Origin of the sequence: Methanothermococcus thermolithotrophicus DSM 2095, assembly GCF_000376965.1 — an archaeon.
In the GTDB taxonomy this organism is placed as follows: Archaea; AGJL01; Methanococci; order Methanococcales; family Methanococcaceae; genus Methanothermococcus; species Methanothermococcus thermolithotrophicus.
Window position 1 is genome coordinate 1 of the sequence record NZ_AQXV01000046.1, and the last position, 51,550, is coordinate 51,550.

General features: G+C 32.5%; 48 protein-coding genes and 3 tRNA genes. 18 read left to right on the forward strand and 33 right to left on the reverse strand.

What is annotated here, in order from left to right:
• Both F555_RS0104210 and F555_RS0104215 read right to left on the reverse strand, forming a co-directional pair.
• On the reverse strand, window positions 1–1,406 hold a 1,406-nt coding region (locus tag F555_RS0104210; RefSeq protein WP_018153970.1), incomplete at its 3' end, for a HAMP domain-containing protein.
• A gap of 270 nt (window positions 1,407–1,676) precedes the next feature.
• A complete protein-coding gene (locus F555_RS0104215) occupies window positions 1,677–2,984 on the reverse strand; it encodes a tRNA (N(6)-L-threonylcarbamoyladenosine(37)-C(2))-methylthiotransferase (protein WP_018153971.1) in 1,308 nt (435 codons plus the stop codon).
• Window positions 2,985–3,262: 278 nt separating this feature from the next.
• Between F555_RS0104215 and comD the strand changes: the two genes are divergently transcribed.
• Window positions 3,263–3,769, forward strand: coding sequence for a sulfopyruvate decarboxylase subunit alpha (gene comD / locus F555_RS0104220; protein ID WP_018153972.1), 507 nt, complete (start codon window positions 3,263–3,265; stop codon window positions 3,767–3,769).
• Window positions 3,770–3,801: 32 nt separating this feature from the next.
• Here comD and F555_RS0104225 read toward each other — a convergent pair whose 3' ends face one another.
• Entirely contained in the window at window positions 3,802–4,662 is an 861-nt protein-coding gene (locus tag F555_RS0104225) for a ribose-phosphate diphosphokinase (RefSeq protein WP_018153973.1), read from the reverse strand.
• A 329-nt stretch (window positions 4,663–4,991) separates the two neighbouring features.
• Between F555_RS0104225 and F555_RS0104230 the strand changes: the two genes are divergently transcribed.
• On the forward strand, window positions 4,992–6,161 hold the full coding sequence (locus F555_RS0104230; protein WP_018153974.1) for a GMC family oxidoreductase N-terminal domain-containing protein: 1,170 nt from the start codon (window positions 4,992–4,994) through the stop codon (window positions 6,159–6,161).
• A gap of 24 nt (window positions 6,162–6,185) precedes the next feature.
• On the opposite strand, the gene F555_RS0104235 is transcribed toward F555_RS0104230, so the two are convergent.
• Complete coding sequence (locus F555_RS0104235; protein ID WP_018153975.1) at window positions 6,186–7,145, reverse strand: DUF1611 domain-containing protein; 960 nt, start codon at window positions 7,143–7,145, stop codon at window positions 6,186–6,188.
• Between the two features lie 200 nt (window positions 7,146–7,345).
• On the opposite strand from F555_RS0104235, the gene F555_RS0104240 reads away from it, so the two are divergent.
• Window positions 7,346–7,759 carry a CBS domain-containing protein gene (locus F555_RS0104240; protein WP_018153976.1) on the forward strand — a complete coding sequence of 138 codons (414 nt, stop codon included), beginning with the start codon at window positions 7,346–7,348 and terminating at the stop codon, window positions 7,757–7,759.
• Between the two features lie 18 nt (window positions 7,760–7,777).
• On the opposite strand, the gene F555_RS0104245 is transcribed toward F555_RS0104240, so the two are convergent.
• The 17 genes from F555_RS0104245 to eno form a co-directional block, all read right to left on the reverse strand.
• Complete coding sequence (locus F555_RS0104245; RefSeq protein WP_018153977.1) at window positions 7,778–9,208, reverse strand: hypothetical protein; 1,431 nt, start codon at window positions 9,206–9,208, stop codon at window positions 7,778–7,780.
• 87 nt (window positions 9,209–9,295) lie between these two features.
• Window positions 9,296–10,084: an MJ0144 family RNA dihydrouridine synthase-like protein gene (locus F555_RS0104250; RefSeq protein ID WP_018153978.1), complete on the reverse strand. Its 789-nt coding sequence runs from the start codon at window positions 10,082–10,084 to the stop codon at window positions 9,296–9,298.
• A gap of 54 nt (window positions 10,085–10,138) precedes the next feature.
• Window positions 10,139–10,939: a GTP cyclohydrolase III gene (locus F555_RS0104255; RefSeq protein WP_018153979.1), complete on the reverse strand. Its 801-nt coding sequence runs from the start codon at window positions 10,937–10,939 to the stop codon at window positions 10,139–10,141.
• A 146-nt stretch (window positions 10,940–11,085) separates the two neighbouring features.
• Window positions 11,086–12,084, reverse strand: coding sequence for a 2-phospho-L-lactate transferase (locus F555_RS0104260; protein ID WP_018153980.1), 999 nt, complete (start codon window positions 12,082–12,084; stop codon window positions 11,086–11,088).
• A gap of 150 nt (window positions 12,085–12,234) precedes the next feature.
• Window positions 12,235–13,344 (reverse strand): MJ1255/VC2487 family glycosyltransferase, encoded by a 1,110-nt coding sequence (locus tag F555_RS0104265; RefSeq protein ID WP_018153981.1) that lies wholly within the window; start codon window positions 13,342–13,344, stop codon window positions 12,235–12,237.
• 13 nt (window positions 13,345–13,357) lie between these two features.
• On the reverse strand, window positions 13,358–14,143 hold the full coding sequence (locus tag F555_RS0104270) for a 2,3-bisphosphoglycerate-dependent phosphoglycerate mutase (protein ID WP_018153982.1): 786 nt from the start codon (window positions 14,141–14,143) through the stop codon (window positions 13,358–13,360).
• A gap of 28 nt (window positions 14,144–14,171) precedes the next feature.
• On the reverse strand, window positions 14,172–15,194 hold the full coding sequence (locus F555_RS0104275; RefSeq protein WP_018153983.1) for a cell wall-binding repeat-containing protein: 1,023 nt from the start codon (window positions 15,192–15,194) through the stop codon (window positions 14,172–14,174).
• Complete coding sequence (locus tag F555_RS09685; RefSeq protein WP_394296279.1) at window positions 15,184–15,408, reverse strand: helix-turn-helix transcriptional regulator; 225 nt, start codon at window positions 15,406–15,408, stop codon at window positions 15,184–15,186. Before F555_RS09685 ends, F555_RS0104275 begins: the two co-directional genes overlap by 11 nt.
• A gap of 1,200 nt (window positions 15,409–16,608) precedes the next feature.
• The gene (locus F555_RS0104285; RefSeq protein WP_018153985.1) at window positions 16,609–17,589 is read right to left on the reverse strand and encodes a methionine synthase; all 981 of its coding nucleotides are present in this window, start codon (window positions 17,587–17,589) and stop codon (window positions 16,609–16,611) included.
• Between the two features lie 55 nt (window positions 17,590–17,644).
• Entirely contained in the window at window positions 17,645–19,366 is a 1,722-nt protein-coding gene (gene ade, locus F555_RS0104290; protein ID WP_018153986.1) for an adenine deaminase, read from the reverse strand.
• A gap of 133 nt (window positions 19,367–19,499) precedes the next feature.
• Entirely contained in the window at window positions 19,500–20,186 is a 687-nt protein-coding gene (locus tag F555_RS0104295) for a DUF5612 domain-containing protein (protein ID WP_050559939.1), read from the reverse strand.
• Between the two features lie 142 nt (window positions 20,187–20,328).
• A complete protein-coding gene (locus tag F555_RS0104300; RefSeq protein WP_018153988.1) occupies window positions 20,329–21,186 on the reverse strand; it encodes a zinc metalloprotease HtpX in 858 nt (285 codons plus the stop codon).
• A 162-nt stretch (window positions 21,187–21,348) separates the two neighbouring features.
• Window positions 21,349–22,233, reverse strand: a complete 885-nt coding sequence (locus tag F555_RS0104305) for a pantoate kinase (protein WP_018153989.1) — start codon at window positions 22,231–22,233, stop codon at window positions 21,349–21,351.
• 320 nt (window positions 22,234–22,553) lie between these two features.
• Window positions 22,554–25,274, reverse strand: coding sequence for an alanine--tRNA ligase (alaS, locus tag F555_RS0104310; RefSeq protein WP_018153990.1), 2,721 nt, complete (start codon window positions 25,272–25,274; stop codon window positions 22,554–22,556).
• A 126-nt stretch (window positions 25,275–25,400) separates the two neighbouring features.
• The gene (locus tag F555_RS0104315) at window positions 25,401–28,502 is read right to left on the reverse strand and encodes a pentapeptide repeat-containing protein (RefSeq protein WP_018153991.1); all 3,102 of its coding nucleotides are present in this window, start codon (window positions 28,500–28,502) and stop codon (window positions 25,401–25,403) included.
• A 178-nt stretch (window positions 28,503–28,680) separates the two neighbouring features.
• Entirely contained in the window at window positions 28,681–29,175 is a 495-nt protein-coding gene (locus tag F555_RS0104320; protein WP_018153992.1) for an acylphosphatase, read from the reverse strand.
• Between the two features lie 160 nt (window positions 29,176–29,335).
• Entirely contained in the window at window positions 29,336–30,628 is a 1,293-nt protein-coding gene (gene eno, locus F555_RS0104325; protein WP_018153993.1) for a phosphopyruvate hydratase, read from the reverse strand.
• Between the two features lie 273 nt (window positions 30,629–30,901).
• Between eno and F555_RS0104330 the strand changes: the two genes are divergently transcribed.
• The 8 genes from F555_RS0104330 (at window position 30,902) to F555_RS0104365 (ending at window position 37,579) form a co-directional block, all read left to right on the forward strand.
• Window positions 30,902–31,183: a hypothetical protein gene (locus F555_RS0104330; protein ID WP_050559938.1), complete on the forward strand. Its 282-nt coding sequence runs from the start codon at window positions 30,902–30,904 to the stop codon at window positions 31,181–31,183.
• A 78-nt stretch (window positions 31,184–31,261) separates the two neighbouring features.
• Window positions 31,262–31,999 (forward strand): uroporphyrinogen-III synthase, encoded by a 738-nt coding sequence (locus tag F555_RS0104335; RefSeq protein ID WP_018153995.1) that lies wholly within the window; start codon window positions 31,262–31,264, stop codon window positions 31,997–31,999.
• A gap of 64 nt (window positions 32,000–32,063) precedes the next feature.
• The gene (locus tag F555_RS0104340; protein WP_018153996.1) at window positions 32,064–32,576 is read left to right on the forward strand and encodes an MJ0936 family phosphodiesterase; all 513 of its coding nucleotides are present in this window, start codon (window positions 32,064–32,066) and stop codon (window positions 32,574–32,576) included.
• Between the two features lie 129 nt (window positions 32,577–32,705).
• Window positions 32,706–34,043: a phosphoribosylamine--glycine ligase gene (purD, locus tag F555_RS0104345; protein WP_018153997.1), complete on the forward strand. Its 1,338-nt coding sequence runs from the start codon at window positions 32,706–32,708 to the stop codon at window positions 34,041–34,043.
• 122 nt (window positions 34,044–34,165) lie between these two features.
• The gene (locus tag F555_RS0104350; protein ID WP_018153998.1) at window positions 34,166–35,314 is read left to right on the forward strand and encodes a pyridoxal-phosphate-dependent aminotransferase family protein; all 1,149 of its coding nucleotides are present in this window, start codon (window positions 34,166–34,168) and stop codon (window positions 35,312–35,314) included.
• An 88-nt stretch (window positions 35,315–35,402) separates the two neighbouring features.
• Window positions 35,403–36,092: an inosine/xanthosine triphosphatase gene (yjjX, locus tag F555_RS0104355; RefSeq protein ID WP_018153999.1), complete on the forward strand. Its 690-nt coding sequence runs from the start codon at window positions 35,403–35,405 to the stop codon at window positions 36,090–36,092.
• Between the two features lie 148 nt (window positions 36,093–36,240).
• Window positions 36,241–36,405: a 4Fe-4S binding protein gene (locus F555_RS0104360; protein ID WP_018154000.1), complete on the forward strand. Its 165-nt coding sequence runs from the start codon at window positions 36,241–36,243 to the stop codon at window positions 36,403–36,405.
• 1 nt (window position 36,406) lies between these two features.
• Complete coding sequence (locus F555_RS0104365; RefSeq protein WP_018154001.1) at window positions 36,407–37,579, forward strand: NAD(P)/FAD-dependent oxidoreductase; 1,173 nt, start codon at window positions 36,407–36,409, stop codon at window positions 37,577–37,579.
• 7 nt (window positions 37,580–37,586) lie between these two features.
• On the opposite strand, the gene F555_RS0104370 is transcribed toward F555_RS0104365, so the two are convergent.
• Window positions 37,587–38,129 (reverse strand): S26 family signal peptidase, encoded by a 543-nt coding sequence (locus F555_RS0104370; RefSeq protein ID WP_083876328.1) that lies wholly within the window; start codon window positions 38,127–38,129, stop codon window positions 37,587–37,589.
• Window positions 38,130–38,392: 263 nt separating this feature from the next.
• On the opposite strand from F555_RS0104370, the gene F555_RS0104375 reads away from it, so the two are divergent.
• Window positions 38,393–39,397 (forward strand): site-2 protease family protein, encoded by a 1,005-nt coding sequence (locus F555_RS0104375; protein WP_018154003.1) that lies wholly within the window; start codon window positions 38,393–38,395, stop codon window positions 39,395–39,397.
• Between the two features lie 54 nt (window positions 39,398–39,451).
• On the opposite strand, the gene F555_RS0104380 is transcribed toward F555_RS0104375, so the two are convergent.
• The 5 genes from F555_RS0104380 to F555_RS0104400 all read right to left on the reverse strand — a co-directional run bounded on the left by F555_RS0104380 (window position 39,452) and on the right by F555_RS0104400 (window position 41,474).
• On the reverse strand, window positions 39,452–39,631 hold the full coding sequence (locus F555_RS0104380; protein ID WP_018154004.1) for a 30S ribosomal protein S27ae: 180 nt from the start codon (window positions 39,629–39,631) through the stop codon (window positions 39,452–39,454).
• A complete protein-coding gene (locus F555_RS0104385) occupies window positions 39,631–39,942 on the reverse strand; it encodes a 30S ribosomal protein S24e (protein ID WP_018154005.1) in 312 nt (103 codons plus the stop codon). Before F555_RS0104385 ends, F555_RS0104380 begins: the two co-directional genes overlap by 1 nt.
• 163 nt (window positions 39,943–40,105) lie before the next feature.
• Complete coding sequence (locus tag F555_RS0104390) at window positions 40,106–40,585, reverse strand: GTP-dependent dephospho-CoA kinase family protein (protein ID WP_018154006.1); 480 nt, start codon at window positions 40,583–40,585, stop codon at window positions 40,106–40,108.
• A gap of 52 nt (window positions 40,586–40,637) precedes the next feature.
• Window positions 40,638–40,814 carry a transcription elongation factor subunit Spt4 gene (spt4, locus tag F555_RS0104395; protein WP_018154007.1) on the reverse strand — a complete coding sequence of 59 codons (177 nt, stop codon included), beginning with the start codon at window positions 40,812–40,814 and terminating at the stop codon, window positions 40,638–40,640.
• A 102-nt stretch (window positions 40,815–40,916) separates the two neighbouring features.
• On the reverse strand, window positions 40,917–41,474 hold the full coding sequence (locus tag F555_RS0104400; protein WP_018154008.1) for a DNA-directed RNA polymerase: 558 nt from the start codon (window positions 41,472–41,474) through the stop codon (window positions 40,917–40,919).
• Window positions 41,475–41,686: 212 nt separating this feature from the next.
• On the opposite strand from F555_RS0104400, the gene F555_RS0104405 reads away from it, so the two are divergent.
• From F555_RS0104405 to F555_RS09220, 6 genes are all read left to right on the forward strand, one after another.
• A tRNA-Arg gene (locus tag F555_RS0104405) sits at window positions 41,687–41,764 on the forward strand.
• Between the two features lie 24 nt (window positions 41,765–41,788).
• Window positions 41,789–41,863: transfer RNA gene (locus tag F555_RS0104410), tRNA-Glu, on the forward strand.
• A gap of 445 nt (window positions 41,864–42,308) precedes the next feature.
• A complete protein-coding gene (gene oadA, locus F555_RS0104415) occupies window positions 42,309–44,012 on the forward strand; it encodes a sodium-extruding oxaloacetate decarboxylase subunit alpha (protein WP_018154009.1) in 1,704 nt (567 codons plus the stop codon).
• A gap of 65 nt (window positions 44,013–44,077) precedes the next feature.
• Window positions 44,078–45,604: an acetyl-CoA carboxylase biotin carboxylase subunit gene (locus F555_RS0104420; protein WP_018154010.1), complete on the forward strand. Its 1,527-nt coding sequence runs from the start codon at window positions 44,078–44,080 to the stop codon at window positions 45,602–45,604.
• Window positions 45,605–45,675: 71 nt separating this feature from the next.
• Window positions 45,676–45,752, forward strand: a tRNA-Val gene (locus F555_RS0104425).
• Window positions 45,753–46,127: 375 nt separating this feature from the next.
• Window positions 46,128–47,189: a LamG-like jellyroll fold domain-containing protein gene (locus F555_RS09220; protein ID WP_018154011.1), complete on the forward strand. Its 1,062-nt coding sequence runs from the start codon at window positions 46,128–46,130 to the stop codon at window positions 47,187–47,189.
• Between the two features lie 116 nt (window positions 47,190–47,305).
• On the opposite strand, the gene F555_RS0104435 is transcribed toward F555_RS09220, so the two are convergent.
• The 6 genes from F555_RS0104435 to F555_RS0104455 all read right to left on the reverse strand — a co-directional run.
• Window positions 47,306–47,974: a diphthine--ammonia ligase gene (locus tag F555_RS0104435; protein ID WP_018154012.1), complete on the reverse strand. Its 669-nt coding sequence runs from the start codon at window positions 47,972–47,974 to the stop codon at window positions 47,306–47,308.
• A 112-nt stretch (window positions 47,975–48,086) separates the two neighbouring features.
• A complete protein-coding gene (locus F555_RS09060; protein ID WP_018154013.1) occupies window positions 48,087–48,659 on the reverse strand; it encodes a phosphate ABC transporter substrate-binding protein in 573 nt (190 codons plus the stop codon).
• A gap of 7 nt (window positions 48,660–48,666) precedes the next feature.
• Complete coding sequence (locus F555_RS09585) at window positions 48,667–48,804, reverse strand: hypothetical protein (RefSeq protein ID WP_018154014.1); 138 nt, start codon at window positions 48,802–48,804, stop codon at window positions 48,667–48,669.
• A 55-nt stretch (window positions 48,805–48,859) separates the two neighbouring features.
• Window positions 48,860–49,981, reverse strand: coding sequence for a double-cubane-cluster-containing anaerobic reductase (locus F555_RS0104445; RefSeq protein WP_018154015.1), 1,122 nt, complete (start codon window positions 49,979–49,981; stop codon window positions 48,860–48,862).
• A 205-nt stretch (window positions 49,982–50,186) separates the two neighbouring features.
• Complete coding sequence (locus tag F555_RS0104450; protein ID WP_018154016.1) at window positions 50,187–50,918, reverse strand: acyl-CoA dehydratase activase; 732 nt, start codon at window positions 50,916–50,918, stop codon at window positions 50,187–50,189.
• 275 nt (window positions 50,919–51,193) lie between these two features.
• Window positions 51,194–51,550: F420-dependent methylenetetrahydromethanopterin dehydrogenase (locus F555_RS0104455; protein ID WP_018153901.1), on the reverse strand; the 357-nt coding region annotated here is incomplete at its 5' end.

Below are 51,550 nucleotides of genomic sequence, written 5' to 3' on the forward strand. Positions count from 1 at the left end.
TTTGCCCTTTCAATTTCTTCCCTTAGTGTTTTTATCTCTTTGTTTAAGTCGATTATTTGAGCTTTTAGTTCATTTATTAGGTTTGACATGTTGTCTATCATCATGTTGATGGTTTTTTGAAGTTTGTTCTGTTTTCCACTTTCATCCATTCTCACTGTTAGATCTCCTTCGGCAACTTTCTGCATAGTCATGGTAAGCTCTTTAAATGTTTGTGCCAGTGCTTTTTTATCTTCAAGTTGTCGTTTGGCCTCTTCTTGCAGGTTTTCAACCAACGTACTCACTTTATCATACAACCTACCTATCTCATCATTGTTGAATTTTATTTTTGGTTCTATTTCCAAATTGCCTTTTATTAATTCGTCCAGAATGTTTTCGAGCTCTCTCAAATATCTTATTATTAAGTGCTCTAAGATGTAATATGCTGCAGCAGAGGACAGTAATGCCAATACTATCAAGCCAATTATTATATTATTTCTCAAGTCATCTACTGGTGCCATTGCCTCGGCTAAGTCGATTTCAGATAATATTCCCCATTTAATTTGCCCACATATTGTTACAGGGGCATATGAGCTCAGTACTGGAACACCCCTATAATCGGTGATTATTTTATGACCTTCTTTTCCTTCAATGGCCAATTTTGCTGTTTCAGTATCTACTTTCAATTTTAATGTTGTTGGTTCATTTGAGAATCTTGAATCAGATCTCATCAATAAATCCTTACCTACCAGGTAAGTTTCACCAGTATCGCCAAGTCCAGTTCTTTCGTTCATTATTTTACTTATCTCATCCAATGGTATTTGAAGAGCTAACACTCCTATTAATTCCCCATCATCATAAACTGGCACCGCCATAAACATTGCAGGTGCGTCGTTGGATGGTGCGTAATGTTCAATGTCAGTTATCTTGAATTTTCCATTTAATGCCTCTTTAAACGCTATTCCTAAACCTGTTGATGCATAAGGCCCGTTTATTAAGTTTGTTGCATAATCCGGTTCTCTACATACTGTATATACTACGTTTCCATTTTTGTCTATTAAAAATAAATCGTAATAGTTATGTTTTTTTGTATATGTTGATAAAATACCATTCCATTTTTTTTCACTCTCTTTATATTCTACTGAATTTATTCCTTTTTTATACGCCTCAGTATAGTCTCTCAGGGCCTTTCTTATTGATGGTAATTCAGAAAGTGTTTCAATGTCTTTTCTTTTAGTATTGAAATATGCTTCAATTTGATTCTTTTTAATGATTTTCACTGCGTCAAGTTTGTTAAACTCTTCATCCAATAAACTGCTTTTTGCTGTATCGTATGAATAAAAACCTGCTACTGTAATAGATAGTATAGACAGCATTGCAGTCATGATTATCAATTTTGTTTTCAATGATACATTTTTTAGTTTGTTCATTGTATCCCCCTTTACCGACTACGCATTTTATCATATGGGATTGATACATTTATAACATTATATCATATATATTTATATTATCTTATGAAAGCAGTATGCAAATATTATACATATTGCAATTTAAGAAATCGTGAAAAATTATACTACAATATACTTTATAAAGATTTTCAATATGGCAATCAAAAAAATAATTATGGCCTATCTATAAATGACGTTATAATAATTTAATGGTAAAAAAGATGGGGTAGTATATCATAGCTCGGCGATATGTTACTTAAGCTCTCCAAATAAACCGAAAGTTTTAGCTTCAGTTATTTTTATGGTTCTAAAGGTTCCAATCTCAGCATCTTCGTTAAACTTAACTGGTTTACAATTTTCAGTTATTCCTTCGTTTTTCCCAGTAACCAATATTTCAAATTTCTCTCCAATATGTTTTTTATTGTTTTCATAGCTCAGTTCTCTTCTTAATTCGTTTAATATCTCAGATCTTCTTTTTCTTATTTTTGTATCCACCTGTTTAAGTCTTGCAGCTTCGGTATATTTTCTTTGGGTGTATTTTGCCCCATGAGTGTAATCTGGCTTTAGTTTTTTCAATATCTCTAAGGTGTTCTCAAATGCTTCCTCTGTTTCAGTTGGAAAACCTACAATAACATCTGTTGTGAAGTTTAGGTTTTTTATCTTTCTTCTGAATTCACTTATTACCGAGATGAATTCATCAACAGTATATTCTCTTTTCATGTCCTTTAAAACTCCGTCATCACCGCTTTGGATTGGCAGATGTAAAAATTTGGTAACCTTGTCGTTTTTATAAGATTCAACCAGTTCGTCTAAAATTTCTAGAGCGTTTTTTGCATGCATCATTCCAATTCTCATTCCAAATTTCCCTTCTATTGAGCATAAATCGTTTATTAGGTTTGGAAGATTATCGTTTCTATCAAAACCATAGCATGCAGTATCCTGGGCGGTAACCAATAGGCATTTTGCACCGTTTTTTATTAGTTCATCGGCTTTTTTTACAATAAATTCTCTGTCGTAAGATATTAACCTACCTCTAGCAACTTTTACAATACAGTAGGAGCATTTTCCAACACATCCTTCACATATTGGAAGAGGTACAATTATTGAATTTTTTGAGGGCTTTAAATATTTCAATTTATCGTTTAAGTTATTGGAATCTATTCCAATTTTACCTATTTTATTTTTATTTCTGTCTTTCGGTATGATTTCTTTTTCTATACGCTCATTGAATAAATTATGGAGCATCTTTCCAGATAAATGGGCTTCTTTAGGCATTATTAAAATATCTGAAATACCTTCTAATTTTTCCCTTAGAGCTTTTGCCATACAACCTGCTACAACAACTTTTTTATTCAATGATCTGAGATACTTTATCCTTGAAATCATTTTATGTTCTGTTTCCAATCTAACTATACAGGTGTTTATAACTACAATGTCGGCATCTTCATCTTTGTCTATTATTTGGAAGTCTTTAAATTCTTTGATGGAATTTTCTATTATCGTGGTATCTGCAGAGTTTAAAGTGCAACCATATCCTTCAACATATATTTTTACAGTCATAATATCTCCCTTATTTTAGAGTCAAAAAGTTAGTAAGTATGGTGGTGTGCATTACTCACATAACTAATGATACAGGTAAATTTTATTTAAACATAAATATACATTGTTAAATTAAATTGGGCTTATTTACTACAGTATTCATTTACAATGTATTGAATGATTTACTTAAATTGCACACCATTATAATATGAAATTTCTTCTAAAAGTTTTAAGAGCTTATATAATATAATTTACAATCTTATCATATCATTATTTTAACAGTTAGTTGGTGAGAGAATATGAATGCAACTGAGGCAATTTATAAGGCAATCAAAAAATCAGGAATAGATTTTATAACTAGTGTTCCATGTGCAAATTTGAGTAATCTTTTAAAACTTGTTGATCAGTGTAGTGAGAAGGAATTAATTCATATTCCTGTAACAAGAGAAGAAGAAGGTATAGGGGTGTGTGCAGGAGCTCACCTGGCTGGGAAAAAAACAGCCATATTAATGCAGAATTCAGGTCTGGGAAATTCAATAAATGCAATAGGTTCCCTCTGTAAAGTTTATCAGATTCCATTAACTATGATAATCAGTCACCGAGGGGATTTAAAGGAAAAAATTCCTGCTCAAATACCTATGGGCCAATGGACTAAGAAATTACTTGAAACTGTTGAAATTCCATATTACTGTCCAAAAACTCCAGAAGAGGCCTATAAACTAGTTATTTATGCTTCTGAGCTTTCAACTACAATGGGATATCCTGTAGCTATTTTATTGGATGGACTTTATTGGGAATATGATTAAAATATTATGTAGTGGAAATCTAAAATATAATTTTATTTTTTCAATAAATCGGCAATTACTGTATCAACACTGACCTTACTGACTTCTGATAGATAGGTATCTGTACCTACAACCTCATCGGCCCCACCCATGTAGAGCTTGTTTAATGCATCCCCAATTAGAACAGGATGGACACAGGATGCCATTACTTTTTTAGCCCCCAGCTCTTTTAACATGCCTATTGCAGTTGCCATTGTTCCTCCGGTGGATATTATGTCATCAACAATTAATACATCCCTTCCATTTACATCTAAATTTTTAGGGGCTATTTTTATTTCAGTTGGTGAAATTCTCGTTTTTTCAAGGTAATCGTATTCACAGCTTAGTACTTCGGAAGCTCTTTTTGCCAACTCAATAGCTCCCCTATCTGGGGAAAGTATGATTGGATTGTCCAATTTATCCTTGAAATATTCTGCCAATTTACCAACTGCGTCCCCGTATATGAATGGAATACTAAAGAACTTTTCAATATGTACTTCATGGGGGTTTATGGTTATAAATCTGTCACAAACAGTTGAATATAACTTTGCTAAAGCCTTAATGCTTATAGGTTCTCCACTGTTGAATTTTTTATCCTGCCTAGCATATGCCAAATAAGGGGCAACTACAGTTATACTTTCTGCACCTTCGTCCCTTAGGGCTTCACATAGTAATATAGTTTCAATTATTGCATCATTTTGGCTACTCTGTGTTTGAATTAAAACAGCATCTTCTCCTTTTACATCACCGTGGATTCTAACATATATTTCTCCATCAGGAAACTTCTTTGATTCAACTCTCATAAGTTTTGAGTTTGATAATTTGGCCACCCTGTAGGCTAAATCTTGGGAATTGGAACCAGTTACTATTATCACTATATCACCTTAAAAATTTTTAGTATATGTAATGCATTATGGTAAAATTTTAAATATGTTAAAAAAATAATTTTAATTTTAACAAGTTGGTTTAAAATTCTTTCAACACCCACCTAAGTGAGGGTTGAAACCGTAAAGATTTTACTCAACTATTACATTTTTACTTTACTCCATTCGTGAGTGAAGGGATTAAATGAAAATCCAATAATGGATTTTCATAGTTCTTCGCTCACTACGTGAGCTCGATATTGTGAAAATTCTTTTAGAATTTTCACTTTATATATTTATTTACCCTATTATCCATAATCAATATGTAGTGAGGTTAGGACATGTATAATTATGACTTTATTGTGATAGGTTCAGGAGTAGGAGGCAGTACTGTCTTAAAGGAGTTGAGTAAATTCTTTCCAGATAAAAGAATACTGTTAATTGAAAAGGGAGATATGCCCCAATATGCAATAGAAGAAGACTGTGTGGATGTACTGTATTCAAACTCCCTTGGTGGTGCTGTGGTATTTTCAGTAGGAAATGCGATTAGGATAAAATTAAAGGACATAAAAATTGAAGATGAAATATATGAAGAGATAGAGAAGGAGTTGAATGTCAGTGCAGTTCCAATGGAATTTATCAACGATACCACAAAAAGATTTTTTGATTTTGGATTTGAAAGGACTCCAAAATATATAGATTTCAGTAAATGTAATAAATGCGGAATGTGTGCCCATAGGCCATGTGATGCAAAATGGACTCCTCTGGATTTTATAAAAAAATCAAATGCCGACATAATAATTAATTGTGAAGTAATTAACATTAAAAAAGACGGAGATATTTTCTCTGTTGAATGTATAGATAGAAATGAGAACAGAAGGAAGATCTTTAAATCCAAAAAAGTTATAGTTTCAGCAGGTGGAATAGATTCACCAAGAATATTGAGCAGTATATTGGATAATGAGCACCTTGGAAAAAATCTCTTTGTAGATACATTTGTTACAGTTGGTGGAATATTAAAAGGAGCAAATTTCAACAAAGAAGTTCCTATGTCTATACATAAAAAATACAAAGATTTTATTCTTGCAACCCATTACTCTATGTTACTCTACGATAGGATCAAAGAATACGAGAATGTAAATAAAGAAGATATAATCGGGTTTATGGTGAAGATAAAGGATGAAAGTGTTGGTGAAGTTGGAAAAGATTATGTAAAGAAACCTATAACAAAAAAAGATGCTCAAATAATGTCTGAAGGAGTTGGAACCGTATCCAGCATGCTTAGTGAAGTTGGGATAGACAGGATATACTCTACAATTCCAAGGGGCTCCCATCCTGGAGGAACCTGTGCAGTTGGAAAGGTTGTAGATAAAAACTTTGAGACAGAGGTGGAGAACCTGTTTGTGTGTGATGCTTCTGTATTCTCCGAAGCTCCAGGAGCTCCACCAATTCTTGCAATAATCGGAATTGGAAAAAAACTTGCCAATTATCTAAAAACTATAAAATCATAAAACTATCCTTATTTAACTATTTAATTATTTTATATTTTTTACTATTTCATCTACGAGATTTTGCAGATTAATGCCTTTTATAACCTCTGCTACAGGTATTCCTAATTCTAAATTTAGTTTATTTATAATGTCCTCCAGATTTTGGTTGTTTGAAGAACCCTGTTTTTCAGAATCTGAGATTGTGGTGGATATATTTTTGCCGTTTAATGTAACGCCGATGACTTTTTTTCCAGTTAAATCTTCCACTAAGTTAATGTTACGTTTTATTTCTTTTGAATCTGCAGTATTTGATGCCAATAGTATAAAATCAGGTCTTGAACCTAATAAGATGGATAAACTAATTACTCCGCCGCCTCTACCAGTTCCAACCTCTAAAGGGTCTGAAAAAATACCAGTCTGTCCTGAAACTATGATAATGTCCTTATTTTCCAAATCAACTTTTTTAATCGCCCCAAATATTGTGGAAGCTACATGACAGGCAGGTATAACCTGAGGGATTACCATTTCATCTGCACCACATATGGCTGACTGAGGTTCAGTTCCTACAATTCCTACGTTGTAGTATTTTTCAAGGCATTTTTTTAAAACCATTGATGTTGTGAATTTTCCACACTGCCGGCCTGTGCCCATTATTGTTATTACCGTTCCATTAATTCCATTTAGTCCCATTTCAGCATAATCTTTTAATTTTTCAAATTTGTTTGGGTCTGAACAATCGAAAACATTTACTCCATACTTTTTAGCGAGCTCCACGAGCTCAGCAAAATCATGAGCTCTGTAGAGTCTTGCCATATTGTATATATTTTTTCCATTTTTTATTTCGTTTTCAATGGTTTTCTTCCAGATATCGATTTCTTCAGGTTCAAGAATTTCCTTAGTCCATATGAATGTGTCATAGTCTCTGTCATCTATTTTTAAATCACTAAATCTCTTGATTCCACTTGAAACTTTGTTTTCATGGGATAATTTAGCCTTTTTAATCATAAAATCCCTTTTGCAATTTAGTAATAATTTTCAAACGTCCTTATGGGAAGGGGTATATAAACTTTTTCATTTAAAGCCAAATAGGTTATTTAATAAATTTAAAATCCCATATAAAATTGAACATTTAGTTTAAAAACATTTTTGGACAAACTGTTAACTATTAAACTCGGATTAATATATGGCATACAGGAGGGAATTTAATGAAAGAAATTATGGATGTAAAAGTCAAAGACATAATGACAAAGGATGTTGTTTCAGTTTCACCAGAAGAAGGTGTGGTTGAAGCTTTTGAAATCCTTCTAAAATATAAGATAAGCTGTTTGCCAGTAGTTGATAACGATAAAAAAGTTATTGGAATAATAACTACTACAGACATAGGTTATAATTTAATAATAGATAAATACACACTTGATACCAGGGTTAGTGATGTAATGACCAAAAACGTTGTTACGGTAAGTCCTGAAGATTCAATTGTTGAGGCAATAAAAAAGATGGATATGTTTGGAAATGGACAGGAAATAATAAATCAACTTCCAGTAACTGATGAAGAAAAAAAATTGGTAGGAATAATCTCTGATGGAGATATTATAAGGGTAATTTCCAAATCATTATAATTATAATTAATATTGAGTTTATTCCATTGGTAGTATTCCTTGTTCTCTACACTCTTTTATATCGATTATTTGCCCATTCCATGGGTCATCATCAATTAATACATCCCAATTTTCCTCGAGCTCTCGGTTACCTTCATTTAAAGCTTCTTCGAAGTTAGCATTTCCAACCATAGTAGTTTCTAATGCTACAATACCATATGCTCCGTTTTCATCAATATCCCATGCAACAAATGCATGTTCGGGAAGTATAATAATGTATGGACGCATCCCTAAAGCTTCAATAGCTGAGGCGAATAATACTGATCCATCAATGCAGTTTGTAGATTTAAGTTTCAATGACTCTTTTGGTAATCGTACTTTCTGAACTACATCTTTTCCATAGGCATTTGACACATCTATATAACTAACTTTATAATCATACTTTAATGCATCATATATTGCCTTAACTTGTGAATTAACATCTTCTGATTGATAACCACTTAAACTTCTCTCAGGATGATATTCTTTTGCTTTACTTAACACTTCCATGATGCTTTCATCTTTTGGAACTACAAAGACCGCAATATATTCATTCATTAGGATATAATTTCCATTATCGTCTTTAATTGCCCATAACATTGTATCCATGGGATAGACGTCAATCATTACAGTTTGTTCGTCGTGAGTTTTCCATTCCCCATTGTTATCATACTCAATTGTATAATGTAAACTGAATTTTGTTTTGGTCTTTATTTTTTCTATTTTATCTTTTATTAAGGGAATTGTTTGATTTATCTCTTTTGTTTCTTTTGGATCCATTGTTTCTGTTGTTACTGCTTTGTTACTATATCCTTGATATTCAGATGTGAGTTTTATGGTTGCTGGCTTATCTCCATTATTGATTATATTAAATGTTATATCCGGCTCTCCAAGTTCATAATGGGTATTGTAAAATGCTAATGGATATGGTCCATAATAAGTAGTTGAGGTGTTAAAACTTACCTCTTTCGAAATAAATTTTAGGGGATTATGAATATCTGATTTTAATGTTTCTTCCCCCTCATAACATTCTAATACTAAACTTTTAAGTGATACCTTTGCATCCTTATTTCCATAATTGACAATTACCAAATGGGATGAATTTAAGGTCGTTCCTTCTCCACTAAATGATAATGTTTTTTCTCTTGATAATTCTGGAATGTATTGGAACTTTTTCCCATTTTGCAAATTATTCAAATTTTCGTCTGTTGGAACAATAAATATATCGATTGGTTCATCGCTCTCTATTTGGAATTTTAAACGCATTTTCTCTGAATTTACATCCCATTTGTAATAATGAACCTCTCCTTTTTCAACAATAAATTTTTCTGGATTGACATCTTCCAAAGATAGTCCTAAATATTCATCTACACAGCCGGTTAAAGCTACAACTGCAAAAACTAAAAATACACCCATTAATAATTTTTTCATTAAATGCCCACCCCTGATGTTTAAAAAAGCTAAAATTAGTTTGGGGTTATTTGTATATAAACTAATATATTTAAAAAGAGTAAAAAATTATATCTGCGTTCTATTGAATTCTTTAATCCATTCTACATTTCCACTCAAAACACATCGTGCAACTGAAACAAAATCGGCATATTTAAGCATATTTTTTGCATCTCCAATGGATCTTATTGAGTTGTTTCCAATAATAATTTTATCTTTAAAGTTGTTTCGCATGGCTTTTAAATAATCCAAATCGGCATAGTCTTTGCCAGGATTAAAACAATCTATGTGTATCCCATGGAAATAATCTTTCACGCAGTTTAAGTTGTATATTAGTTCAGCGACACTAACATAGTTGGCCCTTACCTTTAGAAAAATAGGAGTTTTTAGATTTAAGTCCGATATTTTAACTAAAAAGTTTTTTAATCTTTCATTGTTTTCTTTTTTTAAGAGCTCTTGACCAATACCTAAATCTGTAATTTCTTTCTGCCTACAATGGCAGTTTAATTCAATTATATCGGCGTGTTTTCCAATGGTTTTTATTCTATCCAAACTTTTATCTATATCTATAAACCTTATATTTATCGAAACAAGAGCTCTACTTTCCTTTGCCTTTTTTATTTCAGATACAATCAATTCTTCAAAATCATTCAAGTTATAAACAAACTCTTTTCTGCCTCTTTTAGCAATTTTTTCACTGGCTACTAAAGTTTCCTCATCTAAATTATATGCCCCGATAGTGACGATACCAAATAAACCAGTGCCTAGTTTTTTACAAAAATCCCCGTCAGTTATTCCGGCCATTGGAGCCAAAACTATTTTATTTATATTATTTTTATTCAATACTTGCTGTTCCATATGACCCCCGCCAAATTGAATAAATACAGGTTTTCTTGTTTAATGCTCTCTATGTTATATTGGACACATGTAATTGTAAGCTGTTTTTTTACTATTCTCACCATCTTGTTTGAGTGTACATACAGGACTTTTGGTTTTTCCATCCCTTATGAGCTCCAACCCAACATCTGCAAGATTTGAAGCATCTTCGGCGGTTTTTCCAATACCTATTCCAGCTTTCAATTCTACGCCACAAGAATCTACGATATCATCAAACATATTTAAAAAATCATTCTCAGTCATTCCATTACATGGGCACATAAAGTTGTCTCCACCGATAAAAAATCCCATTGAGTTGTACTTCTTTAATCCCTTTATTAATTTCAACTGCACTTCATGAACATTTAAATATATGTCGTAGGCATTTTCTACATCGGTTAATGTCTTGGTGATGTTGTTAATATCAACGTGTGCCAATTGGACATATCCATTCATCACAAATTCATTTGCAACATCTAAAATCTCTTTTCTATATTCATCTTGAGCACTACCATGTTCTTGAAGTTTTTCAGTAGCCAATTTCTGAGCTTCATACGGAGTTTCTGCTGAAGCTATTACCATGCTAACTGTAAATGGATATCTATTTTTAATACTGTCTTGAATTCTTTTGTGAGTTGTTAAATCTATGCCATTTGTTATTGCAATTAAGTTGTCGAATCTTGTATAGAATACAAGCCCTTTATGGGCACCAAATTGCAGGTTCAAATCACTGTATAATCTTGATTGCAATGCTTGTAAATCGCTTTCTCTTCTTGGTTTTGGGGTAACAGTCCATGGTCCATAGTTGTCTATCTGTATAACCGTTATTTGAATCATCCTATCATCCTATCATCCTATGGGTTGTTATGTCTAATTTTATTATGATTCATACATTATCATTCTTGAAGTACTATAAATATTTAATAATAATTTTTTAAATAAATTTAGAACATAATTGATTTTCTAATGGCTTATTCACAATTTTATATTTCATCAAAGCATTTTATAATATCTTTTGCCAAATTTACTTTATCATTTAACCCCTTCATAATAGTATTTGTGGTTATGACTTCACACCCTATTCTATCTTTTTTATTTTTATCGATATTGTCTATGATCATAGTATCTACTATGTCTTTATAAAATTCATAAACTCCAACAACATCCACATCATACCCCTTTGCATTCATCAACATCCCTGCTGGACCGCTAATGGCACTTTCCCCAACTATTGGAGAAACGACAAAAACAGTTTTGTCCATAAGTGCCTTTTTAATATCTTTAATACTTAAAATTGGTCCTATGGAAGTTATGGGATTAGACGGACCTATCAAAACAAAATCACTATTTTCGATATCATTTAATGCAGCTTCGACAACTCCTGCATAATTTGAATTCTCATAGATAACATCTAAAACATTAACATTACCTCTTCTTTTAATCCAGAAATCATGAAATTTTAGGAGAATCGGAGAGCTACAAAACTGAAGGTTTTGTTCAATCGGAGAGCTACAAAAATCACTTTGTGATTTTTGTTTATCTTCGGATTTGTCCAATGCTAAGATTTTGGTTTCTACATGATCATCTGTCATTGGGTATATTTTCGCCTTAATACCTAATAATTTTCTCTCCATCTCTATGATCTCTGATAACTTATAACCATTTTTAATGAGATGGGTTTTATGCATTTTAAGAGCTCTATCTCTGTCCCCTATTCTAAGAAATTCATCATACTCCAGTTTTTTCAACTGTTCATGGCAGTGAAAAGTATCATTTTTTATTCCATACCATGTTTCCTCATTTATAAGATCTGAAAATGTGTAGAGAACAGTATCCACATCGGGAGAAATATATAGGTCCCCTACCCAAGTATCTTCTCCAGTATTTACTATTACCGAAATGTCTTCTTCATGTAATATGTTTTTTAAACCCTGTATTAATTTTGGGGTCCCAGTTCCTCCAGATAAAACAGTTACTTTCATTACTACACCTTATAATATTTATATTGGTTGCACTAGGGGTTAAACTTAACTCTATTAAATTCTTAAAACTATCGGTTGATTTATGGTTTTGTTTAATTTATTTTGAAAGTATATTATAATATATCGATTATTCGCCAAACGATTAAATCATCATACACAAATTTCTTTTCTTATATTTTTTCTCCCATTATATTTTTTACAAAGATTTTTCAATTTTTCAGCGTTTTTAAAGTATATTTTATTGTTCTGGATTTCATCCAGGGCTTCTTCAAGTTTGTTGTCCAAATCCTTATGCGATAATGCTATTCCACATTTCAATTCATCTATCTTCTTAGCATTATTTTCCTGTTCTGGATGATCCAAATCAGGAATAGTTACAATAGGTTTTCCAAAACTTATGGCTTCCATGAGTGTAGAATGCCCTCCATGGCACACTATAAAAGAGCAGTTTTTTATCAAGTCCTCCATATCGGTAACTAAAGGTATAATTTCTACGTTTTTAGATTTTATTTTATTCAGTTTTTTTGCGACCTCATGGCTACCACAAACCATTTTTACCTTTAAATTTTTCTTTTCTGCTATTTTGTTTAATAGCTCTAGTATTCTAAATCTATACTCAAAACCGCCTATTACGCATAGAATATAATCCCTAGAATTGTCATTCTTACTTTTATTGGGCTCAAATTTGTTAGATTCATCGTACAGGGAATATCTAATTAAGGGACCAACGAATACTAAATTATCAATTGCTTTTAAATTATATTCGCATATGGTATAGGGTAAAGGTAAATCTGGAATAATAACCCTTTCAGCAGATTTATTTATAATATTTAACAGTTCCATAACCGGATAAATAATAATTCTCTCTTTTTTATTAGTTTTAGTGTAATTTTGATTTGTTATAATATAGTACGGTTTTTTTAAAAATTTCGATGCCATAACTGTACTATATTTACAGTCCGATATAATCACATCTGGATCGTAGGTTTTTATTATTTCTACCTCTCTTTTTACGGCTTTTGCAGGGTTATAATCTTTATTAAATATACTCTTTTTAATATCGAACTTTCCATTATTCCCTGTTAGTTTTATCTCAGGATAGGTTTCAAAAACTTCATAATTAGACATCTCTATGAAGTTCTTACTTTTGCCGTAAGCTATGAATTTTACGTCGTGTTCTTTTGATAATTCCTCCCCTATTGCAATGCATCTTGTCGTGTGACCAAACCCTTCGCCACACACCGAAATCAGTATTTTCATAGGGTTCACCACATTATATTGTATGAGATTCGTAATCTAAGTCATTTATAAAACTGTCTTTTTTAATTAAATAGCCTATCCTTTCAAGTTTCTCTTCTTGAACGTCATACTTGTAAAAAAGAGGTACTCCTGTAGGAATGTTAAGTTTTGGGATCTCTTCAGTACTTAAGTTTTCGATATATGATACTATGGATCTTAAACTATTCCCATGAGCCGAAACTATTATGTTTTTATCCTTTTGGAGCTCAGGTATTATGTTTTCTTTAAAGTATGGTACGGTTCTTTTAGAGGTATCTTTAAGGGATTCTCCACCGGGAGGGGCAATATCGTAACTTCTCCTCCATAAAAAGACTTTTTCCTTTCCGTAAATCTTACTAGCTTCATCCTTGTTTATACCTTGGAGTTTTCCATAATACCGTTCATTTAATCGCCACGACTTATAGACTGGGAGATAATTTTTTCCATTTTCCGATGAATCTTCGATTTGTGAGTCTGAAATTTCTCGAATTTTGTCTAGATTATCATATATTTTCCCCCAATCTTTCATCTTGCCGCTTTCGTGTTCAATTTTAGGAAATCCTGAAGCTATGTTTTTTGACATCACTATCATAAGCGTCTGCATAGCCCTTATCAATTCCGAGGTATGTGCGATATCAAATTTATAATTTTTTAGGAGCTCCCCGGCTTTTATAGCTTCATTTAGTCCATTTTCACTTAATGGAACATCCACCCACCCTGTGAAAAGATTTAATTTGTTCCATATACTTTCGCCATGTCTGATTAATACTAAATAAGGCATAGAATCACCTGAATTGGAATATAATAATTTAATTATTTTCTACATACTTTTTAGCGTATCTATAGGGAATATTATATTTTTCAACAGGTATTTGTTTAGACCATAACTGAGTTTTTGCCTCATCTAATGCCTGATCAAAATCCCCGCCATTTATTCTGTAGAGCTCTTTAGTTTTTTTAAGGACTAAAATATCCACTGCAACAGTTATACTACTTTTAATTGGATCATCCTCAAGGTAGATTACAGTTTTTCCAGCGGTAATAACTGGTATATCTAAGTACTTTGACAGTAATAATGCCGCTGGAGTATTTTTAGTTATTAGAATTCCTTCATCTGTGCTAGTGCTTATGTTGGCCTTGGTATATCCAAATTCACATATATCGGGATTATAGCAGTATTTTGAATTCACATCAGCTTTTTCCAATATCACTATTTTGCCAGGAATTTCTCGAATTTGATTTTTTCTATATGTGCCAAAATATTTTTTTCCATAGTATCTATTTGAAGTGTATATTTTAACGCGGTCATTTTCATAAACTCTAATGGTATTTCCAGGATCTAAAACCAATATAAGTCCATAGACTGGAACATAATCATTTGAAACCGTTACAACTTCATTAAATTTATATCCGTTAACAATACATAACCTTTCAGAGTCATTTGGATCATTTATGTATGTTTTTAGTAGTTGTTCATTGGTTTTTATTCTATCAGTTCCCCAAACTCTTATTACATTTCCATATTGCATTAAATCATTTTCAACATCTTCTGAAACAGCCAAGTGGCCGCCCACAATAACTATTTTTTCAGGATTCACGGATTTTATTATATTTTCCACGTCAGGATTTAATCGGTCTCCATCCGTTTGAAGTATAATTCCTCCCGAAATATGGGCATAGTCAACTGCAGTTATATAATCTGGCCAGTTTTCATTAGTGATAATAACAACATTCGACAATGAAGGCTTTTCGCCTATTTTGATAGCAGTATTGGGGGTTAAACTGGATAAAAAAATCAAAAAAATAATTAATAAAATATTCTTATGGTCCATAACAATCACCTTTGAAGTCGTCAGATATGACTATCTTGTTTATTCTGCCTATTTTGACCTTTCTTATTATTCCCCTCTGTTCAAGGTCAGACACCATTCTTGAAATTTTTGGCTTGGTCATTCCGGTTATTTCAACAAGGTCTTTCTGTGTTATATCACCATGTTCTTTTATTAGTCCAATTATCATTTTTTCTTCATCTGTAAGTATATTCATCAGTGTTTCGCTTCTATTTTTCTCGTAATCTTCGATTTTCTTTTTTAAGATCTTTATCTGTTCTTCTTTTTCCTTCAATTTTTCACTTAATGTTTTTATTTCTTTTTGATATTCTTCAATTAAATTTCTACAGTTGATCAATTCTTTTATTTTTTCCTCTTTTTCCTTAATTTCTTTTTTTAGTTTATCGGTTAGTTCATTGTTCTTTTCCCTTTCCTTTTCACAGTTTGTTCGTAGATCCTCTATTTCGGAATTTAATTTTTCAACTTTACTCTCATAATTATCTATTTTTTTCTTTAGATCTTCTGATTCATCTACGATGAGCTCATTTATTTCTTCCAGTCTTCTAATTTCCTTTTCTTTATTGGCTAAATTTACATTTAATAGTTCCAACTCCTTATGCAGGAGCTCTATTTGGGAGTTCAATTCATAAATTTCTTTTTTGTTTCTTCTGTTATTCCTAATGTGTCTTATTATTAAAAATCCTGAAAATAAAACCAAGCCACCAATTATGAAATAAAGTATATTTTGGTTTTGGCCTTCCGGAGTTAATACTACATAAGTTACTGTTGTTGTAAAGTATTTCTCAGTACCATCGAGCTCCCTTTCCCACTTTATGAAAATTCTCTTTCCATCGGTATCAATAACATAATCTTGAGGAGTTATACTAAGTAATCCTTCTGCTGGAGAAACTACTGCCGCACCTGGTGGTAATTTTATAGACATCGAGAAATTTGAAGGAACTGCTGGGACACTCATGGATAGTAATTTCTTTCCCAGTTTATCCCATACTATATCACTATTAAATTCGATTTTTATTACTCCCCTTTCCCCTTTTTTTATTGGTTGTTCTAGTACAATAGTAATTTCTGTTGAGCCATCGTTGGAAACCGATGAGTAAGATTTGACACCTTTATCTGACTCGATAACCAAATCACTAATTTCCTGGGGAACAATATATGTTATGTCTTTAATTTCCTCAGAGTCATCATTGTATATCTTCAGAATTATGGTTTCGTGGATCTTGTTATTTTGATCTATTTCACATACGACGTTGTAGTCTTCGAATACAATGGCATTACTAAAATTCAAAGAACCGAGAAAGAAGATCAATATCAAAAATCCCCATAATTTCCTTTTAAGGTGCATTTTATTCTCCTCAAAATTTTTAAGGTGCATTTTGCTGCATTTTTAATGCAACTATAGAAGTTCTTTTTCAACAGCTTCTGATGCCCGAACCATATTTTTAAGTTTATTGTAGGCAACATCCAAAGGCAGGAGTCTCATACCACAATCGGGATCTATAATTATAGAATCCTTTAAATTATTTTTCAAATTATCATTATTCTTTAATATCTCTATTCCTTCATTTATTAAATCTTCTATTTCACTTACATCTTCGACAGTTTTTAATTTGGTGTTGATACATCCAAAACCTACTTTCTTTTCAATGAATTCAAGTATTTCTAAATTCTTTTTATTTGAAGCAAATTCATGGTCCAGTATATCTACATTAAACTTGTTTAAATCTTCAAATATGTCAACCACGTTTCCACAAACGTGCATAACAACAGGTACTTTTAAATTCTCAGTTATTTTATTGATAGCTCTTCTGGCAGTTTCTAAGTCATAGAGTCCTGTTGAGAGGATAGGTTCGTCTATTTGAATCATCTTAACATAATTTTGAATTGATTCAGCTTCTTTTTTTAGTGCAATAGACAAGTCATATATTAAGTTTTCATCCTTATTGTCTGAATAATAATTTTCAACCCTTATGGATGATGCAATAGTGCAGGGTCCGGTAATTATGCCCTTTACTCCCTTACCTGTTAAAGGTATTGAAGATCTTTTATTTCCATGACGTTCCCCTTTTGTTTTAGTTTTTAGGATGTTTAAGCTGTATTTTATATCCTTTAATGTTATGGGCTTCACATGTTCTATTTTGCCAACAACCTTTTTTCCTTCAAATCCATACATGCTGTTTATAAATATTTCTACCATGTCGCCTCTTACTTGGCCGTCACTTACTACATCGATACCTGCATTCAACTGGTCAATAACTGCTTTTTCTATGGCATAACTGTATTTATCATACATGCCGATTTTGTCCTTAATTTTCTCGATTAACCCTTCTGGTTCCTTTGTAACTACTGGATAACTTCCAACCACTGTTTTTATCATAAAGATCACCGTATAGTGTATATTGTAAAATTATAGTTATTATAGTTATATTCTATTAAATTAACAGATCTACAATCTCCATATTCTTAACAAGACCCATATCGGTTATTTTAAGTTCTGGAATTACAGGAAGTGTCAAAAACGACATTGATAAAAATATATTTTCAAAATCACTCCAATCTTTTGTTTTTTCTTCCAGAGATTCAGTCTTTCTCAAAATGTACTCCCCATCATCCCCCATAATTCCTGCAACGTTTAGCATTACATATTCAACAACTTTTCCATTCTCAACGGCCACAAATCCGCCGCCAATATCCTTTAAAAAATTAACTGCAACTGCCATATCTGCAGGATCGTTTCCAACCACAACAACATTATGACTGTCATGAGAGTATGACGATGCCAAGGTACCTCTTTTTAGAAAATCCACAACAAGGCCTTTTCCAATTCTATTTGTGTTTTTGTGCCTTTCAACAACGGCTATTCTGTTTAATTCTCTATCGTTTAGTTTCTCTTTTGCATCATCCAACTTTATAATTTTCTCTTTGGTTATTAATGAGTTATTTATTGGTTTTATTGCCCTACACCTTCTTATTTTAAAATCACTATGCCGATACTGATGATATAAACTATCAATACCGTTTATTAAAAAATCTTCTTCATTTTTGTAGTCATAATGTATCGTGTTTAGTTTTTTGATACTTTTGTTCTTTTGATTTAAATCATGGTTATTGTAGTTGTTATTGTTTAAGAGCTCATCTAAGAATTTCCCATTTACCATTATTTTACTAACTTTAAATTCATTTAAATCATCAAAAATTATCAAATTAGCTTCATTTGATGGTTTTATCCCTACATCAAAACCAAAATAATTACCTGGATTGATAGTTACCATCTGTATGGCTTCAACAGGTGAGACATATTTAGTGGCTTTTTTTAGTATATTTAGCATATATCCGTTTTTTAAATCCTTTGCAGAGATGTCATCACTAACCAACATCAAGTTTCTCATGTCGTTAATTTTTTCCCTTATTTTTAAAATATCTATATTCTTTGACGCAGAACCTTCCCTAACCATTATTTTTAATCCAAGTCTAAGCTTTTCAAGAGTCTCTTCAGGTTCTACACATTCATGATCAGACATTATTCCCTTTTCAATATACTTACAGAGCTCCAATCCAGTTAGCTGTGGGCAGTGGCCATCTATCAGTTTGTTATATCTTTTGGCAACTTCGATTTTTTCTAAAACTTCTTTATCTCCATTTATAACGCCTATGTAGTTCATAACCTCCCCAAGGCCAAGAATCCGATTATTATATTTAAATAGTTTCTCAATATCTTTTGCAGTAATTTCAGCTCCGTTAGTTTCCAAGGCTGTAGCTGGAACACAGGATGGAACCATTAAAAAAACGTTGAGGATTTTAGCATCGTTCAGCATAAATTTTATTCCATCAATTCCCAGAACATTTGCAATTTCGTGGGGATCTATTACGACCTTTGTAACTCCGTTTAAAAGCGCATATTTTTCAAATTCAGAGGGTATTTGGTGTGAAGATTCTATATGGATGTGGGAGTCTATAAAAGTCGGGGAAACATACTTTCCCTTTAAATCAATAACTTTATCCACTTTGTAGCCAATTGATGAATTATGAAATTCGTTAGAAATTTGGTCATTTAAATCTACAAAAGCTATTTTGCCATTTTGTATTCCAATATTCCCTTTTACTATTTCCCCTGTGTATATATCTACAATATTCCCATTTTTTAAAATTATCATAACAACACCTATGATAGCCATGAAATTAGAAAATCGAAGTTTTGTGCTAAGTCCTGTATACTAATTTTTGTAGTAAGTACATAGTTTTTGATTCATGGGAAGAAAATAAAATAGTAATAATAAATTTTTAAAATTAGATAATTTTGCCCTTTACCTTATTGATATCAAACTTTGCAGTATATGCGACAGCCATAACTGCTACTACTCCCGCCTGAACAGGGTCGGTAATCACCAGATCTGCAACTTTTGGAGCACTTCCAAACATGTTTAAGGATATTACATGAACGTCTGTTTTTTCCTTAAGTCTTTTTATGGCTTCAGTTATTTTTCCCCCCATTAAAGAGCCAGCAAGTACTAAAACTCCCACTCTTGGTAGTTTTTCAACAGCTAAAACTGCATCAGCTAAGTTTTCTTCCCCAACTACTGGCATGGTATCCACACTGATTCTTTCCCCCCTTATGTTGTGTCTATCTGCTTCGCTTATTGCACCTATGGCTACTTGAGACACCTGAGCTCCTCCGCCTACTATTATCACTCTTTTACCAAATATTTTTTTAAGACTATTGTGTATCTCAACATCGAGTACGCAGTCCAAGCTTCTTATATTTTCTATAAGTTTTTTTTCGTTGTCTATTCCTTCAATTTCCATATAAATTAATCCCTTATCTTTGTTTTTTATAAACTGCTGGGTGTATAGTATATTTCCATTTAACTTTGAGATAATTCCAGTCAGTTTATGTAGGACCCCTATTCTATTATCCGCAACCACCGTTAAACCAATCTCATCATGAAGGGAGTAGAGCTCCTTTTCAAATCCCATGTGCGGTTCTTTATCCTGTTTGTAGGTGTTGTTTATCTCCATAGTTATCCTCAATTATTGTCTGGTTTTCCCGTTAAGGATGTTGAAAATATTGATTTCCATAACTTGTTAAGGGTTTTGAAAACCTTTTGATATTCATAAATTACCCTAAATATCTTGGATTTCTTGCCATTTCCATTAATCGCCTTATCCTCTCTTCTGTTGGAGGGTGCGTTGAGAATAATTTAATTAAAGTATCTCCTTTAAATGGGTTTACTATGAACATATGCTCTGTTGCAGGATTTCCTTTTTCCATTGGGTGGTATCTAACCCCTTTTTCAAGTTTTGAAAGGGCATTTGCCAAATAGTATGGGTTGGATAGTTTCGCCCCGTCTTCGTCTGCAAAATATTCCCTCTGCCGTGAAATGGCAAACTGCACAAGTGTTGCTGCAATTGGGGCTAAAAATATAAATAACAAGGTACCTATCAGGTGTACTGGGTTATCTTCATCATCCTGCCCAAATCCAAAGAACATCCCCCACTGGAGCCAGTTTGCAATATAGACAATAGCTCCAGCCATTGTAGCAACAATTGTACTTACAAGTATGTCCCTATGTTTAATGTGGCTAATCTCGTGAGCTATCACTCCTTCGAGTTCTTCTTTTGATAGAAGACTTAAAATTCCCGTAGTAACCGCTACAACTGCATTCTTTGGACTTCTTCCTGTTGCAAAGGCATTTGGCGTTGGAGTATCAACTATGGCTATCTTCGGTTTTGGAATCCCTGCCTTATTGGCGATTTTTTCAACTATCCTGTGGAGTGTAGGGAATTCATGTTCATCTACTATTTTTGCACCGTAGCTCATTAAAACTAATTTATCGCTGTAGAAGTAAGCTATTAAGTTTGGCACCAATGCGAACATTATTGCCAGCACCGGATGGATGTTGAGCAACATAAATGCTCCATAAAGTAAACCTGTTAAAACTCCCATAAGTAAAATGACTTTTAGTGTGGCCATCATTTTCTCACGTTCCTATTTTTTGTTATTTTTTATTCTTATTATTTTTATGGTCGTTCTGCAATTAGATTTCATTTAACATACTTAAATTTTAAATAGTATTAAATATGCTTTAAATTTCAATTTAAAGAAATATTTATGGAATGTATTCGTAGAACGACTATATTACTGATATATTTTACAAACCATTGGATTTTTCAATATTGACAGAACATCATCCAGCTGATTTTTTTCGCAGATGCAGAATATCGTATTTCCAAGCATCGCCTGAGAAGCTCCGAGTGTAAATTTTAAGTCATCACATATTTCGAGTATTTTGTCATTTGCAAGTCCGGTATTTTTAGCAAAATAAAGAGAAAGATCCATGAAGTTTTTTAAAGTTGGCTTTTTCAAAAGTTTCCCAAGTAGCTCGTCGGAGGTCTTATTGATTTTATCTATCCAGTTGGGGTTGTTTATAATTGAGTCAGTTTCTTTTTTTCCGAGTATCTCAACTACTACATGGTAGTTTTCTATATCTTCAATATGAATTTTTTCAACAGATATTGGAAAACCTGGTTTTTTTCTTATTACAAAACCTTTGGTATATTGTGCAATAACATCACCTAGACCTGTACTACACTGTACTTCTGATATATGGGCCAACTTTACAATTGGATTTTCGATTTCATAATTATCTTTATTTTTATGGTTATATCTATTATCTTGATGATTATTTATAAACTTATATATTTCGCTCAACCCATATGCAGCTCCCAGTGTACAACTTCCAGAGGTTCCTAACCCACACCCAAGTGGGAAATCAGATTTATGAATAATATTGTAATCAAATTCATCTAAATTATAATATTCTTTGTAATTTTTAATTACTTCTTTAACTGGACATAAATCTATCTTTTCACCATTAAAATATATACCTCCCTTTCCTTCAACCAGTTCGGTGTATGTACCTTTGTTTAAATTTATGCCTGCCCCTGTAGAGCCTGTTTTTAATATATCGTCTTTATTTTTACATATTTTGAAAAAACCCGTGATATGACCCGGAATAAACATGTCAGCACCTGAAAATTCTTTTGAATATGGTAGTCAAACTTTTTGCACATATAATCGTTCTACAATATTTATACTCAATATTCTTTAAATTTCAATTATAACTAATACAGAATTATTGTAATTTGAATTTTTTAAAATCTTATATGTATAGTTTGTAGAATGACTATTCAAGAACATTGAAGTTTGATCAAAAAGTTATGATTTAATGACTTTTTGAGACCTCTTAACGCCAATATTGGCAGTTATGTGAAGACTACAACTGAAAAAAGAGGTGAATTTATATTAAATTTGGATAAAACTCAATTTATGATATATCCAATTTAAGACTGGAGAGCTCCTATAACTTTTGCCTTTATTGATTCGATATCATCAGAATACTTTCCTTGGGCAAGGTCGTCCTTACCTCCACCTTTGGCTATTGTTCTTATTAATTCTTTCATACTTAAGTTAACGTTTTTACCTCTCTTACAGAGGATATAGTTATTTTCATTTAGGAGTACGACAATTGAGTTTTCTCCTGTAATGTTGTCTGCAATTGACATTAATTCCTTCTGTGTTCCGGTTACTAATTCCACTAGAACATCATACTCTCCGACTTTTTCAAATTTGTTTGCGAGCTCGTATTTTTTAAATTCTCCAATTTTCTTTTGGAGCTCCTCGATAGTTTTCTTCTGTTCCTTCCATTCTTCGAAGAATCTTTTAACTGTTTTTGGGAGCTGAGTTGTTGGAACTCCCAGTATATCTGCAGATTCAATTAAGAAATCTTCAATTTTTTGAACTTCTTCAACTGAGTTTGTTCCACTTGTGTATTCCAGCCTTTCAACACCGTCTTGGATTCTTTCGGTTTTAAGTATTTTTATGAATCCTACTTCACTTGTATTTTCACAGTGTGTACCACCACAGGCTTCCACATCAGTACCTTCAATTTCAATTATTCTGAGTGTGTTGCCGGGTACAACCCCACCTTGGTATATTCTAAACCCATACTTTTGTTCTGCTTCGTTTCTGCTCATAAATGAAGATTTTACGTTTATTCCCTTTAGGACTATATCATTTGCTATTTTTTCAATTTCTTTTAGCTGTTCTCTTGTAATTCTTTCATAGTGGGTAATGTCCAACCTTCCTTTTTCAGTATCTACATTTGAACCTGTCTGCCAAACGTGTTTTCCTAAAACCTTCTGAGCTGCTGCGTTTATTATGTGGGTTGCAGTGTGGTTTCTCATGAGTTTTTCTCTGTTTATCCAATCTATTGTTCCTTTTACTATGTCTCCTTCTTTAAATCTACTTACTTCTGGGACCTTGTGATAAACTATTCCGTTTTTCTTTTGAACTTCTAAAACTTTTATATCGTTTAAATATCCTATGTCGTACTTTTGACCTCCACCTTCTGGGTAGAATATTGTTTTATCCAGTATAACATAGTCTCCAACTGTTCTCAATACTTTTCCTTCAAATTCTTTTTGTTTAGGATTCTTGTAGAATAAAAGTTCGGTTTCCGGTGCATCAACGTCAGGTAATTCTTGTTTTTTGGCTTTAGGTTCTTCTACACCCTCTTCTTCGTGTCTCTCTGCGACTATTGTATAGAAGTTGTCTGGGACTGTTACTTTTATTTCCTTCTTGCCCTTCTTATTTATTTCTTCAACGATATCCTGCACAACCTCTGGAGGTAGTCCATTACTGTCGTAGAGCTCGATTAAGTCATCCAATGATATTTCGGTTTTTGATTTAACCATTCTTTCGACAATTCCTCTTCCTCTGTTGATGGTTTGGATATATTTTTTCTCTTCAGCATCTACAACGTCCATTATATAATCTTTCATTTCCATTAGTTCTGGATAAAGGTCCTTTAAATCCTCGAGCTGCATGCATATTATTTCTTTGAGAGGTATGGAGATTCCAACTTTATCCATGTACCTTAAAGTTTTTCTTAAAACCAATCTTGCCAAATATCCTTCCCTTACGTTTGAAGGAACGATTCCATCTCCAAACATAAATGAAAGACATCTTGTATGGTCTGCAATAGCATAGATGTACTCCAATGGGCTCAATATCTTATCGAGCTCATTTACATCCATTCCGATTTTTTCAGCTACTTTTTTTCTTAGGACTCTTAAATCTCCAACGTTTTCAATATCCATCAATCCTGCAAGTGTGGCACTTTCTGCCAAAATTCTTTCAACATCCTGAGCGCTAGCAATGGAACTTGAATCCTGGCTTTCAAATATTTTATCTATACCTGCATTTTCCTTTAATTTTTTAACTATGTTGCCAAAGACAGCATCGTAAGCTGTAGGAGTGCCTTGTGAAGCCCATACAAATCTCTCAATACCGTAACCAGTATCCACTATTTTTAATGGAATTTCTTTGTAGGAGTCGCCTATTTTTTCATACTGCATGAAAACTAATGTGGCGAGCTCAACACCATGGGTTATAACTTCATAACAAGGTCCTGCGTTTCCTCCACCTTCCCACCAGCTCTCAATAAATGTAATTGATTTTTCATCTATTCCAAGTCTCTTCATGAAGTTGAAACAGAGCTCCACGGTTTTATCTGTCCAGTATTTGAAATCGTCTTCCTTGTTGAATGCGTGGTGAGCTGCCATGGTAAAGCAGGTCATGTGTCTACCTGTTCTTCCAACATTGTCTATATCGTTTAATCTTATACATGGTTGGGCAATTACAAGTGGATTTGCAACAGGTTCAACTATTCCTTTAGTTACCCAAGGCTGAAATACTGCAATAGATGCAATAGTTAAAAGGATATCGTCTCTCCATCTTCTTGCAATTACTGGAGACCTTTTTATTGGTGTGTGCCCATTTTCTTCAAAGAACTTAATGTATTCTTTAACCATTTCGTTGTAGGTGTATTTTTTCTTTGTTATTGGATTTCCGATAAATGAATACTTATCACAAGGACTGTCCCCGCAGGTTTCTCTATCTGGGTCCAATGTCCAGAAGTACTGTCCGCATTCCTTACATTTTTTTCTCATGAATCCCATTTCATCAAAGAGCTTAACTCTATAATCATGTTTTATTTCCACAGTGACCACCAGATAAATTTAAATTTAACTTAAGTTTATGGTGCATGTTTAAAAATTTTTCGTTGCATAAACTTTAAGTTAAGGAAAATAGAAAATATTTATAATTATTAACTTGTTTTAACTTGCTTATCTTCTTTCTAATCTTCTTTTGATTGCTATTAGTATGCTACCTATTAAAATTAGTGAAATAACTCTTATAGCCCACTCATAACTTGCCAATGTTTTTAACTGCTCTTTTTGTATTGTGCTATTTGTTGAATTTATAATATTATTATCAATTCCTAATTGGAAAAATGCCCTTAATGTTTGCCCAAGTAATTCATCATAATGTAAAATTGTAGTTTTTAATGGTTCTGGCGCACCATTATAAATGGATAAACCAATTGGTTTAATAATAACTTCCAAATTAATGTTTGGTAATAAAATAGGGAATGCAAACAACACAAAAATTAAAGAAATTACCAAAGGTTTTGCCATAGATTCTCCATAATTTGAAGTTGTCTTATATATGTCAAATGCAATTCCTTCTAAAATTTCTTTTGAATGTTTTAAATACTTTAAGATGTTGTTTCGAGCGTTATACAATATTATGGATGTTATCACTATTGTTAAAAATAATACGAATATAATTAGTGGATACGCACCCAATAATAATCCAACTATAGATAACATTATTAAACACATTGAAATTATAGGAATATCTTGATTTATCATATAGTTTCTAAATTTTTCATAATGTGGCATAGTGCTTTCTCTTATTAAATCCATTTCATAAATAAATAATTCAGACGCTTCAACATAAGTTCTATTATTTTCAAATGACATTCTTATGTCCCGATATTCTTTTACAACTGTCTCTTCCCTCAAATATGGTAAAAGAGTTTCTATAAAAATTTCTAAGAATAATGTATGGGCCTCATCATCTTCACAATTAATAATATTTTTTATTTTTGGCTTCATTCTATTAATTAATTTTTCTGATTCTTTCCGTTTTTCTTTTAGTTCATTTTCTAATTCTTTCCGTTTTTCTTTTAGTTCATTTTCTAATTCTTTAAGCTTTTTAACTTCTTTATCATATTCTATACTATCTTTGATTTTTTCTTTGTTATTTTTAATTGAGTATTTTAGTTCATTTATTTCTTCATTTACTTTTTTTATTTCTTCATTTACTTTTTCAATACTGTAGGTAAGTGTTTTAATTTCATTATTTTCCATTATTTCTATAATTTTTTCTTTATTTTCTTTAATTAATTTTAGTTCTCTTTCTAACTTTTTTATTTTATGATAATTTTCTTTTATCTCACTCATGTCTTCTTTAACTAACTTCAATAATAAATCGTCCAAAGTTCTATTATCGTTATTGTTTGTAATAATCGTTCTATTATCGTTATTGTTTGTAATAATCGTTGCGTTTTTTGTATCTGTTAGTAAGAATGAAGTTCTTGACAATGGGATATTAAAAAAAGTTGCAGAATTTTTAAAACTAACTGAGTTAAAAATTAAAATTCCTGCATTACACTCATTATTTTTATTTTTAAATGAAATAATGTCTTCAAAGATAATTTCTGAGAATACTGCCATCTTGAATGATATGTCCAGAAACTCTACTAATTTGAATATAGTTTCTGAAAATTTTGTGGATTTTTCAAATGTTAAATTTGAGAATTTAGCATACTTTTCAAAATACAAATCTATAAAATTGACATACTCCATAAATTCAGAATCAGATAATAATATATTGTTAAATTCTGAAGATTGTATGGTAATATTCCCAATAACATAGCTATTTGTTAATTTAAATTTTCTTTTAAACTCACATCCAATAACTTCAACATTCTTTTCAAATCTAATTCCATCAAATATAACTATGTAATTAAAAGAACAAGATTTAATATATACATCCCCTTTAAATACCGTTTCCATATCTTCTGTTTTGATATTGGGATATTCATTAGAAAATACAAAATCGCCATCACATATGCAAAATTCAAATGATACGCTTTTAAATTTAGTACCATAAAAATCCACATTTTTAAACTCAACTCCACGAAATAATACGCCAGTATTGAAATTGGAATATATAAATGAAGCGTTGTTAAATTTTGTTCCGATAAAATTAGTATATGCAGTATTATTTAGGTCTTCCTCATTGAAATTTTTACTAAAAAGAGATTTAATTTTTTCATCACTCGAACTGAATTTTGTCGAGATGAAATTAACACTATGATTAAATTCTGTTTCTTTAAATGATATTATACTTTCAAAACTACATGCAAATTCTGTATGGTTGTCAAATACTGATTTATCAAAACTAACAATATTTTTAAATACCATACTTTGGAAATAAGTTTCTCCTTTGAACTTACATTTTTCAAAATATGCCTGTGCATCAAATTCAGAGTTATAGAATGATGTTTTACCATGGAATTCGGATTCTTCAAAACTAACATTTTCAATAGCATTTATTGAATTATTATTGCTAAAATATGAACCAAAATGAACTTCTCCAAAAAATTTAACTTTTTTGAAAGAAACTCCATGTGAAAAATTAGAATATTTAAAACCAACTTCATCATTTTCAGATTTAAATAATAATCCTGAAAATTCAGCTTTTCCATAAAGCTCTGCTTCATCAAAAAAACATAAATGTTTGAATGTAACCCCTGAAAAATCAACATTCTTAAAATTGCTACTTCCATCATAATCTTTCATATATTCGCTAAATACCGTGTTGTTGAATCTTACCATTTCATGAAATTCAGAATTTCTAAAATCAGCATCTCTTACAAAAATAGAACTTGAAAAATTGGCTTCAGATTCAAATTTACAATTCATAGCTTTAAAATCCCCAACAACTTTACAATTCACAAATATAAATGGCTTTGAAAAAGTTAATTTTCCATTGTAATTATATCCCGGGATTGTTCTCTTACTATACGCTCCAGTATAAAAATTAACATGCCCTTTAAATTCAACATTTGTAAAATCAATTTTAATATCAATATCAATGCAAATATCCCCATTTTTTTCTTTTATTAATCTATTTTTTAAATTTTCTTCTTCTTTGATAATTTTATTGTAAATATCAACAATAGAAACGCTACCATCGATAACACAATCATTTAAATTAAAAACTTTTTCCTCACTCTTCAATGCGTTAATAAACTCTTCATAAAAATCTTCGTCTTTTTTATTTTTATCGTTGTAAATAATTTTAACATTCTCCATAATTCCCCCCAAATCATAAAAAAAGTATCAACTATCTAAAACAGACATCTGAAGTTCTTTCATGTATTTTGGATATCCGAGCTCCCCTCAATTTTATAAGTTTGACTGTATTTTGTGGTTCATTCCTCCCCCTTGCAGGAGCTCCGATTTTCTATTTTTTAGATGACCATATCAGACATTAAAGTTTTTGTTCAATCTTTTTAAGAATTTCTTTTATTTCATCTTGCCCTTTTATTATTGCATCCTGTCCTTTTTTAACCTCTTCCAAAACTCCAAAAATCATTTTAATGTATTTAACTCCTTCATCTAATTTTTTGTTTAATTCTATTAAGTCATCTGCTGAAATCCTATTTATTCCACTTGGAAACTCAATAAATGTATTTAGCTCTTTTTCTTCAATCTCCTCTATTTTAATTAAATTATCTTTTTTTTCCAAAAACTTTATACTTTTTTTAAAAAATTCTTTTAGTTCCTCATCATCAAAGTTTGCCAATATTCTAACAGTTCCATCCTCGTAGTTATAAACCACTCCATCAACGCCCAAACCTCTCCCTATGTCTTCTATCCTATCCCTGAACCCAACGTGTTGAACTTCCGGAGCTTTGCTTCGGGCTACAAAATCCGAAGGATTTTGTTCAATTCCGCATATTTTTAACTCATAGGTTGTAGCCATAACACCACCATTTAGTTCTTATTATGGTTATTATGTCATCATGATGATTATATAACTTATTCGATATAGTGTTTATTATGGCGGTGAGCTCCGAATTAACTTTCTTGATAATTAACCTTGTAAAAATAGAATAAAAAAGTAAAAAAATAGAATTATTTATTTAAAATGGACATCTGAAGTTCTTTCCAGCGTATTTAGGATATCCGAGCTCTTCTTCTATCCTAATTAATTGGTTATATTTTGCAGTTCTTTCTCCCCTTGCAGGAGCTCCTGTTTTTATCTGTCCAGCATTCAATGCAACAGCTAAATCAGCTATTGTTGCATCTTCTGATTCACCACTTCTGTGTGAAACTACAACCCCATAGCCGTTTCTAGATGCAAGGTTTGCAGCATCAATTGATTCTGAAAGTGTTCCTATCTGATTTACCTTTAACAATAATGCGTTACCTGCCCCAACTTCAATACCTTTTCTTAATCTTTCGGTGTTTGTAACAAATAAATCGTCACCAACAATCTGAATACCTTTTAATTCCTTTGTAATTGTTGCAAATCCTTCAAAATCTTCCTCATAAAGTGGGTCTTCAATTGAAACTATTGGATATTCATCTATTAATTCCTTGTAGAGCTCGATTAATTTTTCTTGAGGTACTTTTTCCCCGTTTATTATGTATGCCCCATCTTTTTCACTGTAGAATTCACTTGCTGCACAGTCAAGTGCAAATACTATTTCGTTTTCATAACCTGCCTTTTTAACGCTGTTAGATAGTAAATCTAAAGCTTCTCTTATGTCATTAATTGGTGGTGCAAATCCTCCTTCATCCCCAATATTGACCGCATCTTTTCCATATTTTTCTGAAATAACTTTTTTCAATGTTTGGTATGTTTCTGCACACATTCTTATGGCTTCTGCAATACTATCTGCACCAACCGGCATTATCATGAACTCTTGGAAATCTAAAGCGTTTCCAGCATGTTCTCCACCGTTTAAAACATTCATCATTGGTGTAGGCATTACATAGGAGTTGCATCCGCCAATGTACTTGTACAGTGGTAGTGAAGCGGTTTCTGCTGCAGCTTTAGCAACAGCCAATGAAACAGCCAATATTGCGTTTGCACCTAATTTACCTTTGTTGTCAGTTCCATCTAATTCTATCATTAATGTGTCGATTTCTCTCTGTAATCTTGAATCGTATCCTATTAACTCCGGCTTTATGATATTATTTACATTTTCAACAGCCTTTAAAACACCTTTGCCGCCAAATCTGTTTTCTCCATCTCTTAACTCCACAGCTTCGTGGGTACCTGTTGAAGCTCCACTAGGGACTATGGCTTTACCATATCCTCCTCCAAATGTTAATACTTCAACTTCAACTGTTGGGTTTCCCCTTGAATCCAATACTTCTCTTGCGTGAATATCGTATATGTCAAATGAATCATCTAGATTTTTTAACAAAATTTCACCTCCATAAAAATACTGTATATTTATTTTTAATGTAAAAATACACCAATATTGGTTTAATAATTTTATAATTGAGTTATGCACTTGAATGGATGAAAACCGAAGGTTTTTATTATATTTAGATCATCCTTCGCCTCTTGGATATGCCTTATAAATAAAAGTAGTTTAAAGTATAAAAACCATATTAAAAATCGAAGGTTTTTGATTTAGGTAGTTATTTATAATTTAAAAATCAATCTTTATATATCTTAAAGTTGTTTGGGGGATATGTTGAAAGAATATAATAATTTGATGGAAGTAGATGATAAAATAATCATAAAATCTATGAAAAAGGTATTTAGGGAAGAACTGGACGAAATGGAACAAGAATTAAGGAAGTTATATGATAAATACGATGTCAAAAGTAGCAAGGAGTTAGAGTTTAAGATTTCTGAAGGTTTTGTACATGGGGAGGATGTTAGGTTGGATTTAGATAGTATGAAGGAGCTCGAGGAAAACCTGAAAAAGGTAAGGTCTTATCTGAGAGACATAAATATGATGAGTTTATAATTTTCGTTGTTTAACGATTTTTAAACTCTTAATTTTTTATAATATCTTTATGTTAGTTGATTATGTTTAAGTGATACTATGAAAGTGGTAGTTACAAGACCTGAAGAAAAAGGAATTTATTTTGCTAAGCTATTGGATAGAGAAGGCTTTGAGCCCATATTAATCCCTACATTGGATCTCGTTTTTAAAGATGTTGAAGTGGATTTGGATAAATACGACTGGATAGTTTTTACGAGTCCAAGGGGTGCTGAAGGTCTCTTTAGAATTTTAAAAGAAGATGATTTAAAAAAGATAAAGGATAAAAAAATAGGGGCCATAGGTGTGGAAACTGCCAAAGAGTTTAAAAAAATTTTCAATAAAGATGTAGATGTGGTCCCTGAAAAATACACTGCAGAAAATCTATTGGAAGCCTTGCAAAAGGTAGTAAAGGAAGATGAAAAGATATTAATTCCCACAACCCCCTCAACAAGAGATGTTTTAAAGAAAAATCTCCCTAACGTTGATTTGGTTTTTGTGTATTCTTCTGAAGAACCTAAAGATATAAAAGAAAAGCTTGAAAAGTTAAAAGAAATTGTAAGGGAAGAAAAAGAAAATGGTAAAAAGATAGTTTTAACATTTACAAGTGGATTAACTGCAAAGAATTTCTTTAAGAATTCAGATGAGGAACTTTTAAACTTGTTAAAAGACCAGTATGTGGTTTCCATAGGTCCAATAACTAAAAAGAACGTTGATAAATATGGTTTTGATTCGTTAATACCTTCGGATGAATATACTATTAATGGAATGTTGAATGTGATTAAAAAACTAAGTGAATAACAAGGATAAGTAAAAATAGTAAAATGGCCAAAATATGACAATATGTATTCCAAATGGTGGTATTATGAAGATAGGGATATTGTCTGATACTCACGACCATCTACCAAATATAAGAAAAGCCATTGAACTTTTTAATCGTGAAAAAGTTGATTTAGTTGTTCATTGTGGTGATTTTGTAAGTTTGTTTGTTATAAAAGAATTTGAAAAATTAAACTCAAGAATCATTGCAACGTATGGGAACAATGATGGTGAAAGGGTAAAATTAAGAGAATGGTTAAAAGAACTAGATGAAGATAATGAATTGGAAGATTATCTTTCTTTTGAAGCCGATGGGCTTAAATTCTTCGTATTACACGGAACTAATAAGGAAATTCTGGATTTAATTATCGAGTCTAAAAAATATGACGTTGTTATTTATGGGCATACCCACGACAGGGTATTTGAAGAGATTGATGGTGTTTTAGTTATAAATCCTGGGGAATGTTGTGGTTATTTAACAGGATATTCTACTGTAGGTATTTTAAGCACCGAGTCAAGAGAATATCAGGAAATTGACTTAGAATCATTAGAATTTTAATTGATAATTTTTATATTTTATTAGTTGTTTTTTGTTTTACATTTATATTCTATTGAACAACCAAACATTATAAATATACCATAATATACTATGTTGATGTTTTTATTAGAGAGTTTTTAAGGTGATAAAGTGAAGGTTTTGCTTATTGGAGGCGGAGCAAGGGAACATGCTATTGCAGATGCATTAAAAAGAAACAAAGACGTTAAGTTATACACATTAATGAAAAATAAAAATCCCGGAATTGCAAAAATCTCAGAAAAAGTATCAATAAATAGTGAAACAGATTTAAATGCAATAAAGGAGTTTGTAAAAGAAGTTAATCCTGATTTGGCAGTAATTGGTCCAGAGGCACCACTAGGTGTTGGAGCTGCTGATTTACTCGGGGAAATGGATATCCCTACTGTAGGTCCAAAAAGGCTTCCAGCTCAAATAGAGACAAGCAAAGAATTCATGAGAAACCTATTTGAAAAATACGATATCAAAGGTTCTTTAAAGTACAAGGCATTTGATAGCTACTGCAGTGAGTTAGAGGAATTTATAGACGAAATGACTCAAATAGGCAAAGACGTTGTAGTTAAGCCAGTAGGTTTAACAGGCGGTAAGGGAGTTAAAGTTGTTGGAGAGCAGTTAAAGGACAATGAAGAGGCAAAAGAATATGCCAAGGAAGTTTTCGAGAAGAGTATAGGCGGAGGAAAAATAATAGTTGAAGAAAAATTGGTTGGTGTGGAATTTACACTTCATGGATTTGTAGATGGAAATAATATTGTTTTTATGCCGCCTGTTCAAGATCACCCACATGCCTATGAAGACGATGAAGGACCAATAACTGGTGGAATGGGTTCTTACTCCTGTCCAAACCACAGCCTACCATTTTTAACTGAAGAAGATTTAGAAGAAGCCAAGGAAATAATGAAAAACACCGTAAAAGCAATTAAAAAAGAAGTTGGACCTTACCACGGCTTTTTATATGGTCAGTTCATGCTTACCGTAGATGGACCTAAAATAATAGAGTACAATGCAAGATTTGGAGATCCTGAAGCTATGAACCTTTTACCAATATTAAAAACAGACTTTTTGGAAGTTTGTAAGGCAATAACTGAAGGTAATCTAGATAAAATTGATGTTGAGTTTGAAAATAAAGCTACAGTATGTAAGTATGTAGTTCCAAACGGCTATCCAGTGAATCCAGTTAAAAACAAAGAAATAACCGTAAATGAAGACAAAATAAAAGAAGCTGGGGCTGTGCTGTTCTATGCTTCAGTTAACGAAGAGGATGGAAAACTTTACATAACTGGATCCAGAAGTGCCGCTGTGGTAGGTATTGCAGATGATATTGAGGAAGCTGAAAAAATAGCTGAAAATGCCATTCAAAATATTAGTGGTGAAGTATTTTACAGAAAAGATATTGGAAGAACCAATTTAATAAAAAAGAAAGTTGAAAAGATGAATAAACTTAGAAATAAATAAAAACCAATTATAATTCAGTTAAGGGAATATTTATAAATAGTATTGAACCATAAGTTTTGTTACAATTATAATTAATTGCGATAGTATAAACCCTTAAAAAATCGTAGTTTAGAGGGATGTACATGAAAAAATTGGACATGGAAAAATTACTTATGATTCCGGGACCTACAATGGTTTCAACCAAGGTTTTAAATTCAATGGCTCTACCGATAATAGGCCATAGAACAAAAGATCATGGGGAATTACTTGAAGATACTGTAGAAAAAATGAAAAAAGTCTTTCAAACAGAAAATGACGTATTTTTAATCACTGGCTCAGGAACGTCAGCAATGGATATGGCTATTTCAAACACCGTTGACAAAGGAGATAAAGTTTTAACAATTGTAAATGGTAACTTTGGGGATAGATTCTATAAAATAGCCTCAGTTTACAAAGGGGATGTAATTAAATTAGAAAATGAATGGGGCGACATGGCTGAACCTGAAAAAGTTAAGGAAGTGTTAGAAGAAAACGAAGACATAAAAGTCGTTACCATAGTTCACAACGAAACTTCAACAGGTGCTAAAAACCCAATTGAAGAAATAGGAAAAGTAGTAAAAGACTACAACGCTTTATACGTTGTAGATACTGTTTCTTCATTGGGGGGAGATTATGTTGATGTTGACAAGTTCAACATAGACCTCTGTGTTACAGGATCACAAAAATGTATTGCTGCACCTCCAGGAATGGCTGCTATTTCAGTAAGTGAAAAAGCATGGGAAGTTATAGATAAAACCGAAACAAAATCATTCTATCTCGACATTAAAACATATAAAAAGAGATGGGAAACCAAGAAAGAAACACCTTACACCCCATCAGTTTCATTAACCTATGCAATGAACGAAGCTCTTGAGGTAGTTTTAGAGGAAGGTTTAGAAAATAGATTCAAAAGACATGAAAGACTTGCTAAAGCTACAAGAGCTGGTTTAGAAGCTATGGGAATTGAATTATTTGCAACAGAAAGGGCAAGGTCAGTTACTGTAACTTCTGCAAAATACCCAGAAGGAGTAGAGGATTCTAAGTTTAGAAAGTTACTTGCTGAAAAATACAAAATACTCGTTGCCGGTGGTCAGGCACACCTAAGTGGAAAAATATTCAGATTAGGTCACATGGGTGAAGCTAGAGAATACCACGTACTTGGAACCTTGGCTGCAGTTGAAATGACATTCAAGGAATTAGGAGTTAAGGTTGATAGTGGAGTTGAAGCTGCAAAAGAAGTTTTAATGAAATAAATAAAGTTAGCTGAGCTTACATTAGCTAAAATAATTTCTTTTTTCCTTCACTTTTTTGGATAATATTCATTAGAATCCTGGTGGAAAAATGTTCGATTCTAAAGTGTGCGAAATATGTGGAAAACCCGCTAAGACTTATTTATTTGGAAGCTTTCTCTGTGATGATAATGAGTGTATGGAGAAGGCTAGAATGCTAAGGGGAGGTCCTGCAGGTCATAAGTTAAGGGTGGTTTCTGTAGGAAGTAAAAACCCTGTTAAAATCAAAGCAGTTGAAGAGGCCATGTTGAAAACAATTGGTAATGTACTTGTTGTAGGTGTTGATGTTGAAAGTGGAGTTTCAGAACAACCAATAGGCTTTAAAGAAACCTGTAGAGGTGCAATAAATAGGGCAAAAAATGCAATGGAAAAAAACCCTGCGCTTTATAGTATTGGTATAGAGGCTGGTTTAGTAGAGCTCTGTTCTGACACCGAAGTAGGTTCTCTTCAGGAAGGGAAGTATATGGATATTCATGTCTGTGTAGTTTATGATGGATTAGATTTTACCGTCGGAACGTCCCAAGGTTTTCAACTTCCTAAGGAATTAGTAAAGGAGATGAAAAAAGGAACCGAGTGTAGTTCTGTTGCAGAAAAAATATATGGAATAGAAAATATAGGACAGAAAAACGGAGTAATTGGATATTTAACAGATGATAACATAAAAAGGATAGACTTGTGCAGGGATGCGGTTATAATGGCCATGATACCTAGAATGACCAGAAATGTAAAACTTGATTTTTAAAATAAGTAAAATAATATTTAAATATGGGATTTTTGAATAATACTATTTTTTATAAGTTTATATGGTAATTAATATATGGTGAAATCCTGATGGATTTTATAGCCCTCTTTGGAGGATGTACTATTTTCAAAAAGTTCAAAGTGATACCATGAAAGTGAATCATGAGAAATGTGGATACTGTGGAGCCTGTGTCGGTGTATGTAGAAATATGGCCATAGAATTGGTAGAAAATACGATTATCATTGATGATGAAAAATGTAAAAACTGTAAATTGTGTGCGATAGTATGTCCGTTAAACGCTTTGGAGGAATAGCATGAGGGAGCTAACGTATAGTTATGATGTGGTAGTAGTTGGTGCTGGACCTGCAGGAAGTATGGCTTCCTATTATGCATCAAAGAATGGTGCAAAGACACTATTGGTTGAAAAATCTCAAGAAATAGGGGAACCAGTAAGGTGTGCAGAAGCAGTACCAAGATTAGAAAACTTTGGGATAGCTACAGATTCATCATTTGTAAGGAACTATATTAAAGGAGGTTATTTAATAGCTCCAAACGGCAAAAGAATTGTTGTTAAAGGAGGAAAAACAGACGGCTATATTGTTGAAAGAAAAATATTTGATAAGTATCTTGCCATAAGGAGTGCAAGAGTGGGGACAAATATTGCAGTCAAAAGTAGAGTAATAGGTCTAGACCATAATGGGGAAGGCTATGATGTTATTATTAAGCATCTCGATGAAGAGTATGTTGTAAAGGCTAAAGTTGTAATCGCTGCCGATGGTGTGGAGAGCTCAGTTGCTGAAATGGCAGGATTAAAGACTAAAAAGAATCCTAAAGAAATATGTTCATGTGCAGAGTATGAAATGGTAAATGCCAAGTTACTCGATAAAAACATGATGGAATTCTATTTTGGAGATGTATCTCCAAAGGGTTATGTTTGGTTATTCCCAAAAGGAGATACTGTAAATGTGGGATTAGGAGTTATTGATTCTAAAAAGAAAGCCATTGATTATTTAAATGAATTTTTAGAGAATCCTATTTTGGAAGGTAGATTGGACAAAGCCACACCAGTTGAATTTAAATGTGGTGGAGCTCCAGTTGGAGGGCCTATCAAAAAAACGGTAAAAGATAATTTAATGGTTGTTGGAGATGCAGCAGGTCACATAAGTCCTTTGACAGGCGGGGGAATCTACCTATCAATGGACTGTGGTTCAATAGCCGGTGAAGTTGCGGCAGAATGTGTTAAAAAGAACGAGTTTTCAGAAGAATGTCTTATGAAGTATGAAAACAGGTGGAAGGAGAAGCACTATAAGAATCTGATGAAGGATCTGAAGTATAAAAACATTCTTCAAAAATTAAATGAGGATGAATTAAATGCTATTGCAGATGCCATTGATGGAGATTTAGAAGATATAGATTTGAAAAAAATAGCAGTTAAAATAATAAAGAAGTCTCCATCACTTTTGAAGTACTTTAAAGATTTGATTTAAATCTGATTTAATCATCCACCATGTTATTTTTTTCCTTCTGTCGTCTTTTATTTTTTAAATAGTCATATGCATACCATAAACCAACCAGTAACAGGACCAAGAATAAATTCTCTTTTAGTATAATACTAATATATCCTAAATACGGTATGATTAATGGATTTCCTCCTATCTCGATTATTTTCTGTTTTATTTGATCCTGCGAGATTAGTTCAGGGTCATAAGTTGGGTTGTTGTCTCCTTTTGTTATGTAGTATGTTTTACCATCTAGTTCCACTTTTTCGATAATTCTATGTATTACTGGTTTTGTAGCGTCTCCCTCAAAAACAACTAAAGATTTATTGTTTATCTTAACTACATATTTGGCATAATTTTGTTTATAGTCTGGCCAGTGAGCTCTGTAAACTACAATGTCGCCAACTTTTAAATCATTAGGATTGAATTCATACTTTGCATTTTCTACAATTACAAAATCTCCTCTTTCCATTATCGGATACATACTGTCTGATACCACCACATTAACGTGGCTCCAAACAATGAGTAATATCGATATAAAAATTATCCATTCAACTACGTCCTTTTTATTGATTATACCACCTTAGATTTCGTTTCAGTTTTATGGAATTATAGTGGTTTATATAGTGGCTTAATAAGTAAGGCACACCACCATATTATAATAATATTATTAATGTTTTCCAAATATTTGATAAATTTATATTAATTATAGAAATTATATGGTTTAAATCTATTGGACAATGTAAAAGGTTTTATATCTATTAATATATATTTTGCATATACTTACTTGGAGGGGAAAATTTGCAGTCTTTTAGAGTAGCAAAAGTTATGGGAATACCCATTGAACTACATATAACATTCGTTTTACTACTGTTGGTAGTTTTTTATTTTTGGGGTGTTGAAGGGCTCATATTGTATATTTTTCTATTTACATCTGTAGTATTACACGAGTTAGGACACTCATATGTTGCTAAAAAATACGGAATAACTATAGAAAAAATACTGTTACTTCCTATTGGTGGAGTGGCTATGATGGGCCAGATCTCCAAGGAGGGGGAGTTTAAAATAGCTATTGCAGGTCCTCTGGTAAGTCTTACTTTGGGAGGATTATTCTTAATACTCTCAAGCTTTATGGATATAAACATGGGTAACTATCCATTGTTTCAGACAGTTGGAGTACTGAATATAATGTTAGGGATATTTAATTTACTGCCGGCTTTCCCAATGGATGGCGGTAGAGTATTCAGAGCTCTGATGTCAAAAAAGTACAGTTATCTAAAAGCTACAAAAATAGCATCTACCGTAGGTCAATTTCTTTCATTGATGCTTTTAGTTCTAGGTTTACTGAGCTTAAATGTTATATTGGTTTTAATTGCTCTTTTCATATACTATGGAGCTTCACAAGAATATAGGGTACTTCTTATGGATGAAATGTTCCGTAATATAAAAGCTAAAGACATAATGTCAAAAGATGTGGTTCATGTTTCTCCAGATATGACTGTCGAAGAATTTATAAACACATTGATAAACTACAGGTACATGGGGTATCCAGTAATTAAAAATGGTAAAATTCTAGGAACCATAACCTTTGCAGATATTACAAATGCAGATAAAAATGAAAAAATAGAAAACCTTATGAAACCTCCGGTTATAATTTCCAAAGATTCCGATATTAGTGAGCTACTATACACAATGGATAGTGCAGATAGAGTTTACGTAATGGACAACGGCGAGTTAGAGGGAATAATATCAAAAACAGATCTTGTGAGAACGTTAAAAATTCTTGGACTAAAAAACAGTCAATAAGATAATGGTATAATCAAAATTAAAAAAATAATAACATATTTTTATATTTTTTATTTATTCTTCTTCAACTTTTTCGCTCTTTTTCCATTCTGTGTATCCGCACTTTCCACATGCAAACCTGTTTAGGTGTTCAGCCATGAAAACTCCAGGGCCACATTTAGGACAGGTCTTTTTTAATCTTTCTACTTTGTCCCCTTCAACTTTATAGTATTGGTATTTTTGTGTTTTAGCCATTATTGTCCCTCCTCAACTTGTTCTGCCACTTCTTCTTCAATTTTGTTTTTTTCTAAAACTGACTTCTTTTCGATTAAGTTCATCATTTTTTCGTTGTTGTATATTTTTGCGTATCCGTTCACTTCCATTTTACCAAATTCTTGGTCAAGTTTGTCAACTACGAGCATATTTTTGTCTGCATTTAATATTGCAACAAGTTTCATTTTTACGTCTTTGATTGAAGGGGTAGCTCCTTCAAATGATACTGTAAATTTTATTTCTTTTCTATCCAATAATGGATTTTCTCTCTCTGAAACAATCTTTATTTCCATTCAATATCACCATAAAACTTTTAAAATCTTTATCCATCTTAATGAATATAATGTGGATGAAACCTTTTTAAAGGTTTCGTAACATCAATCAAATAGTCGGAAAATTCCAAAGGAATTTTCACTCAATCGTAGTGAAACGGAGAGCTGTGAAAACCGAAGGTTTTCACTCAATCGTTTCCATCATTTTAAGTATTTCGTCTATTTTATGTTTCAGGTCTTTTGTGATTTTCAATATTACTACGCCTTCATCAGGCTGTCCATAAAGGACCATAGTATTTTCGGGAAAATATTTAATAACAGGAATGGTAAGTAAATCCTCTTCTCCCTTTACTATCAAAGCAATATCCTTATCATTTATAGTGGAAAGGTATTTAATTTTTTCGATGGCTTCATCAGTTATACATCCGGGAGGATTGTTAACTTCAAAGACTCTTTTAAAATTATGGGTTATGTTAACATTAATAGTTCTTTTAGTTTTTAAATCAAAAATTGATAAATTAGGTACTATATTCTTTGATAAAAGGTTTTTTGTAGTTACATCACCTATAGAAACAACTCTTCCTTTTATGGGCGGTAGTTCTTTATATACTTTTCCAAAGGGCTTTTTAAGTATGTCCTTTACATCTTCATTTAGCACATACATTTTGTCACTATCTTGTCACGTATTATTTTCTCGATGTGAATTTTAATTGCACTTATTTTACACTTAATGCATACTTACCTTTACAATCTATTTTGGCTTTTTTAGCCACTTCTGAATTTACAGGATCCAAAATTATTAAGAGTCCCCTCCAGTTTTCCGATGTTTCACCCTCACAAAGTGGGCATTTATCCTCTTTTGTTATATATTTACACTTTAAACAAGCTCTCATGAAAATTCACCTCAAAATAAATTAAAAATAATATATCTGGCAAATAAAATACGTGTTTTGTATATATCCAAGATTGGAGAGCTAAGTATAATAAAATATTAATTATGCCTTGTTTTTCTTCTTCTCCTCTTCAATCCATTCTAATTTTCCTAATCCTGGCTGTCTCATTGTTAATGCTATCTTACTTCCTCTTTTCTTCTCTTCTCTCAAACTGACTGCTACTATCCTAGCTCTTACTCTATCTCCTTTTTCAAGGACTTTTCCTGTTTCTTTTCCGATTATTGCTTCTCTCTTAGGATCGTAGCTTACATAGTCATCCATAATCTGGGAGATGTGGATTAAACCATCGAGAGGTCCTAACCTTACAAAGGCACCAAATTCTACAATATCGACGATTTCACCTTCTATGACTTCATGAAGTCCTGGAACATAGGTTAAAACATCAAATACAGTTGGGTGGTATGCCGCCCCGTCCCCATAGATTACCTTACCTTCTCCAATTTCATTTACATCTACAATTGATAAAATGAAACCCATATCTTTATCCAAAATACCTTCATATTTTTCCATTAGTATCCTGTGGATGTTTTCTTTTATGGGCCTTCCAAACATGTGCGGAGGTACTCTAACAGTATCTGAGATTGTTAAAATTTTATACAAATAATCACCTCATGATTTATTAAGGTTCATAAAACAGTAGCAGATTAGTACGATAGAGTATATAAACAATTTTTAAAATATAAAACAGCTACAGTTTTATATTTATTTTATGATATATATACTCAACGGATAATCGTTCAAAATTCTAAAACGAAAAGTTTATATAGTAGAATATCTATCGTATTGTATGCTCTGAAAGGTAAACAAGAAGGGGGCCCGTGGCCTAGTCTGGATACGGCACCGGCCTTCTAAGCCGGGGATCGGGGGTTCGAATCCCTCCGGGTCCGCCATTAACCCTTTATATCTATGCACACGCTCCGGTGGTGTAGTCCGGCCAATCATGCGGGCCTTTCGAGCCCGCGACTCGGGTTCAAATCCCGGCCGGAGCACTTATTTTTATAAACACATTGATTTATGTATTTAAATGTATGATAAATATTGTCAATCTTTAATAAAATATAAATATGAATTTTGCTATATCCATTAGAGGAACTATGGTTCATCCCGTAAATCCAAATACTAAAAAATATATTTTAATAAATTTAATGTTACTTCAATTAATTTAAATTATTTAATGATCGGAGCTCACGAAGTGAGTGTTATGAAAGCCTTATGGTTTCATAACTCTTAAATCGGTAGGGCTACAAACTCGAAGAGTTTGTCAATTGGAGTGAGCAAAGCTCATGAATGTTGTAAATCTCTTCAGAATTTGCTTAATTTAATGAATATACCGCCTAGGGATGGACTATATCAAATTAAAGCTATCCGGATGACTTTATTTCTATTTTGGATTTAATATCCATTAGGCTTTTTTATAAATTCACGAGGGATATTATGGTAAAAATAACCGATACTACTTTTAGGGATGCACATCAATCTTTAATGGCTACAAGGTTGAGAACCGAGGATATGATACCTATTGCAGAAAAGATGGATGAAGTGGGCTTTTTTTCAATGGAAGTGTGGGGAGGCGCCACATTTGATGCGTGTATTAGGTACTTAAATGAAGATCCATGGGAAAGATTAAGGGCGTTGAAAAAGAGGATACAAAATACTCCCTTACAGATGCTTTTAAGGGGACAAAATTTAGTTGGCTACAGGCACTATCCTGATGATATTGTGGAAAAATTCGTGCAAAAATCCGTTGAAAACGGAATTGATATTATTAGAATATTCGATGCATTAAATGATGTTAGAAATTTAGAAGTTGCAATGAAAACTGCAAAAAAATGTGGAGCTCATGTACAGGGAGCTATTTGTTATACAACAAGCCCTGTTCACACAATTGATCAGTTTGTAGAACTTGCAAAGAAATTTGAAGAGATGGAATGTGACTCTATATCTATTAAGGATATGGCTGGTCTTTTAAGACCTTACGATGCTAAAGAACTTATAAAAAGGTTAAAAGAAGAAGTTTCAGTTCCAATAGACCTCCATAGTCATTGTACAAGCGGTATAGCTCCTTTAACATACATGACAGCTATTGAAGCTGGTGTGGATGTAGTAAATTGTGCAATATCACCGTTGTCAATGGGAACCTCCCAACCGCCAGTTGAAAGTATTGTGGCGGCATTAAAAGGGACAAAATATGATACAAAACTTGATATGGAATTATTAAATGAAATAAGGGATTACTTCAGCGAAATCAGGGAAAAGTACAAATACTTAATAAATCCTATCTCCGAAAGAGTCGATACAAGAATTCTTTTATACCAGGTACCTGGAGGGATGCTTTCAAACTTAGTCTCTCAGTTGAAGGAACAGGGAGCTCTAGATAAATTTGAAGAAGTACTTAAGGAAATTCCAGAAGTTAGAAAAGACTTAGGATATCCACCACTTGTGACGCCATCTTCCCAGATAGTAGGTACTCAAGCTGTTATGAATGTTTTAACAGAGGAAAGGTACAAGATAATTACAAACGAAGTTGCAAACTATGTAAAAGGATACTATGGAAAATCTCCTGCACCGATTAACAAGGAGCTCATGAAAAGAGTACTCCAAGACGGTGAAAAACCAATAACCTGCAGACCTGCAGACCTATTGGAACCAGAATATGAATTAAGAAAAAAAGAAGCTATGGAGAAAGGTATAGTATCCCAGGAAGAGGATATATTAACCTATGCACTTTACCCACAAATTGCAGTTAAATTCTTGAGAGGAGAATTAAAAGCAGAAGCAATACCTGAAGAAAAAGAAGTATCCAAATTCATGGAAATTCCAACAGAATACGCAATTGAGGTCAATGGGGAAGTGTACAACGTTAAAGTTGAACCAATATATGGTACTGAAATGAAGAAAAAGAAGGAAACTTATACTGCAGAAACAGAAGGTGCAGTAACTTCACCATTTAGAGGTATGGTAACCAAAATCAAAGTTAAAGAAGGGGACACCGTCAAAAAAGGAGACGTTATAATGGTGTTAGAGGCCATGAAAATGGAAAACCCTGTAGAAAGCCCTGTTGATGGAAGAGTAGAAAAAATAGTCGTCAATGAAGGGCACTCTGTAAGCGTGGGAGATATTTTAATGATAATCAAATAAAAAGAAACCACCACTATTATTTATTTGTTTTTAGTCTAATTTTTATTTAATTTAAGAGGGAAAATATGTTCGAGAAAGTGTTGATAGCCAATAGGGGAGAGATCGCGGTTAGAATTATCAGGGCCTGTAAAGAGCTCGGTATAAAAACCGTGGCAGTTTATTCTGAAGCTGACGAGCATTCCCTATATACTACCCTCGCAGATGAATGCTATTCTATAGGGGAGCCTCCAGCTTTAAAGAGTTACTTAAACATTGAGAGAATCTTAAAAGTTGCTGAAAAAACCGGTGTAGATGCTATACATCCTGGTTATGGATTTTTATCAGAAAATTCAAAATTTGCTGAAGAATGTAAAAAAAGAGGAATTGAATTTATAGGCCCTCCAGTGGAAGCCATAGAGTTAATGGGTAGTAAGATAAATGCAAAAAGAACTATGAAAAAGGCAGGAGTTCCTGTTTTACCTGGAAGGGAGGAACCTATAGAAACCGTCGAAGAAGCTGTTGAAGTTGCAGAAGAAATTGGTTACCCAGTTATTATAAAAGCCTCCGCCGGTGGTGGAGGTATGGGAATGAGTGTAGCCTACAACAAAGAAGAGTTAATAGACACCATAGACTCAACTAGATCAATAGCAAAAAGTGCATTTGGAGATTCAACGATATTTATTGAAAAATATCTGGAAAAACCAAGACATATAGAAATCCAGATTGTAGCAGACAAATACGGTAATATAGTTCACCTAGGAGACAGGGAATGTTCAGTTCAAAGAAGACATCAAAAGCTAATAGAAGAGGCTCCTTCACCAATAATGACTGAAGAGTTAAGGAAAAAAATGGGTGAAGCTGCAGTAACGGCTGCAAGAGCTATCAACTACTACAGCGTGGGAACTGTTGAATTCTTATATAGCAAAGGTGAGTTCTACTTCTTGGAGATGAACACAAGGGTTCAAGTTGAACATCCAATTACTGAGATAATAACCGGAGTAGATATTGTAAAAGAACAAATAAAAATAGCAGCTGGAGAAAAACTTCCATTTAAACAGGAAGATATAGAATTTAGAGGTCATGCTATAGAGTGTAGGATAAACGCCGAGGATGCTATAAATGATTTTGTACCATCACCTGGCAAAATAAAACACTACAGATCTCCGGGAGGTCCAGGTGTAAGGATCGATAGTGGTGTCTTTGGAGGGGCTGAAATTCCGCCGTACTACGACTCACTTGTGGCTAAACTTATAACATATGGTAGGGATAGGGAAGAAGCTATTGCTAGAATGAGAAGGGCGTTATCTGAATACATCATATTAGGTATTGTTACAAACATTCCATTCCATAGGGCAGTAATGGAAGAAGAGAATTTTATTAAAGGTAATATTTCCACGCACTATGTGGAAGACCACTCCGAGCTCTTAAAAAAAGCTATACTTAAATATGCTGTAGAAGCTAGGGATGAAGAAAAGAGATTTAGCGATAAGATATTCCACGATGATAAAAAAATTGTAGCTTTAGCTGGTGGATTGAACGCATACATTACAAGTCTTGCAAGTCGTAACAATGCAAAATATGATAAGAAATACTCCAACGATGACATGGACTAGTTGTGTGCTAATAAATCAAATCGAAAACTATATATACTACTTTATTTATTTTTAGATAGGAAACAAACATTGGGTTCGTGGTCTAGATGGCTATGATACCGCCCTGACACGGCGGTGGTCGGGAGTTCGAATCTCCCCGAACCCACCATTCTTTTTTAGGATTTATATATTGTCTATTTACATATTTTAGTTATTTTTAGTTGACATTTGGATCCAACCTTTTCTAAAGGTTGGGTTCTGATTTCTACGAACCCACCATTTTTTCTAAAAGGAGCGCATGTATTTTGTATCAAAACTTTTTTAAAGTTTTGTGTGGGAATCTCCCCGAACCCACCATTCTTTTTTTAGGGCTCATTATATTGTCTATTATGGCATATTTTAGCTGTTTTTAGTAATATTTTGGATCAACATTTTTTATGAATTAATATTTTTATATTTAAATATAATTATATACATAAAAAGTATTAAAATTATAACAATAGAATATTTAATGATAATTTTTAAAAACAGAACAGTGAGGCCTATGGGATTTGCAGAGGTTTTTGGCATAACTGTACTTTCAGTTGTGTTGTTACTATCGGTTTCTATTTTATATGAATCTGTAGATTCTAATTTGAATAATTGGATGGATAAGAAGGACGACCACTACAGATTAATGTGGTATAGTTCGAAAGAAAATTTGGAAATAATCAACGCCCAAAGTGGAAATGGATACATATCTTTAAATGTTAAAAATAATGGTACAGTAGTAGAGGATATCTCCAAATGGTCGGCTTTTGCCAACAATCAATACAAAAAATTCACTCCTCAGAATATATATTTAACACCTTTAAACAATATTACAATATATGTTCAACTGGCTCCATTTGATAATACCTTAAAGCTATGGCTTCCATTTGAAGAAGGTAGTGGTGATATAGCCTACGATCTATCGGGGAATGAGAACAACTTAAATTTGTACAACACAACTTGGACCGCTGGTAGGTATGGATACGGTGTAAAATATGATGGAAATACTACTACCTCCAACACTTCAAAGGTGGTTAATACAACTAATGAAGTTACATACTTAGTTTGGATAAATTGGAGTGGGGAGTCTTTAAAACCAGAAAACCCCGATACAAGGTACAACTATACTCAGTGTATAATATTGAACGGCCATAATAATAGATACTTGGGAATAGTAGATCCAAATTATAATGGTACAGATTACTCCATTGATACCGTACTGTTTACACTTCCTATTGATGGAGTAGTTTATAATCTTACAACTGAAAAAACAATTCCTGTTGATAGCTGGGTTCAAATAGCTGCCACTTATGATGGAGCATCTATGAAAATATACATAGACGGAGCTCTGAATGCAACATACAATATCGCAGGGAATTTAGATCCTGCTGTAAATGTAACCTGGGCAGGTAGTTATTACAATTACAGTTATTTCAATGGAATTATGGATGACTTGAAGATATACGATAGGGCATTAACTGATGAAGAGATCTTGGCAGATTATGCTAAAACTACCAACAATGTAACATTGGCTGGACAGTATGGAAATATAGTTGTTAAAAATGGCATAACTTAAATCGAAACAATCTCTTTTGAGAAAAAGAGATTTGTTGACTTATGAAAGCCTTGGATTTCATTAAGTAATCTAAATATTATTTTTTTAAAGAAATATAAACAAAATAGTTTAATGTATTATTTGGGAACCAACTGAGCATCCTTAACTATGTAAAATCCACTTAATCCATCCCAAATTACTTCATAATCTAAAACTTCAATTTTTTCTCTAAAGAATGGGGCATCAAATACGAAGGTTTCAGCTTCTCCGCCTTCAAATGCTCTATTTATCCTATATTTTTCCATTATTTTAAGGAGTTTTTCTATATTTTCTTCGGTGATTCTCTTGCCTAACCATTCTTTACCTAAACCGTAAGCTGCCACACTTACAACTCTAAAATCAAAGAATTTTGAAGAATCTCGCAATATTAACTCCTGATCTTTATGCCAAAGTGGGGCAAAGGATTTTATACCAATTTCTTCACAGATGTGATCTATCCTTGTTCTCTGGTACTCACTTGCCAGAGCTCCGCTTACAACCCCGTCAATATCTAATTTTTCTAAGGCTTTTTTCAAATCCAATATCTCTTTTTCTTTTTCTCCTTTTGTAATTACTTTAACCATTGGAATTCCTGCACTTTCAGAAACTAAATCGGTTAGTTCCACATTTGGGATATGGAACATATAGCTTTCTTTGTTCTTTGAAACTACATTAACAATATATTCAACATCCCAACCTTGATTTAAAGCCCATAGAAGTGCATAGGCAGAATCTTTACCACCAGAATATAATGAAGCTATTTTCACAGTTTCACCTTATAAAAAGAAATAAAAAATCATAATATGGATATGATATAATATATTTTTAAAATAGATATGTTAACAATATATAATAATTAAAATATAAAAAAGAAAATACTTATCTTACAGGTAGAAATCCTTTATCTTTAACGATTTTTTGACCATCAGGGCTTAATATATAGTTAATGTATTCTTTAACAATTCCATCTGGTTCCCCATTGGTTATTAAATTCAAAGGTCGATATACTGTATAGATACCTTTTTTGACATTTTCTTGACTTGGTTCTATTCCATCCAGTTTAATGGCTTTAACTGATTTATCCACATATCCTATAGATATATAACCAATTCCATTTTCATCTGTGGAAATTTTTGTTTTCATTTCCCCATTTGATGCAACTACAACAGATTTATCGGTAATAGTTCCCTTATCAAGAGCCTGTTTCCAAAAAGTATCTCTTGTTCCACTCATTTCATCCCTTGTGTATATATTTATTGGAGCATCATTTCCTCCGACATCCTTCCAGTTAGTAATTTCCCCTGCAAATATCTTTTTTAACTGATCTTTTGATAAATCGTTTAATGGATTTGACGGATTGACTACAATTGCCACACCGTCAATGCCGATTTTATAAACAATTAAATCAGGATATTTTTCCTTTTCTTCGGATTTTAAATCCCTTCCAGCCATTCCTATATCAACCAGTCCCTCCAGCCATACTTATTGTTATTTTGTTATTATCGGCATTCTGGTCAGCTGATGTTCCCACACAACCACTTAGAAGTAGCATGGAACATACAATTAATATTCCGGTAAATACACTAATTTTTTTCACAATATCGCCTTTTTTGTAAAATAAAAAATATGATAAAAAAATAAAATAAAGAGAATTAAATCATTTCAATAAATGCTTCTAATCTTGTTTTTAACTGTTCCTTATCGTTTTCTGAATAATCGGTTTCAATCCTAATGATTGGAATACCTTCTTTTTTAAGTTCTTCTTCAACTCTTGCCCCTTCCACGTTAAATGTGTGGCAGTATTGTAATGTGTAGTAAACTACACCATCGGCGTTCTGCTCTTTTACGAGCTCTTTTATTCTTTTAATTCTATCATCGTTTTTGAATACACATGCACATGGTATTTTAAAGTATCTTTCAGCCAATTTTTCTAAATCGTAGCCTTCAACTAAGTTTTCAAACTGTCTTGTTCCAGTACAGCTTTCTTCGCCTACAACAACTCCGCCAACTTCCTCTATTAAATCAACAATTTTTGTGTTACCTGCAACCATTGGGCAGCCAGATATCAAAATTCTTTTTCCTTCGTAACCTTCCCCTTTCTCAACTTTTTCTTCCAACTCTTTTACCAACTTCTCAAAGATAGGTATTAAAGTATCGATATCGAGTAAGTATGCCAATTGGAATAATTTTAATGCTTCGGTACCTTTAATTGGTGTTGGTGTTTTAGCCCTTAGTTCATAGGTCTTGTAGAGTAATTTTCTCATTTCATTTACTTTGTCTATTGCTTCCTTAAGTTTTTCTTCGGTAATTTCGTTTCCTGTGGTTTCTTCAATCATTTTTTTAAGATCTTCAACTTCGTTTAACCAAAGTTTAGCTGATCTTTCATCTCTGAAGTGTGGTAGTTGCATTATATGCATTGGAACCATTTTTTCCATGAGCTCGAACATTTTCTTTTTTCCATCACAGGTGGTTTCTCCAATAACAACATCTGCAGCTTCAAAGTATGGACAGGATTTTGTTTTTTTGAATCCATAGGATGATTTTATTAACGGGCAGATATTTCTTGGTAAATCCTCTTCTGCAGCAGGAATTGTTGTGTCTTTACCTCCGCATAATCCTACAGGGATTCCATTGGCGGCTAAAATTAATTCAGTTGGCACAAATGAGCAAAAAAGACCAAATACTTTTCTTCCTTCTTCTTTTTGTTTGTAGAGCTGGTCTTTTCTATTTGCAAATGCTTCGTTTAATTCATTTATAGCGTTCAGGTCACTCATCGTTTCACCATACTTAATAAGCACTTTGTTATTAGATTTTTTAATATTCTGATTAATTATACTTAAAAACTAATTTATATACCGTTATTTATAAAATATAAATGTTTTTATTAGATTTTTTAATGACAATACGGTTAATAAAAAAATAAATAAATTTTAATGTGTTTTTCCTTCTTTTTCCTTTTCATTCAATGGTTAAATATAATTAAATCATCAAACAAGCTCCAACACAGCATACTATTTGGGGTTCTTCTGGAACCAGTAATTTTTTATTTAACTTATTTTCTAAAACCTCTATCAAAACAGAATTTTTGGCAACCCCTCCACTAAAAACTATATTATTCATCTTCATCTTGTTTGCCATCGGAACAATCCTATTGGATATGCTCTCATAAACACCCATTAAAATATCCTCTTTTGGTGTTTTTTTAGATAACAAAGATATTATCTCACTTTCTGCAAAGACTGCACACATGGACGAGATTTTTGCAATATCATCTGATTTATATTTGTTTAAATCGTCGTCTATTTTAAGTATATCAATACATTTTTCTAAAAATTTACCAGTTCCAGCGGCACATTTGTCTGAAAGTATGAAATCAATCACATTTCCATCGTGGTCCATCTTTATAACCTTGCTATCCTGCCCACCAATATCTATAACTCCTTCAGCTTCTTTAAAAAAGTAATTTGCCCCTTTTCCTAAGGCTATAACTTCTGGAACTATTTTATCTGCAAAGGATATTTTATGCCTCCCATATCCTGTGGCAACTATTTTATCTATATCGTATTTTTCATTGAATTCCTCAACCATTTTTAAAACATCCTCTTCTTCCACGATAACCCCGATATTTCTTACAATATAATCAACTATGTTTTTATCGTCCATTAAAACCATTTTTGTAGTTGTTGAACCGATATCTATTCCCAAAATCACAATCTCACCATAAATATAGTCGTTCTGCAATTTTATGTGATAGTATGCTATATTATATTTAATCAGTTCTACCATTTTAATGAATTTTTTAAATAAAATTTAATTTAAGTTTAATTGAATATAATATTATATAAATTATCGAATAACTGGTAGAACGAAAAAAAAGAAATAAAAAGAGATTAAACAAAAACCTAACGGTTTTTGTAGCTCTTCGCTCACTTCGTTCGCTCCGATTAAATAAAATATACTAAAAATAAGTCAAAAACTAAAAGAAATTATTCTGGTTTTTCCATTAACTCTTTTTTACTTAATATTTGTCCTTCTGGATGGTGTGGTTTTCTACTTACACCATCTGTTGATTTTTCTAACTCTCTTGCTTCATCCACTAATTTAGCAGCATATCTTATCATTTCATGGGCAGATGCTACAATTGGGATGTATTTTTCCATCTCTTTTGTCATGAAGCATCCTTTAACGTCAACATCTCCAACTTTTTCAGCCATAACAAATGCGGCCATTGCCTTTGCCTTTGCGTAAGGGTTGGTAAATTCCATAGCTTCAACAGCTTTTTGCTCGTTGATAACTATTTTTGGTAATTCAATTTCTTTTTCTTCCTTAACAGCATTAATCAT

Excerpts from the sequence above, each read along its gene's own strand:
- F555_RS0104215 (WP_018153971.1), bottom strand. The coding sequence starts at position 2,984 with ATGACTGTAAAAATATATGTTGAAGGATATGGTTGCACTTTAAACTCT.
- comD (WP_018153972.1), top strand. The coding sequence starts at position 3,263 with ATGAATGCAACTGAGGCAATTTATAAGGCAATCAAAAAATCAGGAATA.
- F555_RS0104230 (WP_018153974.1), top strand. The coding sequence starts at position 4,992 with ATGTATAATTATGACTTTATTGTGATAGGTTCAGGAGTAGGAGGCAGT.
- F555_RS0104235 (WP_018153975.1), bottom strand. The coding sequence starts at position 7,145 with ATGATTAAAAAGGCTAAATTATCCCATGAAAACAAAGTTTCAAGTGGA.
- F555_RS0104240 (WP_018153976.1), top strand. The coding sequence starts at position 7,346 with ATGAAAGAAATTATGGATGTAAAAGTCAAAGACATAATGACAAAGGAT.
- F555_RS0104245 (WP_018153977.1), bottom strand. The coding sequence starts at position 9,208 with ATGAAAAAATTATTAATGGGTGTATTTTTAGTTTTTGCAGTTGTAGCT.
- F555_RS0104250 (WP_018153978.1), bottom strand. The coding sequence starts at position 10,084 with ATGGAACAGCAAGTATTGAATAAAAATAATATAAATAAAATAGTTTTG.
- F555_RS0104255 (WP_018153979.1), bottom strand. The coding sequence starts at position 10,939 with ATGATTCAAATAACGGTTATACAGATAGACAACTATGGACCATGGACT.
- F555_RS0104260 (WP_018153980.1), bottom strand. The coding sequence starts at position 12,084 with ATGAAAGTAACTGTTTTATCTGGAGGAACTGGGACCCCAAAATTAATA.
- F555_RS0104265 (WP_018153981.1), bottom strand. The coding sequence starts at position 13,344 with ATGAAAATACTGATTTCGGTGTGTGGCGAAGGGTTTGGTCACACGACA.
- F555_RS0104270 (WP_018153982.1), bottom strand. The coding sequence starts at position 14,143 with ATGCCTTATTTAGTATTAATCAGACATGGCGAAAGTATATGGAACAAA.
- F555_RS0104275 (WP_018153983.1), bottom strand. The coding sequence starts at position 15,194 with ATGGACCATAAGAATATTTTATTAATTATTTTTTTGATTTTTTTATCC.
- F555_RS09685 (WP_394296279.1), bottom strand. The coding sequence starts at position 15,408 with ATGAATATACTTACAGATGAAGAAAAAATGATAATTGGACTAATAAAA.
- F555_RS0104285 (WP_018153985.1), bottom strand. The coding sequence starts at position 17,589 with ATGATAAAAACAGTGGTTGGAAGTTATCCAGTAGTTACAAAGGAACCA.
- ade (WP_018153986.1), bottom strand. The coding sequence starts at position 19,366 with ATGATAATTTTAAAAAATGGGAATATTGTAGATATATACACAGGGGAA.
- F555_RS0104295 (WP_050559939.1), bottom strand. The coding sequence starts at position 20,186 with ATGGGATTTGAAAAGGAGCTCTACTCCCTTCATGATGAGATTGGTTTA.
- F555_RS0104300 (WP_018153988.1), bottom strand. The coding sequence starts at position 21,186 with ATGATGGCCACACTAAAAGTCATTTTACTTATGGGAGTTTTAACAGGT.
- F555_RS0104305 (WP_018153989.1), bottom strand. The coding sequence starts at position 22,233 with ATGTTTATTCCGGGTCATATCACGGGTTTTTTCAAAATATGTAAAAAT.
- F555_RS0104315 (WP_018153991.1), bottom strand. The coding sequence starts at position 28,502 with ATGGAGAATGTTAAAATTATTTACAACGATAAAAATAAAAAAGACGAA.
- F555_RS0104320 (WP_018153992.1), bottom strand. The coding sequence starts at position 29,175 with ATGGCTACAACCTATGAGTTAAAAATATGCGGAATTGAACAAAATCCT.
- F555_RS0104330 (WP_050559938.1), top strand. The coding sequence starts at position 30,902 with ATGTTGAAAGAATATAATAATTTGATGGAAGTAGATGATAAAATAATC.
- F555_RS0104335 (WP_018153995.1), top strand. The coding sequence starts at position 31,262 with ATGAAAGTGGTAGTTACAAGACCTGAAGAAAAAGGAATTTATTTTGCT.
- F555_RS0104340 (WP_018153996.1), top strand. The coding sequence starts at position 32,064 with ATGAAGATAGGGATATTGTCTGATACTCACGACCATCTACCAAATATA.
- F555_RS0104350 (WP_018153998.1), top strand. The coding sequence starts at position 34,166 with ATGAAAAAATTGGACATGGAAAAATTACTTATGATTCCGGGACCTACA.
- yjjX (WP_018153999.1), top strand. The coding sequence starts at position 35,403 with ATGTTCGATTCTAAAGTGTGCGAAATATGTGGAAAACCCGCTAAGACT.
- F555_RS0104360 (WP_018154000.1), top strand. The coding sequence starts at position 36,241 with ATGAAAGTGAATCATGAGAAATGTGGATACTGTGGAGCCTGTGTCGGT.
- F555_RS0104365 (WP_018154001.1), top strand. The coding sequence starts at position 36,407 with ATGAGGGAGCTAACGTATAGTTATGATGTGGTAGTAGTTGGTGCTGGA.
- F555_RS0104380 (WP_018154004.1), bottom strand. The coding sequence starts at position 39,631 with ATGGCTAAAACACAAAAATACCAATACTATAAAGTTGAAGGGGACAAA.
- F555_RS0104385 (WP_018154005.1), bottom strand. The coding sequence starts at position 39,942 with ATGGAAATAAAGATTGTTTCAGAGAGAGAAAATCCATTATTGGATAGA.
- F555_RS0104390 (WP_018154006.1), bottom strand. The coding sequence starts at position 40,585 with ATGTATGTGCTAAATGAAGATGTAAAGGACATACTTAAAAAGCCCTTT.
- spt4 (WP_018154007.1), bottom strand. The coding sequence starts at position 40,814 with ATGAGAGCTTGTTTAAAGTGTAAATATATAACAAAAGAGGATAAATGC.
- oadA (WP_018154009.1), top strand. The coding sequence starts at position 42,309 with ATGGTAAAAATAACCGATACTACTTTTAGGGATGCACATCAATCTTTA.
- F555_RS0104420 (WP_018154010.1), top strand. The coding sequence starts at position 44,078 with ATGTTCGAGAAAGTGTTGATAGCCAATAGGGGAGAGATCGCGGTTAGA.
- F555_RS09220 (WP_018154011.1), top strand. The coding sequence starts at position 46,128 with ATGGGATTTGCAGAGGTTTTTGGCATAACTGTACTTTCAGTTGTGTTG.
- F555_RS09060 (WP_018154013.1), bottom strand. The coding sequence starts at position 48,659 with ATGGCTGGAAGGGATTTAAAATCCGAAGAAAAGGAAAAATATCCTGAT.
- F555_RS0104445 (WP_018154015.1), bottom strand. The coding sequence starts at position 49,981 with ATGAGTGACCTGAACGCTATAAATGAATTAAACGAAGCATTTGCAAAT.